This window comes from Martelella radicis (assembly GCF_014196625.1).
Taxonomy (GTDB): domain Bacteria; phylum Pseudomonadota; class Alphaproteobacteria; order Rhizobiales; family Rhizobiaceae; genus Martelella; species Martelella radicis.
Genome location: NZ_JACIDZ010000009.1, coordinates 1 through 56170 on the forward strand (window position 1 = coordinate 1; position 56170 = coordinate 56170).

55 protein-coding genes and 1 tRNA gene (1 of these 56 cut by a window edge) are annotated in these 56170 nt (G+C 62.6%); 34 read left to right on the forward strand and 22 right to left on the reverse strand.

The genetic code is table 11. From position 1 onward, the window contains the following. Positions 1–262: 262 nt before the first annotated feature. Positions 263–1363, reverse strand: coding sequence for a glycerol dehydrogenase (locus GGR30_RS13485; RefSeq protein WP_183487147.1), 1101 nt, complete (start codon positions 1361–1363; stop codon positions 263–265). 314 nt (positions 1364–1677) lie between these two features. Between GGR30_RS13485 and GGR30_RS13490 the strand changes: the two genes are divergently transcribed. Next, positions 1678–2253: a nucleotidyltransferase family protein gene (locus GGR30_RS13490; protein ID WP_183487149.1), complete on the forward strand. Its 576-nt coding sequence runs from the start codon at positions 1678–1680 to the stop codon at positions 2251–2253. Between the two features lie 9 nt (positions 2254–2262). Here GGR30_RS13490 and GGR30_RS13495 read toward each other — a convergent pair whose 3' ends face one another. Together GGR30_RS13495 and GGR30_RS13500 are read right to left on the reverse strand one after the other, a co-directional pair. Then, positions 2263–3114: an IclR family transcriptional regulator gene (locus tag GGR30_RS13495; RefSeq protein ID WP_183487151.1), complete on the reverse strand. Its 852-nt coding sequence runs from the start codon at positions 3112–3114 to the stop codon at positions 2263–2265. A 69-nt stretch (positions 3115–3183) separates the two neighbouring features. Beyond that, positions 3184–4896 (reverse strand): thiamine pyrophosphate-binding protein, encoded by a 1713-nt coding sequence (locus GGR30_RS13500; protein ID WP_183487153.1) that lies wholly within the window; start codon positions 4894–4896, stop codon positions 3184–3186. 180 nt (positions 4897–5076) lie between these two features. Here GGR30_RS13500 and GGR30_RS13505 point away from each other — a divergent pair, with 180 nt between their 5' ends. Then, a complete protein-coding gene (locus GGR30_RS13505) occupies positions 5077–6132 on the forward strand; it encodes a lysine-2,3-aminomutase-like protein (RefSeq protein ID WP_183487155.1) in 1056 nt (351 codons plus the stop codon). On the opposite strand, the gene GGR30_RS13510 is transcribed toward GGR30_RS13505, so the two are convergent. After that, the gene (locus GGR30_RS13510; RefSeq protein ID WP_183487157.1) at positions 6114–7025 is read right to left on the reverse strand and encodes an N-acetylglucosamine kinase; all 912 of its coding nucleotides are present in this window, start codon (positions 7023–7025) and stop codon (positions 6114–6116) included. The two genes, GGR30_RS13505 and GGR30_RS13510, sit on opposite strands and share 19 nt — an antisense overlap. 1 nt (position 7026) lies before the next feature. Further along, on the reverse strand, positions 7027–8076 hold the full coding sequence (gene lplAB, locus GGR30_RS13515) for a lipoate-protein ligase LplAB (RefSeq protein WP_183487159.1): 1050 nt from the start codon (positions 8074–8076) through the stop codon (positions 7027–7029). 161 nt (positions 8077–8237) lie between these two features. Between lplAB and GGR30_RS13520 the strand changes: the two genes are divergently transcribed. Continuing rightward, positions 8238–9725, forward strand: coding sequence for a pyruvate kinase (locus tag GGR30_RS13520; protein WP_246413872.1), 1488 nt, complete (start codon positions 8238–8240; stop codon positions 9723–9725). Positions 9726–9892: 167 nt separating this feature from the next. On the opposite strand, the gene GGR30_RS13525 is transcribed toward GGR30_RS13520, so the two are convergent. Both GGR30_RS13525 and GGR30_RS13530 read right to left on the reverse strand, forming a co-directional pair. Then, entirely contained in the window at positions 9893–10564 is a 672-nt protein-coding gene (locus GGR30_RS13525) for a sugar transferase (RefSeq protein ID WP_183487536.1), read from the reverse strand. Positions 10565–11061: 497 nt separating this feature from the next. Continuing rightward, a tRNA-Gly gene (locus tag GGR30_RS13530) sits at positions 11062–11136 on the reverse strand. A gap of 581 nt (positions 11137–11717) precedes the next feature. Between GGR30_RS13530 and GGR30_RS13535 the strand changes: the two genes are divergently transcribed. The 8 genes from GGR30_RS13535 (at position 11718) to GGR30_RS13570 (ending at position 19377) form a co-directional block, all read left to right on the forward strand. Then, the gene (locus GGR30_RS13535) at positions 11718–13307 is read left to right on the forward strand and encodes a fucose isomerase (RefSeq protein ID WP_183487161.1); all 1590 of its coding nucleotides are present in this window, start codon (positions 11718–11720) and stop codon (positions 13305–13307) included. Positions 13308–13428: 121 nt separating this feature from the next. Then, entirely contained in the window at positions 13429–13932 is a 504-nt protein-coding gene (locus tag GGR30_RS13540; RefSeq protein WP_183487163.1) for a prolyl-tRNA synthetase associated domain-containing protein, read from the forward strand. A 58-nt stretch (positions 13933–13990) separates the two neighbouring features. Next, positions 13991–14965 carry a thioredoxin gene (gene trxA, locus GGR30_RS13545; RefSeq protein WP_183487165.1) on the forward strand — a complete coding sequence of 325 codons (975 nt, stop codon included), beginning with the start codon at positions 13991–13993 and terminating at the stop codon, positions 14963–14965. 115 nt (positions 14966–15080) lie between these two features. Further along, entirely contained in the window at positions 15081–15746 is a 666-nt protein-coding gene (locus tag GGR30_RS13550) for an LON peptidase substrate-binding domain-containing protein (RefSeq protein ID WP_183487167.1), read from the forward strand. Between the two features lie 10 nt (positions 15747–15756). Beyond that, positions 15757–15945, forward strand: a complete 189-nt coding sequence (locus GGR30_RS13555; protein WP_138746539.1) for a Trm112 family protein — start codon at positions 15757–15759, stop codon at positions 15943–15945. 93 nt (positions 15946–16038) lie between these two features. Beyond that, complete coding sequence (locus tag GGR30_RS13560) at positions 16039–16935, forward strand: hypothetical protein (protein WP_183487169.1); 897 nt, start codon at positions 16039–16041, stop codon at positions 16933–16935. After that, positions 16920–18317 carry a hypothetical protein gene (locus tag GGR30_RS13565; protein WP_183487171.1) on the forward strand — a complete coding sequence of 466 codons (1398 nt, stop codon included), beginning with the start codon at positions 16920–16922 and terminating at the stop codon, positions 18315–18317. Before GGR30_RS13560 ends, GGR30_RS13565 begins: the two co-directional genes overlap by 16 nt. A 1-nt stretch (position 18318) precedes the next feature. Continuing rightward, positions 18319–19377, forward strand: coding sequence for a trypsin-like serine peptidase (locus tag GGR30_RS13570; RefSeq protein WP_183487173.1), 1059 nt, complete (start codon positions 18319–18321; stop codon positions 19375–19377). A 25-nt stretch (positions 19378–19402) separates the two neighbouring features. On the opposite strand, the gene GGR30_RS13575 is transcribed toward GGR30_RS13570, so the two are convergent. Beyond that, entirely contained in the window at positions 19403–20479 is a 1077-nt protein-coding gene (locus GGR30_RS13575) for an NAD/NADP-dependent octopine/nopaline dehydrogenase family protein (RefSeq protein WP_183487175.1), read from the reverse strand. Positions 20480–20501: 22 nt separating this feature from the next. Continuing rightward, entirely contained in the window at positions 20502–20963 is a 462-nt protein-coding gene (locus tag GGR30_RS13580; RefSeq protein ID WP_138746534.1) for an Lrp/AsnC family transcriptional regulator, read from the reverse strand. 398 nt (positions 20964–21361) lie between these two features. On the opposite strand from GGR30_RS13580, the gene GGR30_RS13585 reads away from it, so the two are divergent. The 10 genes from GGR30_RS13585 (at position 21362) to GGR30_RS13630 (ending at position 30717) form a co-directional block, all read left to right on the forward strand. Continuing rightward, entirely contained in the window at positions 21362–22105 is a 744-nt protein-coding gene (locus GGR30_RS13585) for an aspartate/glutamate racemase family protein (RefSeq protein WP_183487178.1), read from the forward strand. A gap of 71 nt (positions 22106–22176) precedes the next feature. After that, on the forward strand, positions 22177–23277 hold the full coding sequence (locus GGR30_RS13590; RefSeq protein WP_183487180.1) for an extracellular solute-binding protein: 1101 nt from the start codon (positions 22177–22179) through the stop codon (positions 23275–23277). Between the two features lie 80 nt (positions 23278–23357). Continuing rightward, a complete protein-coding gene (locus GGR30_RS13595; protein WP_183487182.1) occupies positions 23358–24341 on the forward strand; it encodes an ABC transporter permease in 984 nt (327 codons plus the stop codon). Between the two features lie 10 nt (positions 24342–24351). Continuing rightward, the gene (locus tag GGR30_RS13600; RefSeq protein ID WP_183487184.1) at positions 24352–25143 is read left to right on the forward strand and encodes an ABC transporter permease; all 792 of its coding nucleotides are present in this window, start codon (positions 24352–24354) and stop codon (positions 25141–25143) included. Position 25144: 1 nt separating this feature from the next. Beyond that, complete coding sequence (locus GGR30_RS13605) at positions 25145–26215, forward strand: ABC transporter ATP-binding protein (protein WP_183487186.1); 1071 nt, start codon at positions 25145–25147, stop codon at positions 26213–26215. A 29-nt stretch (positions 26216–26244) separates the two neighbouring features. Continuing rightward, positions 26245–27690 (forward strand): NAD(P)-binding domain-containing protein, encoded by a 1446-nt coding sequence (locus GGR30_RS13610; protein ID WP_183487188.1) that lies wholly within the window; start codon positions 26245–26247, stop codon positions 27688–27690. Positions 27691–27702: 12 nt separating this feature from the next. Further along, positions 27703–28296 carry a 2-hydroxychromene-2-carboxylate isomerase gene (locus GGR30_RS13615; RefSeq protein WP_183487190.1) on the forward strand — a complete coding sequence of 198 codons (594 nt, stop codon included), beginning with the start codon at positions 27703–27705 and terminating at the stop codon, positions 28294–28296. A gap of 11 nt (positions 28297–28307) precedes the next feature. Then, on the forward strand, positions 28308–28790 hold the full coding sequence (locus GGR30_RS13620) for a CMD domain-containing protein (protein ID WP_183487192.1): 483 nt from the start codon (positions 28308–28310) through the stop codon (positions 28788–28790). Position 28791: 1 nt separating this feature from the next. Next, positions 28792–29370: a peroxidase-related enzyme gene (locus tag GGR30_RS13625; RefSeq protein ID WP_183487194.1), complete on the forward strand. Its 579-nt coding sequence runs from the start codon at positions 28792–28794 to the stop codon at positions 29368–29370. A gap of 6 nt (positions 29371–29376) precedes the next feature. Beyond that, positions 29377–30717, forward strand: a complete 1341-nt coding sequence (locus GGR30_RS13630; RefSeq protein ID WP_246413876.1) for an MATE family efflux transporter — start codon at positions 29377–29379, stop codon at positions 30715–30717. A gap of 9 nt (positions 30718–30726) precedes the next feature. Here the strand turns inward: GGR30_RS13630 and GGR30_RS13635 are convergent, their stop codons facing one another. The 3 genes from GGR30_RS13635 to GGR30_RS13645 all read right to left on the reverse strand — a co-directional run bounded on the left by GGR30_RS13635 (position 30727) and on the right by GGR30_RS13645 (position 33999). Beyond that, a complete protein-coding gene (locus GGR30_RS13635; protein WP_183487196.1) occupies positions 30727–30966 on the reverse strand; it encodes a hypothetical protein in 240 nt (79 codons plus the stop codon). A 69-nt stretch (positions 30967–31035) separates the two neighbouring features. After that, the gene (locus GGR30_RS13640; RefSeq protein WP_183487198.1) at positions 31036–32073 is read right to left on the reverse strand and encodes a DUF2793 domain-containing protein; all 1038 of its coding nucleotides are present in this window, start codon (positions 32071–32073) and stop codon (positions 31036–31038) included. 387 nt (positions 32074–32460) lie between these two features. Beyond that, the gene (locus GGR30_RS13645; protein WP_183487200.1) at positions 32461–33999 is read right to left on the reverse strand and encodes a YifB family Mg chelatase-like AAA ATPase; all 1539 of its coding nucleotides are present in this window, start codon (positions 33997–33999) and stop codon (positions 32461–32463) included. A gap of 218 nt (positions 34000–34217) precedes the next feature. Between GGR30_RS13645 and GGR30_RS13650 the strand changes: the two genes are divergently transcribed. Then, the gene (locus GGR30_RS13650; RefSeq protein ID WP_183487202.1) at positions 34218–34550 is read left to right on the forward strand and encodes a TM2 domain-containing protein; all 333 of its coding nucleotides are present in this window, start codon (positions 34218–34220) and stop codon (positions 34548–34550) included. Between the two features lie 3 nt (positions 34551–34553). Here the strand turns inward: GGR30_RS13650 and gshB are convergent, their stop codons facing one another. From gshB to rsmI, 8 genes are all read right to left on the reverse strand, one after another. Then, a complete protein-coding gene (gene gshB, locus GGR30_RS13655; RefSeq protein ID WP_183487204.1) occupies positions 34554–35501 on the reverse strand; it encodes a glutathione synthase in 948 nt (315 codons plus the stop codon). Positions 35502–35577: 76 nt separating this feature from the next. After that, the gene (locus GGR30_RS13660) at positions 35578–36582 is read right to left on the reverse strand and encodes an endonuclease/exonuclease/phosphatase family protein (protein WP_183487206.1); all 1005 of its coding nucleotides are present in this window, start codon (positions 36580–36582) and stop codon (positions 35578–35580) included. A 10-nt stretch (positions 36583–36592) separates the two neighbouring features. Beyond that, entirely contained in the window at positions 36593–37672 is a 1080-nt protein-coding gene (gene ugpC / locus GGR30_RS13665; RefSeq protein ID WP_183487208.1) for a sn-glycerol-3-phosphate ABC transporter ATP-binding protein UgpC, read from the reverse strand. A 10-nt stretch (positions 37673–37682) separates the two neighbouring features. Further along, positions 37683–38525 (reverse strand): ABC transporter permease subunit, encoded by an 843-nt coding sequence (locus GGR30_RS13670; protein ID WP_183487210.1) that lies wholly within the window; start codon positions 38523–38525, stop codon positions 37683–37685. Between the two features lie 12 nt (positions 38526–38537). Continuing rightward, positions 38538–39419 (reverse strand): ABC transporter permease subunit, encoded by an 882-nt coding sequence (locus GGR30_RS13675; protein WP_183487212.1) that lies wholly within the window; start codon positions 39417–39419, stop codon positions 38538–38540. Positions 39420–39493: 74 nt separating this feature from the next. After that, positions 39494–40792, reverse strand: a complete 1299-nt coding sequence (locus tag GGR30_RS13680) for an extracellular solute-binding protein (protein WP_210288052.1) — start codon at positions 40790–40792, stop codon at positions 39494–39496. Positions 40793–40948: 156 nt separating this feature from the next. Continuing rightward, a complete protein-coding gene (locus GGR30_RS13685; RefSeq protein WP_183487214.1) occupies positions 40949–41311 on the reverse strand; it encodes a YraN family protein in 363 nt (120 codons plus the stop codon). Further along, positions 41301–42194: a 16S rRNA (cytidine(1402)-2'-O)-methyltransferase gene (gene rsmI, locus GGR30_RS13690; protein WP_246413878.1), complete on the reverse strand. Its 894-nt coding sequence runs from the start codon at positions 42192–42194 to the stop codon at positions 41301–41303. The genes GGR30_RS13685 and rsmI overlap by 11 nt, the downstream gene beginning before the upstream one ends. 233 nt (positions 42195–42427) lie before the next feature. On the opposite strand from rsmI, the gene dnaN reads away from it, so the two are divergent. The 6 genes from dnaN to bfr all read left to right on the forward strand — a co-directional run bounded on the left by dnaN (position 42428) and on the right by bfr (position 46664). Further along, the gene (gene dnaN / locus GGR30_RS13695; RefSeq protein WP_183487216.1) at positions 42428–43546 is read left to right on the forward strand and encodes a DNA polymerase III subunit beta; all 1119 of its coding nucleotides are present in this window, start codon (positions 42428–42430) and stop codon (positions 43544–43546) included. An 81-nt stretch (positions 43547–43627) separates the two neighbouring features. Then, the gene (gene pyrF, locus GGR30_RS13700) at positions 43628–44341 is read left to right on the forward strand and encodes an orotidine-5'-phosphate decarboxylase (protein WP_183487218.1); all 714 of its coding nucleotides are present in this window, start codon (positions 43628–43630) and stop codon (positions 44339–44341) included. Between the two features lie 156 nt (positions 44342–44497). Next, positions 44498–45469 (forward strand): complex I NDUFA9 subunit family protein, encoded by a 972-nt coding sequence (locus GGR30_RS13705; RefSeq protein ID WP_183487220.1) that lies wholly within the window; start codon positions 44498–44500, stop codon positions 45467–45469. Between the two features lie 157 nt (positions 45470–45626). Next, a complete protein-coding gene (locus GGR30_RS13710; RefSeq protein ID WP_183487222.1) occupies positions 45627–45776 on the forward strand; it encodes a hypothetical protein in 150 nt (49 codons plus the stop codon). A 125-nt stretch (positions 45777–45901) separates the two neighbouring features. Continuing rightward, positions 45902–46231 (forward strand): (2Fe-2S)-binding protein, encoded by a 330-nt coding sequence (locus GGR30_RS13715; RefSeq protein ID WP_183487224.1) that lies wholly within the window; start codon positions 45902–45904, stop codon positions 46229–46231. Then, complete coding sequence (bfr, locus tag GGR30_RS13720; protein WP_138746509.1) at positions 46179–46664, forward strand: bacterioferritin; 486 nt, start codon at positions 46179–46181, stop codon at positions 46662–46664. The genes GGR30_RS13715 and bfr overlap by 53 nt, the downstream gene beginning before the upstream one ends. A 68-nt stretch (positions 46665–46732) precedes the next feature. Here the strand turns inward: bfr and GGR30_RS13725 are convergent, their stop codons facing one another. Together GGR30_RS13725 and GGR30_RS13730 are read right to left on the reverse strand one after the other, a co-directional pair. Continuing rightward, positions 46733–47260: an RNA pyrophosphohydrolase gene (locus GGR30_RS13725; protein WP_183487226.1), complete on the reverse strand. Its 528-nt coding sequence runs from the start codon at positions 47258–47260 to the stop codon at positions 46733–46735. A gap of 85 nt (positions 47261–47345) precedes the next feature. Beyond that, positions 47346–48698 (reverse strand): formimidoylglutamate deiminase, encoded by a 1353-nt coding sequence (locus GGR30_RS13730; protein WP_425488359.1) that lies wholly within the window; start codon positions 48696–48698, stop codon positions 47346–47348. Positions 48699–48786: 88 nt separating this feature from the next. On the opposite strand from GGR30_RS13730, the gene hutI reads away from it, so the two are divergent. The 6 genes from hutI to GGR30_RS13760 form a co-directional block, all read left to right on the forward strand. After that, positions 48787–50004 carry an imidazolonepropionase gene (gene hutI / locus GGR30_RS13735; RefSeq protein ID WP_183487228.1) on the forward strand — a complete coding sequence of 406 codons (1218 nt, stop codon included), beginning with the start codon at positions 48787–48789 and terminating at the stop codon, positions 50002–50004. Further along, complete coding sequence (gene hutH, locus GGR30_RS13740) at positions 50001–51536, forward strand: histidine ammonia-lyase (RefSeq protein WP_183487230.1); 1536 nt, start codon at positions 50001–50003, stop codon at positions 51534–51536. Before hutI ends, hutH begins: the two co-directional genes overlap by 4 nt. Before the next feature lie 219 nt (positions 51537–51755). Next, the gene (hutG, locus tag GGR30_RS13745) at positions 51756–52559 is read left to right on the forward strand and encodes an N-formylglutamate deformylase (RefSeq protein WP_183487232.1); all 804 of its coding nucleotides are present in this window, start codon (positions 51756–51758) and stop codon (positions 52557–52559) included. Between the two features lie 15 nt (positions 52560–52574). Continuing rightward, a complete protein-coding gene (gene hutU / locus GGR30_RS13750) occupies positions 52575–54251 on the forward strand; it encodes a urocanate hydratase (protein WP_183487234.1) in 1677 nt (558 codons plus the stop codon). 301 nt (positions 54252–54552) lie between these two features. Then, complete coding sequence (locus tag GGR30_RS13755) at positions 54553–55497, forward strand: ABC transporter substrate-binding protein (RefSeq protein WP_183487236.1); 945 nt, start codon at positions 54553–54555, stop codon at positions 55495–55497. Between the two features lie 245 nt (positions 55498–55742). Further along, positions 55743–56170 carry the 5' portion of an ABC transporter permease gene (locus GGR30_RS13760; protein ID WP_183487238.1) on the forward strand. It continues 346 nt past the right edge of the window, so the window shows 428 of its 774 coding nt (coding positions 1–428); the start codon lies at positions 55743–55745; the stop codon falls past the right edge of the window.

Genomic DNA, 56170 nt, shown 5'->3' on the forward strand with positions numbered 1-56170 from the left:
ACGAAAAATCCTAACCCTTGCAAACGCAATGCTAAGAGATCAGACCATGTACAAACCAGCCTGAACAGGTACAAAACAATACAGTTGCCAGGGCGGCACGAGAGGGACAAAAGATCACCTCTGAAAAGAGTCTAAGATGAACCTTCTATCACTTGGCCCTGGACCCCGGCTCAAGGCCGGGGTGACGGGATAGGGATGCTGGTTTGCCTCATCCGTGCGAGCCGGGCTTAGCGCCCAGCCCTTGAAACGCCTCATCGGCGTTTCATGCGGCAAGCCGTTTTGCCTTGCGGCTGCGCCCTTCGGCGTCGGCGGCCCTGATGGCGGCGGCGACGTCTTCGGGCTTTACGGAGCCGGGCACATTGCCCATCGTGTCGGCCGGGTCGCAGGCAAGCTTCGCCACCTTGAGAAGATCGGCGTCGCTGGCATCGCCAATGCCGATATCCGCAAGCGTCATCGGCAGGCCGATCGCCTCCGAGAAGCCATAGACGGCCTCGACGATCTCCCGCGGGCGTTTCGTCAGCATCACGAGCGCCTGCGTGCCGATCGCGACCTTCTCGCCGTGCCAATAGGCATGCGTGCCGGGAAGCGCCGTGAGACCGTTATGGATCGCGTGCGCGCCGGAAAGGCCGCCGCTTTCGAAACCGAGGCCGGAAAGCAGCGTGTTGGCTTCCACCACCCGCTCGAATTCGGGTGTCACGATCTTCTGCGAGGCCGCCGCCTTGGCCGCCGCGCCATCGGCCAGCAGGGTGTCAAAGCACATGCGGGCAAGGCCGTAGGCGGTCATCGAGCCGACGCGGCCGGTCATGTTGGCGCTTTGCGTATGGCGGCAATCCTCGGCCTCGAACCAGGTGGACAGCGCGTCGCCCATGCCGGCGACGAACAGACGCACCGGCGCGCCGACGATCAGTTGCGTGTCGACCAGCACGACGTCCGGGTTCTTCGGCAGCACCAGATAGCGCTTGAAGGCGCCTTCGGCCGTATAGATCACCGAAAGCGCCGAGCAGGGTGCGTCGGTGGATGCAAGCGTCGGCACGATGACGACGGGAAGACCCGCTGCATGGGCCACGGCCTTGGCCGTATCAAGCGCCTTGCCGCCGCCGATGCCGGCGATTACATCGGCGCTTTCGGTCGCGACGCGCTTGCCGATGCGCGCGATTTCCTCGTCCGAGCATTCGCCGTTGAATGCCTCCACGGCGATCGTCGCCTTGTCGTCGGTAGTGGTCGCATCGCCGACCAGCGCCGTCACGCCCTTGTCGACGATGGCGAGCGCCGACGTGCCGAGCCGTGCGATTTCCGCGCTGAACTGGCCGATCGCATCGGCGCCCTGGACATAGCGTCCGGGAAAAATGGTTGTCGAGATCATTGTGAGCCTCCAATCTTTGCCGCGGTTGATCCGCGCACAGCATGATCGGACGCGCCGACAGGCGCTGCCGGTCACAGCCTCAGGAAAGACCCGCAATGCGGCCATTTCAAGCAAAATATCCGGAAATTTGTTGTTTTATTTCAATTGCTTTTTGGCAATTTTCGGTCGACTTGCCCCTCACTTTGCAAATAACAGGCCGGCGGGACTGAAAGCGCTAGGGAATTTGCCTTTCCACCGGATCGGAGCTTGCAATCGTCAGATTTTCGGACAAGCCTTGGCAAGGCTCCGGGAATCCGGACCTGAAGAGGACTTCGATGGACGACCAATGCGCGCGGCTTGCGGCCGCTCTCTCGGAAAGCCCCGTGCTTTCACCCATTCTGGAGAATTTCGACCGGATCGACCTGCCGGACTGCTGGCTGGTGGCAGGCGCGCTGGCGCAGACGGTCTGGAACCGGCGCTTCGGGTACGACCCCGGCCACGGGATTGCCGATATCGACATTGTCTATTTCGATGCCGGTGACCTTTCCGAACGCGGCGAGGCGCGTGAGGCGGCGCGGGTCAGGGCCATGTTCGAGGGCGTTCCCGCCTGGATCGACGTGAAGAACCAGGCCCGCGTGCATCTGTGGTACGCAGATCGCTTCGGCTATGGCATCGAGCCCTATGACAGCGTTTCGGACGCGATCACCACCTTTCCGGCCACCGCCACCTCGATCGGCGTCAGGCCTGTTGCCGGGCGGTGGCAATGCGATGCACCCTTCGGCCTTTCAGACCTGATGAACGCAACCGTGCGTCCGAACAAGACGCAGGCCTCGCGCGAGGTCTACGAGAACAAGGCGGAGCGCTGGCTGGCGCTCTGGCCGGAGCTCGAGGTGATCGGCTGGGACGGCTGAGCCAGCCGGTCAGAAATTGCTGCCGGAAAGGGCGGATATCTCCTGGGCGGCACGCATGAGCATCGGCAGATGCGTGGCCTTCAGCCTTTCCTCCGTCAGGTTGTGGGCGTTGCCGCCTACGCTCAGCGTGTAGATGTCGCCGGTCATCGGTGCGTGCAGCACCACGCCGATGGCGTTGTGCCCGGAAACCCATTCGCCGAAGGATTCCGAATAGCCGGTCTGGGCCATGCGCTCGAGCGCCGCTTCGAGACGCGGTTTCTTTTCCCGCTCCCATGCCGCGCCGTGCACGCCCTTCAGGAGCTTGAACGCGGCCGCGCGGTCTTCTTCTGTCAGGGCAAAAAGATGGGCTCGCCCGGGCGCGCTCTCGGCAAGCGGAATGCGCGAGCCGACATTGAGGTTGAGCGCTACCGCCGTCGGCCGGCGCACCAGTTCGACAAACATCATCTCGGCCCCGTCGCGAACGGAAAGCGCCACCACGCAATCGCCGTTTTCGGCAAGCTGGTCCATGTGCGAGCGCACCAGCTCGCCGAAGCCGAAGCGACCGATTGCGGCATAGCCGAGGGTGAGCACCTCGTTTGAGACGGCATATTTGCCGTATTCGGGCATGTAACGGAGATAGCCGAGCTTGGTCAGCGTGCCGAGCAGGCGCGAAACGGTCGTCTTGTGCAGCCCCGTGCGCTCGGCAAGCGCCTGCGTGCCGAGAACCTTGTCCTCGGCCCTGAATGCTCTCAGGATGGAAAGACCCCGCGCCAGCGAACTGACGAAGGGGCGTTCCTCGTTGATGGCTGCGGCTCCAATGTCCTGCCGGGGGCGGCCGCGCCGTTTGACCGGCTGGCCGCTTTTTTCGTTTTCCTCGCTCATCGTGCCTGTTTAGCCCATCGAACGTCCATTTGTCATTGTGTTTTCGGGGCTTGCCGCAGCAGGTTTCGCCTATTTCAGCGAAACATTGTCCGGCAGGTCGTCATAGTCCGAGCAGTCGCGATGGCTGGCTGCAGGGTCGACCTTGACGTCGAGCACCACCGGACCGCCGCGAGAATGCGCCTCGCGCAATGCATCGCCGATCTGATCGGCCTCCGTCACCGTCATGCCGCTGCCGCCAAGCCCTTCGGCCACCTTGGCGAAGTCATGGTCGCCGAAATTGACGCCGATTGCCTTGTTGCCGAGATTGTCTCGCACCATGCCGAGCCCGGCATTGTTGGCAACGACATAGACCACATCGAGATTGTGTTCGGCAGCCGTCGCGATCGCGTCCATGGTCATGACGAAGCCGCCATCGCCGATCACGCCAGTCACGCGTTTTTCCGGGCAGGTAATCTTGGCACCGGTCGCAGCCGGCGTCGACCAGCCCATGCCGCCGATCCCGCCGGGTGCGACAAGCTGGTGCGGAGAGCGCAGCGGCAGCGACGAGGTCGCCCAGATGCGGTTGGTGCCGGCATCAAGCGTCAGCAGGTCTTCGGGTGTCAGGAAACCGTCGAGGCCGCGCATGATATCGGCATAGTGCACCGTGCCGGGCCTGGTCTTGTAGTGCGGGAGGTCGCCATAGCGGTTCTCGGCCTTGAGCGCGGTGATGAAATCCTTGCGCTTTTCGGCGCGGACCTGATCGACGCCGGGGCGGTCGAGAAGGAAGGAGACGACATCGGCGACATCGGCAGTCACCGCCATGTCTACCGGCAGGACCCAGCCCGCCTGCAGCGGGTCGATATCGACCTGGATGATTTTCTGCTCGCCCGGCCGCATCATCTTCTCGTCGCGGAAACGGGTATATTCCGGCCCGAGGCTGCAGCCGAGCACGAGGATCAGGTCGGCGGCCTGCACCATGCGGTTTGCCGATTTTGCCGCCCAGTTGCCCATCATGCCGACGGCAACGGGCGTTGTCTCGTCGATCGTGCCCTTGCCGTGATAGCTGGAGGCAACCGCAATGCCCTCGCGATTGGCGAGGCGGGAGAGTTTTTCGCCCGAACGGCTCATATAGATGCCGTTGCCGGCGATGATGACCGGCCGTTCGGCCGTCTTCAGCGCTTCGGCAATAGCTGCCAGCGCATCACCATCGGGCTTCATCGGCGTCGAGCGCAGATAGCCTTCCGTCGGATAGAGCTTGGCGCGCGGATGGTCGGGCACATCCTCCTTGATGATATTGGTGCGCATGACCACGGCGGCAGGCCCCTGGCGCGGGGTGGCCGCGTGCTTGACGGCTAGCTGCGTGCCGTAGATCGCCTCCTGCGGGGTCGTCGCATAGGTGGCGTATTTGGTCATCGTCTTCATCACGGCAAAGGCGTCGCCCGCGCCGTAGTCGCCGGTCATGGTCTGGTAGACGCCGTGCTGGGCGAAACCGTCATAGCAGGACGTGTCGGTCAGAACGACCATGGGCGACGAGGAAAAATAGGCCTCCAGAATGCCGAAGGCTCCCGTGGAGGAAGCAAACGGGCCCTGTGCCATCAAGAGGCCGGGCTTGCCGGTGAGCTTGCCCGCCACCTGGGCCATGACGGAGGCCGACTGTTCCGAGCGCGCCAGCACCAGTTCGAATTCGTCCTTGCGGTCGAAAAAGGCCGGCAGCGACCAGGTAATGCCGAGACCCGGCAGGGTGAAGCCGCGCGTGATGCCGGCCTCGATGAATGTTTTGATGACGCCTTCATTGGTTTTCATGGATTTCCTCCCATTCTGGCTCGCAACCTAAAACATCCATTTAATTCTGCCAAGCGCAATTATGTATTGTTATGTGAATTTATTTCGATGACGACGCGCTCTTTGATTTGCCGTTCGGATGACGTAGAAGGCGGTTTGGCGAGGGTCGGCGGCCGCGGCCCGACGGCGAGACGGACAGAGATGACGAAGAATGGCGCGAAAGCGGTGGTGAATGCGGCGGGCCTCGTGGATCGCGCTCTGGTGCGGCCTGAGGATCAAGCCGCTCTGGACGCTGTCGGAGAAAACTTCCGCATCCGCATTCCCGCCCATGTGCTGGAGGAGCTGAGGCGCTCCGGCCCCGAGGATCCGCTGCGCGCCCAATATGTGCCGGATGCCCGCGAGCTCGACCATCATGACGATGAGAGCGAAGACCCGATTGGCGATCAGGTGTTCGAACGCGTAAAAGGCATCACCCATCGCTATCCTGATCGCCTGCTCTTGAAGCCGACCCACAGCTGTCAGGTCTATTGCCGTTTCTGCTTTCGCCGGGAGATGGTCGGCAAGCCGGAGGCGACGCTCGACAGCGCCGAGCTTGAGGCGGCGCTCGACTATATCCGCAGTCACGAGGCGATATTCGAGGTCATCCTTTCGGGCGGCGACCCTCTGGTTCTGTCAGACCGGCGGCTTGGAGCCTTGATGAAGGCGCTCGGCGCGATCGGCCATGTCGGTGTCATTCGCTTTCACACCCGCGCGCCGATGGTTGCCCCCGAACGCATCACGGACGGGCTCGTTGCGGCTCTGAAAGGCGCCGGCAAGACAGTCAACATCGTTGTCCACGTCAACCACGCCCGCGAATTGACGGAGGATGTCCGCTCCGGGCTGGCCCGTCTGGTCGACGCCGGCATTCCTCTTTTTTCGCAAACCGTGCTGCTGAAGGGCGTCAACGACGAAACCGAAACCCTTGCCGCGCTGTTCCGCACGCTTCTGGCCAACCGGGTGAAACCCTACTACCTGCATCACCTCGATCACGCGAAGGGCGTGAGCCATTTCGCCGTGCCGATCGCGCGCGGTCAGGAGATCATGCGGGCCTTGCGGGGCCGTTTGTCCGGGCTGTGCCTTCCGACCTATGTGCTCGATATTCCGGGCGGTCACGGCAAGGTGCCGATCGGGCCTGTCTATCTGGAAGATCTGGAGGCGGGCGACTATCAGATCGAGGATTATCAGGGCGCGCATCATCGCTATTCGGACTGGCGCTGAATGCCTTCGAGAGCGAGCCTTGCCGCACCCTCGGCAACATCGATGTGAGGGAAGCACGCGGATCCGGAGAGGTTGTCCGCAATCGTTTCGCTGATCACCGGCGATAGTTTCAGAACGCCGCCGATAAAGGCCAAAGGCCGGCTGCCGGCGCGCGCGATCAGGACATTGCCGAGCCGGGCGAGTTCGCGGCCGGCCTCTTCCAGAAGCTCCTGTGAAAACCGGTCGCCGGCCTCCGCCGCTTTGGCGATCGCCAGCGAAAGCGATGCGATCCGTCCTCGGTCGCCGCCATAGATGAGGTGTTTCACCGCCGCCCAGTCATCGCTGCCGATCGCATCGAACAGGCATGTGGCAAGGCCGGCCATGTCGCCGTATATGCCATCCTCATCCAGCCTGCGGTAGAGCGCGCGAAGGGCGGTGAGTGCGATCCAGCCGCCCGAACCCGCGTCATCAAGCAGAAGTCCGCGCCCGCCGATACGCAGCCTTGACCCGTCGGCGCTGAAATGGGTGCCGATCACGCCGGTGCCAGCAGCGACCAGATGGCCTTCGCCCGGCTGAAACAGGACGCGGTAGGCAAGCGCGACATCGTCCAGAAGCGTCAAGCATTCCGGCGCGATGCCGGTCTCTTTCGCGATCATGCCGGCCAGTTCGGTAAATGCCTCCGGACCATAACCCGAAAGCCCGATCGCTGCGGCATGGACCGGATGGGGAAGACTGGCGCCGATACGGGCGAAACTCGCCTCAAGCCGCGCCCGGTCGCCGGGTGTCGCGAGAAGGGCGCTTGCTCCGGGCGCGGCACCTCGCCTTACGAGCCGTCCGGCCTCGTCAATGACGGCGAAGCGAGCGGCGGTGCCGCCTATGTCGCATCCGAGGAACAGACCGCGCCTCGCTCTCATTTCAGGGGACCACGGCCAGCCATTCGGGCGTCGCGAACTTTTCCGTCGCGAGCGCTTCGGCCGCCTTGTACTCCTCCGGCGTGACGGCGCCCTTCCGGCCACCGTTGAGCTCGATAAAGGTCGTCTTCATCCGGTCGATTACCTCCCGGCGGTCAAGGCCGGTCTGGCTGCGCACGGGGTCGACGCGCTTGGCCGCGCTCTTTGTGCCCTTGTCTGAGAGCTTCTCACGCCCGATCCTCAACACCTGCATCATCTTGTCGGCATCCATGTCATAGGCCATGGTCACATGATGCAGCACGGTGCCTCCGCCATAGCGTTTCTGCGCCGCGCCGCCGATCTTGCCCTTCGAGCTCGCAATGTCGTTGAGTGGCTTGTAGAAGGCATCGACGCCCAGATCATTGAGCGCCTTCAGCACCCAGTTGTCGAGAAAGGCATAGCTGTCGGCAAAACTCATGCCGTCGACCAGCTCGCCCGGCGCATAAAGGGAATAGGTGATTGCCGTGCCCGGTTCGACGAACATTGCGCCGCCGCCGGTCACCCGGCGCACGGTCACGACGCCAAGCCGTTCGGTCGCTTCCAGGTCGACCTCGCTCTTCAGCGACTGGAACGCGCCGATGATGATCGCGGGGCGCTCCCATTCCCAGAAGCGCAGCGTCGGCGCGCGACGGCCCTCGGCAACGGCGCGCGCCAGAACGTCGTCGATGGCGAGATGCATGGCCGGGGTCTCCGCGCCGGTGTCGATGATTTCCCACTCGAAATCACGCCAGGTCTTGGCTGCGCCCAAAGCCCGGCGCACGGCGATAGCCACGGACTCGACACTGAAGCCGATCAGCGCGGCGTCCGGTCGCAATTTCGCCTTCAGCGCCGCGACCATGGATTCAGCCGAGCTTGCCGCCGGCATTCCTGAAAGGGCGGCGCAGAGGTCGGAAAGCGCCTCCGGCGGTTCGAGGAAGAAGTCGCCGGCTATCTGGACATCAGAAAGCCTGTCGTCACGCACCTCGACATCGGCGACCACCAGCTTGCCGCCGGGAACCTTGTATTCGCCATGCATCCTATGAAACTCCTGCCTTGCATTCAAAAGCCGGAAAACCGGTCGCTCTTCCATAGACCCGCCGGTCCGCCCGGCGCAAGCGTTGCCGCCCGATGATCCCTGTCATGGAATGGTCGTGAAAATCGGTCTATCTGGTGTGAGGATGAGAAAGGGAGGAGACGATGATGGTTGCCTTCGAACATTTTGCAGACATGGATGATGTGTGGGGCCTGACGGAGCGGGTGGAAAGCCTGCGCGATCTGGTGGTGAACGAGGCGCGACCCATCCTGCAGGGTTTCGGGCCGGAGGCTGCCGGGCTGCCGGACATTGTCAATCTGGCGCATTACCTGGCGCTGCGCCATCATGACGTGCGTCCGCTGCAACGCGCGCTGATGCGTCATGGACTGTCCTCGCTTGGCCGGCTGGAAAGCCGGGTTCTGCCGACGCTTGATGCGGTGCTGGTCGCCCTCGCCGCGCGCGCGGGCCGGCAGAGCCCCGTGCCGCTGCCATCGGTGGAAGAATTCTTCGCGGGCGAGGCGCGTCTGGAGCAGGCGACCGACCTGATGTTCGGCCCTCCGCCGGCACATCGGCGCAGCCGCATCATGGTGACGCTTGCGAGCGAGGCGGCGGAAGACCCGGCCTTCGTCGCCGATCTCGTGCGCCGCGGCATGGATATCGCCCGCATCAACTGCGCCCATGACGGGCCGGAGGCCTGGCGGGCCATGGCGAAGCACGTGCGGGCGGCGGGCGATGCGGCCGGACGGCGCATCACCGTGCTGATGGATATCGCCGGCCCCAAGATCCGTACTGAGCAGGTCCTGCTCGCGGAACGCAAGCTGAAGGCAAATGTCGGCGACCGCATTCGCCTGGTCGCTTCGGGCGAGCCGTCGCTTTTCGATGATGTCCGTTTCGCCGTCAGCGTATCGCTGCCGGAAATGGTGACGCGGCTGAAGGTTGGCGACCGCGTGCTCTACGACGACGGCAAGCTGCAGACCGTGGTGACGGAGGCTGCCGACGGCATGGCGGTGATCAGGGTGGAACGCGCCAAGGCGAACGGGGCGCGACTGAAGCCTGAAAAAGGCATCAACCTTCCCGATACCGCGCTCGGGCTCTCGCCGCTGACGGCCAAGGATGAGGGCGATATCGCCACCGTGATCGAATGCGCCGATATGGTCGGCTATTCCTTCGTCTCGCGGCCGGATGACCTCGACCTTCTCGATCGGGAGCTGGGCGCGGGCGGAAACGGCAATCCGGGTCTCGGCGTGGTCGCCAAGATCGAGCGGCCGGAGGCGGTGAAGAACCTGCCGGCGCTCATTGCGCGCGCGGCCGGCAGACGGGAGTTCGCCGTGATGATCGCGCGCGGCGATCTGGCCGCCGAGATCGGCTTCGAGCGGCTGGCTGAAATGCAGGAGGAGATCCTGTGGATATGCGAGGCGGCGGGCGTGCCGGTGATCTGGGCGACGCAGGTTCTGGAAAACCTGGTCAAGTCCGGCGTGCCCTCACGCGGCGAAATGACCGATGCGGCCATGGGCGCGCGGGCTGAATGCGTGATGCTGAACAAGGGGCCGGCCGTCGGCGAGGGGGTCTCCACGCTCGATACACTGCTCGCCCGCATGGACGAGCACATGTTCAAGAAGACGCCGGAACTGAGAGCCCTGAAAAGCTGGTAGAGCGGGCGAAATTTCCGCAGACCGAAAGCATCGTCCGTCACCACACGGGCGGCAACCATTCATGCAGGGCGCGGCCCTTCACGTGAAAGCGGTTCCGCCCTCCATGGAAGCGCGAAACCGCATTAACAAGCTGTTCTTGAGCGAGATTGCGGGGACCGCATAATGTCCTAGAACCCGGTGCCTCGGCCGATTTCCGAGCGCAGGGTCGCCAGAAGGATCTGCATGTCGAGCATGAAGCTGTAGTTTGACACGTAGTAGAGGTCGCACATGATGCGGGCGCGCGCCTCGCCACGTCGCGTCGTCGGCCCGCGCCACCCCCTGATCTGCGCAAGGCCGCTGAGACCCGGCCGCATGATATGGCGCTGGTGGTATTCCGGCACGAGTTCCTCAAACAGCATGCCGCTCGCCAGCATGCCGACTGCGTGGCAGCGTGGGCCGATAAGCGACATGTCGCCGCGCAGGACGTTGAAGAGCTGCGGCAATTCGTCGATATTCGTGCGTCGCAGGAAAGCGCCGATCCTGGTGATGCGCGGATCGTTCTCGACCGTCTGCTTGACGCCAGTCTTGTCGCCGAGGTCGTTGCGCATGGAGCGGAACTTGAAGATGTTGATCTTCTTGCCGTAACGCCCCCAGCGGACCTGGCTGAAGAAAACCGGGCCGGGGCTATCCGTCTTGATGAGGATTGCCACCACTAGAAAAAGCGGCGACAGCGCAACCAGCGCTCCAAAGGAAATGGATATATCAAACAGGCGCTTCAGCGCCAGCTGTAGTTTTCGTTTTCTGGAATTGTCAGTAAATACAAGCTCATGGCCAAATGCCCGTCGAGGCAGAGAGGTCATCTCCTGTACATGGGCCGTGGGGGAGGCCTGAAAATCCGCCGCGCTCACTGAAGCACCCTCTGTGTGTTTGCAATCGTTTATATTGTTAAGAAGAATTGAATGTTTGGAACTCTACCTTGTTCCATCAAAAAAGTCATCAGCCAATGCCGCTTTTTTGATCTGCATTCGCCGGAAACAGGGCTGTTTAACCTTCCCGTAAACTGGAGTTCGCCGCTCTCTTTTCAGGGCAATCTCGCCTCTCTATTGTTAGGTAATTGGAATTATTGTGTTTTCCTGGATTTTGTCAACCGCCGGAAGCAGACGCCGTCGCGCACGCTGATCTCGGATGTCGCGCCGAGCCAACTCTCAGGTTTGTCCGCCATGCATAGCTCGCCTGCCATCCGAGCCCGCGGCGGCGCATTAAAACGCTCGACAGGCCATATCGGGACCACGAAACCGAACGAACTATTTCTCGCGCCAGAGCGCGATACAAACCTAAAATCAAAGTGGAGGAAAACTGGAGCGGGCGAAGGGATTCGAACCCTCGACCCCAACCTTGGCAAGGTTGTGCTCTACCCCTGAGCTACACCCGCTCATCAAACCGGTCCGGGGTAAGTCAGTGACCGGTTGCGTCACCATGTCGGCGACGAGGGCGTATATGGCCTAAGCCGATTTCAAATGCAACAGGCAAATGGCGGATTTCTGTTTTTTTTTGCAGTCAGAAAATACCGCATCATTTTCAGTTACTTAGAGCAGAACCATGTTTCACCGAAACGTGCTCGCGCGCCTGCTGGACGTTCTGGCATGGCTTCACCCCTGCCTGGCGGCGGCCTGTAGCCTTGAAAAGCGCTTGCGGCGCCGGCGGTTTAAGCCCGCTTAAGCCCTTCGGCGGCAGGCCGATGGGAGACTTGGCGGCTTTGCGTTTTCATGTCGCGAAAGAGGTGGGGCGGGTCCGGGGCCGCTTAAGGCCGCAAGCTGGGCGAGGGCGAAGTGCCAGCCACCCGAAAAACGGTTCGGTTTCCTTCTGGACAAGCGTCGTGTCCGGCGCTAACAAGGTTGCTGACACGAATTTGCAAGCGAAAAACGTGGTTTTATCGCTTTTTCGACATCGACCTCCGCGGCGGTGTCGACCATGGCGGCAGGCTTCGTTTTCACGACAATCGGGAGGAATGAAATGACCGATATCATGCTGGTGGCCAGCGGCGACCTGCGCGAGAGCGCCAATACCAAATGCTGGCCGACGCAGAAGGCGATGGAGGACAAGCTCGCCACCGTCGTTGCAGAAATGGGACACACGCTGAAGCGCGCCCATCCGGTAAAGCCGGAAGGCCACGGCTTCATTGCCACCCAGCGCGAGGGCATGGATGTGTTCAGGACGATCGATCCGAACGCGCCGATCATCGTGGCGGAGGCCGTCTGGCAGTATTCCCACCACGTCCTGCCGGGGCTTTCCTCGCACAAGGGGCCGATCCTGACGGTCGCCAACTGGTCGGGGCAGTGGCCGGGCCTCGTCGGCCTCCTGAACCTCAACGGTTCGCTGACCAAGGCCGGCATCGCCTATTCCTCGCTCTGGAGCGAGACCTTCGAGGATGATTTCTTCCGCAATGGCCTGAAAAGCTGGCTCGATACCGGCACGATCGCCCACGACGAAAGCCATGTCCGCCCGTTCGATGCGGCGGCGGTGCCCGCCGAGCTTGCACGTCTTGCCGATGACATCGCCGCCGACATGGCCGGCAACAAGGTGATCATGGGCGTCTTCGACGAGGGCTGCATGGGCATGTACAACGCCATCATCCCCGACGAGATGCTGATGCCGATCGGCGTGTTCAAGGAGCGGCTGTCGCAGTCGGCCCTCTACCATGCGACCAAACAGGTTCCCGAAGAGGAAGCGCGCGCGGCCTATCAGTGGATGCTCGACAAGGGCATGACCTTCCATTTCGGCTCCGATCCGAAGGAGGAACTGACCGAGGATCAGGTCATCGACCAGTGCCGCATGTATATCGCCGCCGTCCGCCTTGCCGACTTCTTCGGCTGCGAGGCGATCGGCATCCAGTACCAGCAGGGGCTGAAGGACCTGTTGCCGGCCTCCGATCTGGTCGAGGGCATGCTCAACAATGACGAGCGCCCGCCGGTTGCGCGCGCTGACGGCTCGATCATCCGCGACGGCCAGGCGATCGTGCATTTCAACGAGGTTGATGAATGCGCAGGCCTTGATGCGGTGCTGACCAATCGCCTGCACCGCGCGCTCGGCCAGCCGGTGGAAACGACGTTGCACGACCTGCGCTGGGGCGATGCCGACAAGTCCGGCTCGCGCGACGATTTCGTCTGGGTGTTCGAGATTTCCGGCGCCGTGCCGCCTGCTCACCACGAGGGCGGCTGGGCCGGTTCCGAAAGCTATCGTCAGCCTTCCATGTTCTTCCCCTTCGGCGGCGGCACGCTGAAGGGCTATGCCAAGCCCGGCGAGATCGTCTGGAGCCGCGTCTTCGTCAAGGACGGCGCGCTTCACATGGATATCGGCCGCGGCCAGGCGGTCAAGCTGCCGGCGGAAGAATGCGAGCGTCGCAGCCGCGCCACGGATTATCCCTGGCCGATCATGAACGCGGTGCTGACCGGCGTTTCCCGCGACCAGATGATGGCCCGCCACAAGGCGAACCACATCCAGGTCGTCTATGCGCTTTCCGCCGAAGAAGCCGACAAGGCGATGATGGCCAAGGCGGCTCTGGCGGCGAAGATGGGCATGACGGTCAGCCTTTGCGGCGTCTGAGGTCGTCCTCATCGGCATTTTCGTAATGGCTCCGCGCAAGCGGGGCCATTGTTGCATTTGGGCCTGAATGGTGGTGAAACAGGCGCGACTATTATCACGCCTTCGCAAAGTGCCAGCCGCCATGACCGAGACCAAGACCGCCGACGACCTCTTCGCCTTCCTCGATGAACTCGGGATCCCTTACGAGAACCGCGAGCACCGCGCGGTCTTCACCGTTGCCGAGGGCGATGATCTGCGCGAGGAAATTCCGGGCGGCCACACCAAGAACCTGTTCGTCAAGGACAAGAAGAGCCGCTATTTCCTGCTCACCGTCGAGGAATATGCGACGGTGGATCTGAAACAGGTGCACAATCTGATCGGCGCGTCGGGCAGGGTCTCCTTCGGCAAGCCGGACGCGATGATGGACTATCTCGGCGTCGAGCCGGGCTCGGTCACTGCACTTGGCGCGATCAACGACACGGCGCATCAGGTCACCTTCATTCTCGACGCCGACCTGATGGAGAACGAGACCATCAATTGCCATCCCTTGCGCAACACCGCGACCACTTCGATCGGGCGCGATGATCTGCTGCGCTTCATCCGGGCGACCGGGCACGAGCCGCTTGTCTTGAAAGTGACGGCGTGACACACGATCTACAAACGAAGACAGGAATTGGCCCTTCGGGCCAGACGGGGAGATAGTGATGAGCGGTTTTGACAATCCATATGGCGGTTCCTTCGGCGGCCAGATGAACGTATCGGCTGATGGCGCCTCCAATGGCGCAACGCCGCCCGGCGGGCTGATCAAGGACACGACCACGGCCGATTTCGGCAAGGATGTCATCGAGGAATCGCGCACCCAGCCCGTGCTGGTGGATTTCTGGGCGCCCTGGTGCGGCCCGTGCAAGCAGTTGGGTCCGGTCATCGAGAAGGCCGTGACGGCGGCCGGCGGCAAGGTCAAGCTGGTCAAGATGAATATCGACGATCACCCGGCAATCGCCGGCCAGCTCGGCATCCAGTCCATTCCCGCCGTCATCGCCTTCTCCAACGGTCAGCCGGTTGATGGTTTCATGGGCGCGGTGCCGGAAAGCCAGGTGAACGAATTCATCAACAAGCTCTCCGACAAAAGCCCGTCCGAACAGGACCGCAAGGCCGAAATCGCCTCGGCGCTTGATCAGGCCGAACAGCTTCTGGCGGAAGAAAAGCTGCAGGAGGCCGGCCAGCTTTTTGCCGCCGTCATGCAGGCCGATCCGGAAAACCCGAAGGCGCTTGCCGGCATCGGCCGCTGCATGGTGGCCGCCGGTCAGATCGATCGCGCCAAGCAGGTGCTCGACCAGGTGCCGGAAGAACTGAAGGACGACGACGCTATCAAGGCGCTTTCCGCCCGCATCGAGCAGATCGAGGAGGCCCGCAAGTTCGGCGATCCGGCAGAGCTTGAGCATGCGCTCGCTCTGAACGCCGATGATCACGCCGCCCGCATGAAGCTTGCCAAGGTGCGCAATGCCGAAGGCAAGCGTGACGAGGCTGCCGAACACCTTCTGACGATCATGCGCAAGGATCGCGAATTCGAGGACGACGGCGCGCGCAAGCAGCTGATCGCCTTCTTCGAAGCCTGGGGTCCAAAGGACCCGGCGACGATCACCGCGCGCCGCAGGCTGTCGACGATCCTGTTTTCTTAGAGCATGTCCGCGTTGACGTGAATCGCGAACACGCTCTAAGCTTTTGTTTTTCCGCGCGTCCGGACGGAAAACCGGTTTCCACTTTTCTTGGACGCGCTTTAGAGGGACACGTTCCATGCAGGTTGGCAATGCCCGATATCTGACGCGGAAGGACTTGCCGGAGGTGGTTCCGGTGTTTCCGCTGACGGGCGGATTGTTGCTGCCGCAGGGGCAATTGCCGCTCAACATCTTCGAGCCGCGCTATCTGGCGATGGTCGACCAGGCGATCTCGGGCAACCGGCTGATCGCCATGGTCCAGCCCGCCCACCACGACGAGACGCTGAGCGTCAATGACGCCACGCCGCTTTCCAATATCGGCTGCGTCGGCCGGGTCACCTCGTTTGCCGAGACCGGCGACGGGCGCTATCTCGTGGCGCTGACCGGCATCTGCCGGGTCCGGCTGATCGAGGAAGTGCGCACGGCAAAACCCTTCCGCAGTTTCGAGATCGCGCCCTTCATGGGCGATCTCAATCTGGAGGCGCAGGAGGAAAGCGTCGACCGCGCCGCTCTTCTGGAGGCCTTCAGGGATTATCTCGAGGCAGAGGGGCTGGAGACGGAGTGGGAGCATATCGAGCAGGCGGGCAATCTGACGCTGGTGAATTCGCTTTCGATGATGGCACCCTTCGGACCGGCGGAAAAACAGGCCCTGCTGGAAGCGCCGGACCTGAAGACCCGGGCCGAGCTGTTCGTGGCGATCATCGAATTCGCGCTTGCCGGCGATCCCGGCGACAAGCTGCAATAGGCGACCGGCCATGGCCAAGAAGGATGCCGGGATCGATCCGAAAATGCTGGAGCTTCTCGTCTGCCCGGTGACCAAGGGCAGGCTCACCTATGATGCCGAGCGCCAGGAGCTCGTCTCGCAAAAGGCGCGGCTTGCCTATCCCATTCGCGACGGCGTGCCGATCATGCTCGCATCCGAGGCGAGGCCGATCGAGGTTTAAGCATTCGGAAAGCCTGGCTTGCACTGAACCGCTTCACCACTTGCTGACAACCGGTCGCTCGACTAGTTTCGGTCGCAGCAGGGGTTAAAGGCGATGGCGCGTGTGCATATCGAAAGCCCGGCCGGAGACGAATTCTATCCGGCCAGGGTGGAAAGAGCCTATTTCAGGCTGGGTGATCCGATCATAAGCGGCGATCCGCTATACGATCTGGAGACGGCGAACGGCCGTTCGTTTCATGTGCGCGCCAGCGAAAGCGGCAAGGCCGTTACCGCGCCGCTTGCCGTGGGCGCGACCCTTCTTCAGCGCGAGAGCCTGCTTGAGATCGAGGTGATGGCGCCGGAAGAAGAGCGGGCTGCTCCGCAAGTCGTCGCTCCCGCGCCGCAGCCTTCCTCTTCAAGACGCGTTGATCTTCACACGCCCGTCGATAGCGAGCTCTATCCCGCCAATGTGATGAAGGTGCATGTCGAACCGGGCGGTCGCGTCGACCGCCACAGCGTGCTCTACACGATCGAGGCGGCCACGGGCGCGGTGGTCGAGCTTCAGGTCCCGCTTGCGGGGCGGATCCTTTCCTCCAATGATGCCCGCAACCTGACGCGCCAGCGCGCGATTGCGGTGATCGAGCCTGATGAGGACGATCCGCTGGCCGTCGCTCTCGGAACCGCCGGAGGCGTCTATCTGCTTGCCGGCGGCGCGCAGGCTGGCGGCGAGGACGAGGCCGAATACGGCGAGGCGCGGGCGGCTTCTGTCCCGCTATCGGAAAAACGGTCGCGCCGCTGGTGGAAGTTCGGTTTTCTCGCGGGGCTCTGCGTGATTGCCATTATCGCGGCCGCTGGCTGGTATGTGCTGAGTTTCGTGCCCTATGAGCTGGATGAGGCCTATGGCGACAGCTATTATGGCCAGCGCGTCAACGGCGCGCCGCTTGGCGGAAAGCGCCGGCTATTCATTTCGGACGAACAGCAGAGGGAATTTGAGTCATGGCTCGATTCCTGATTTCCAGCCGGCCCGTGACGGGCGAAACCAGGCAGCAGGCAAAGGCCGTCCACGGCCTGCTGGCGCTCTTTTTTCTGCTCCTTCTGACCCTGCCTGTCACGGCCTTCGCGCAGGGCAATCCGCGCATCGTCGAGGCCGGGGGCGACGGGTATGAAGCAACCTTCCGCAATCCGCTTGTCGGCGAAGACCTGGCGCCGGCGTCGAGCGTGACGCTTGATTGGAATGCCGAACTGGAGATGGGCCTTCTTTACGACGAACCCGTGCTTTCGACCCGGTTTCGCTATGACGTGACGGACTATCGCCTTCAATTGCCCACGCTTGGTCCCGGCGCGGTCCAGCTCTGGTCGCCGCAGGGCGAGGGCGGTGGCGCGGCATTGCCGGAAGGCGCGCCGCTTGTCCAGCCCTATGCCGTTAGGCTGGTGTTCCGCTTCTATGCCCCGAGCCAGAACGCCTATGTCGGCCTGGTGCAGCAGGTCGAGGCTCCCGGCCTTCCGGGTGAATGGGCCTTCAACATGCCCTCAAGCCCGGACTGGGGACGGACCTTTGTCTGGGAGAGCGGCATTGCCAAGGGCGACTGGGTGAAGGCGGAAACGGCGAAGGAGGTCTGGAACGGGGACTTGCGGGCCGAAGGCGCGCGGCTTGACGCGGTCAACTGGTCGACGGCGGATTTCATGGCCTTCCTTGCCGAGAACAACCTGCGCAACCGGGCGATTGCCACGGCCGAAGCCGCCAACCGCCTGCTATCGGGCGCGGCCCGCAGCTTCGGCTACGAGGTTGCAGCGCTGCGCGAGGACACGAAAGCCTATTATCAGCCGGCCTTCAGGCCCCGGATATCGCTTCGGCTTCTGCGCAAGTATGAACGGCTGCTGAACCTGCCGGAAAACCTGCGGCAAGGCGATGCGACCGCCTATGACGAGGCGCGCGAGGAAGCGCGCGCGATCATGGCGCTGATGGAGGACGACGCGGCTTCCTACGCCGATCCCGGTCCGCTGCGCGCCGACCTGCCGCGCGGCGCCGAGATCGATTTCGGGGATGACGGGTTGCAGCCGATCTTCGTCGAGCTGCCGCTCGCCTTCACGCTGATCGACAATGGCCGCGAGGATGTCGATCGCGTGGAATTGACGATCAGCGACAGTACCGGGGTCGTGTCGTCCGAGGTTGTCGATCTTCTGAACGGCGGCACCCGTTTCGAACCATCGGTTGCGCCCGGTCCCGTGCGGATCGCGGTCAAGGCGCTGAGCGAGGGCGCGCTGGGGCAGAATACCTGCACGATCCAGGTGCATTCGACCGTCGTCAAGGGCCCGGGCGAGCAGGAATACAGCCTCAGGGCCGGCGAAACGGCCTCACTTCTGGTCTTCGCCGAAGCGCCGCAGGGAGAGTGATGTGAGCCGTTTTCCATTGAAGCCGTTCCGCCGCCTTGCCTCGGGGCTTGTCGCGCTCCTTCTCAGTCTTGTTGCGCTGCCCGTATCCGCGCAAACGCCCGTGGAACCCGTCAAGGCGCTAGATGCGCCGGACCGGGCCATGGCGGCCATCGTGACCGGGGTCAACGACATTGTCTGCAGCGCGACCGTGATCGGTCCGCGTCATGTGCTGACGGCGGCAGCCTGCGTGATCGACCCTGATACGGACCAGGTTCTGGCCGACCGGCAGGTGATCCCGCGGGTCGACCTCGACGACGGCTATATCCCGGCCTCGCGGCGCTTCATCCAGCGCGTCCTTCTGCCGGTGGACGAAGCGCCCTTCGGGCCGGCGGACCGTTTTGACGGCAAGCTTGCCATCGTCGAAACAGTCGAGCTTGTGGAGCATCCCCCCTTCAGCGCCGAGACCGACGAGGCGGCTTTCGACCGGCGGGAGACGGAAAGGGACGACGGCCTCCTGACCATCCGCTTTTACGATCGCGCGACCGGCGGCCAGATGACGACGTCGGCCTGCGCGGCGCTCTCCATTGCGCCGGGCGACATGATGGCGATGAACTGCGACCTGCCGGAAGGAGCCTCGGGCGCGGCAATTCGCGTGGCCGCCGGCATTACCGGGCTTTATCTTTCCCCGGGCGAGGGACGCTATATCGGCAAGGCCGAGATCGAGGCGATCGGCCGTGTCGTCACCGGTGCCGGTTCGCCTTTTTTCCGTGCCATCGAGGCGACGCCCGACCTGTTCATCACCTTCGTCCTCAGCAATCGCTGCGACGCGCCCATCGACTACAGTCTGCGCTACCGCCCGGTTGGCGGCGGCGATTTCACCACCACTTCCGGCCGGATCGAGCCCGACGAGCGCCGCTTTGTCGACCTGATGACGGATAACGGCGTGGTCTATATGCGCGGGACCGCCAAGGACGGCGCGCTCGTCTGGGATGGCGGCCGCGTCTTCGAGGACGGCCGCTATTTCGACATCCGCATCAACAGCTGGGGCGACTATTTCCATTCGCTGAGCTGCGACGAGTAGCGCTGCCACTCTATGCCCAGTTGGCTCAGCCGGCGTAGCCGTCCCGGCAGAGCCGTTCGAGCTCCTTCCTGTCGAGGCTGGCGAAATCGAGGGCGGGCAGAAGGTCGTTGTCGGCGGCAAGGTCATGGCCATAGGCGGCCGAGAAGATCGCCGTGCCGGCCTCGTGCAAAGTCGCGGGAACGCCGACCAGGCGGCCAAGCGCGCTGGTGGCGACGAGGCCGAAGGGCACGTCTTCCAGAATGTAACGGCTCTCGATCGTCGACGGCCCGAAACCTCCGCGCCCCTCAGCATGCATTTCCTGGTTCATCTCCGAGACCGAGGCAAGCGGCACGTGGAAGGACAGCGAAAAGTGCTCGCGCACCGTCTTCACGTGAAGCCCGAATTTCTCCGCGATCGCCAGCCGCTCGGCATCGAGCGCCTCGATGAAGCGGCCGACGGCCGGGGTGATGTTCTCGCCCTGGCCCCAGGTTTCGCCCTTTTCCATCCGCGTCAGGTTCATCAGCGCAATGCCGAGATGGTTCTGCGGGTTGAGGTTGGACAGCGCGATCGCCATAAGCCCGTCGCGCCTGACGAAGCGGTCGCCGAAAAGTTCGGTGCAGAGCGCGTGGCCCTCGTCCATGGCGCTGAAGGGCACGGTCGCCATGTCGACCTTCTGGCGCACCGTATTGACCACGACGGCGCTGTCGCCCTTTTTCCGCGCGGTCAGGAGCGTCGTGCCCCAGGCGATGATCGGAAGCGTCTTGCCTGCGTCCCTCAATGCGCGCGAAAGATAGAGCGCGGCAAAGGAACTGTGGGAGGAAATGATCACTGGCGTGCCGGGCTTCAGATGGTCCACCATGGCGTCGATTGCCGCCCTGTGGCCGTTGACCGGCATGGCGATCATCACCAGTTCGGCGCTGTTGACGGCCTCTTCGCATGAGGCGGCCACGCCGACGGGACCTTCGAACTCCACCGCGCCGGTGGCCATCAGCGCCGTGCCTTCGGCAAGCTCCACGGCATTTCTGCCAGACGGCGACCAGAGCACGGGCGCATGGCCGGCATCGGCGAGGAAGGCAGCAAGGCCGTAAGCGTTGTTGCCAGCGCCGAGAATTGCGATTTTCATGGGTCTTCGAGCCTCTGTCTTCTTACATGTAATTGGTCGGCAGCGCCGTGGTGAATTTCAACTCCTCCATCGCGATCGAGGAGTTGATGTCGGAGAATTCCAGCCGCGAGATCAGGTTCTTGTAGACCTGGTCATAGGTCTCGATATCGGGCACGACAATCCTCAGCAGGTAATCCGTATCGCCGGTCAGCCGGTAGGCCTCGGTCACTTCGGGAATGTCCCTGATCTGCTTGCGGAATTCGTCGAACCATTCGATGGCGTGGCGCGGCGCCTTGACGGCGATGAAGATGGTCATCGGGATATTGGCCATCTTGCGGTCGATCAGGGCAACGCGGGCGCGGATGAAGCCGAGGTCTTCCATGCGCTTGATCCGCCGCCAGCAGGGCGTGTGCGAAAGGCCGACCTCCTCGGCGATCTCGCTGACCGTCCGGTCCGCCTGGCGCTGCAGGATATCGACGATCTTGCGGTCGATCTCGTCAAACATTCTCGGGGCTCCCCTGATATCCCGCGGACGGGATGAAATTCTCAGAACTGTCTGAAAATTGAGACGAAATTTTCATCTGCCTTGCCATTTCGACAAAATCTGACGCCGCAACACAACTGCAGATATGGCTAAATTCGGGGGTTGACCCTTGTCAAAATGCAGAAAATTCCGCATGCTTTGCTCAAGTTTTGGTGAATTGTATCTGTTGAATAAATTTTGTGCACGAGTATGAGATTTATGTCAAGTTTTCAAAAGAGAGAAATTTTCCGCCTCCTATGAGTTTCAGTAGGATGGGTTTGCTTGAATTTTCGCCTTTGTGCAAAAATAAGAAAACTCTCTTCTGTCAGGTCCGTTACGCTGATTATGTTCGTACCTGAAACAGAATTGAGAACGAGACAATGAAAAGGATAGGCCTGATCGGCGGCATGAGCTGGGAGAGCACCGCAGTGTACTACAAGCACATCAACGAAGAGGTCCGGCGCCTGATGGGCGACGGTCTGGCTTCGGCGGATCTTTGCCTGCGCTCCGTCAATTTTTCCGAGATCGTGGCGCAGCAGAAGGCCGGGCGCTGGGACCTTGCGGCCGAAACGCTGATTTCGGTTGCCCGCGAACTGGAACAATGTGGCTGCGCCATGGTGCTGATCTGCACCAACACGATGCATATCCTCGCCGACGAGGTGCAGGCGGCGATCGATATTCCGCTGATCCACATCGCCGAGGTGACGGGCGCTGCGGTGAAGAAGGCCGGCAAGAAGCGGCCGCTGCTTCTGGCCACGCGCTATACGATGGAGAAGCCGTTCTATGTTGGTTACCTCAAGGACCATTTCGGCCTCGATCCGGTCATTCCCGAAGAGGCCGACCGGGCCACGGTTCATGATGTGATCTTCGAGGAGATCTGCTGCGGCGTGCTCAGCGGCGCATCGCGCGAGCGCTATATCGCGATCGCCGAGCGAGCCAGGCAGAAGGGCGCCGACTGCATCATCTTCGGCTGCACCGAGGTCGGGCTTCTGGTCCGTCCGGAAGATTTCGACATACCGAGTTTTGATTCAACGCTGCTTCACGCAGAGGCAGCCGTCAGGTTCTCCCTGGAAGACGAGCTTTCAGCGGAGGGGAAAGAAAGCCGGCCCGTTCCAGTCCACTAGGTCGGCGAGAAACGCCCGCGCTCCAGCCGAGAGGGACTGCACGCGGGCAGAGAAAAACCAGGAGATCGAGAATGACACTTCGCAATCCGACACGGCGCACGACCCTGAAGATGATGGGGACAAGTGCTGGTCTCATCGCCGCACCGTCCATCATCCGCCCGGCCTATGCCCAGAGCAATGTCCTGAACATCACGACCTACGACAAGTTCCTCCCCGAGGGCTTCGTCGATCAGTTCGAGAAGGATACCGGCATCGAGGTGCGCATTCGCCTGACGGACGACCAGGGCAAGCAGTACAACCTTCTCGCAGCCGAGGGCGCCGATCCGACCACCGATATCGTCACCGTCGCCGGCCACCGTCTCAGCCAGTTCATGGCGTCTGATCTCCTGCAGCCGATCGATCCGTCCCGGATCTCCACCTGGGACAATCTCGCCGGCCCCTACAAGGGCGCCCCGCAGCTTGTCCGCAAGGGCGAAGTCTTCGGCGTGCCGCTGCTCGCCGGCTTCGAGGGCATGGTCCGCAACACCGACTACACCAAGCCGTCGGATAGCTGGGAGCTGATGTTCGACCCGGAATACAAGGGGTTCACCACCTACATCATTTCCGACTTCCTCGCCATCACCATGAAATATCTCGGCTATGACGGTGACTTCGTCGCCTATGTCGACAAGCCGGAAGAAGCCCAGGCTGCCGTCAATGCCGCCCGCGACTTCCTCATCGAACACAAGGACATGGTCCGCAAATATTACGATGGCGGCGCCGAAGTGCAGCAGATGCTGGTCAACGAGGACGTCTATGTCGCCCAGACATGGTCGGGCCCGGCCGCCAAGCTGATCATGGACGGTTTTCCGATCGAACTGTCGATCCCGAAGGAAGGCACATACGGCTTCCTCTACTCCTTCAACCTGGTCAATCATGCGCCGAACGTGGATGCGGCCTACAAGTTCTTCTCCGCCCTTCTCGCCAATCCGGAAGTCGGTGCGGCAATGACCCGTCAGTCGGGCTTTTCCAGCGCCTTCGGCGGCGTCGACAAACTTCTGACCGACCGCGAACGCGCCGCGATCGCGCTGCCGGAAGAGCAGATCGCCCGCATCCAGTTCTTCGCCGAAGAAAACCGCGACATGAAGAACGAGATGATCGACAGGGCCGTTGCCGAAATCAAGGCTGCCTGACCAATGCCCGGCCGGGCGGCACTGTCCGCCCGGCCGTCTGCGCCACGGCGCAGTTTTTGTAATCTATGGATTTTCACACTATGACCAATGATGTTTTGGCCGGTGACGGGCAGGGCGCAAAGAAATCGACCGCGCGCTATTCAAGCTGGATCGGCAAGGTTGCCAATTCTCCGCTCTATCGCGGAACGATCGGTCTTCTTGCAGAAAACCGGGTGGCCCGGCTTATCGTCCTGCTCGCCGTGCCGCTGGCCTGGATCGCCTTCTTCAATATCGGCCCGATCCTGCAGATGGGCAATATCTCGCTGCTTGCCAACTACCCCCTGCTGGATGGCGACGAGCCCGTCTATACCTTCTCGCAATACGCGCTGTTCTTCCAGGAAAGCCTCTATTTCGTGCCGTTCCTGCGCAGCGTCGTCTTTTCCATCGTGGTCACGGCGTCAACGCTGGTCGTGGTCTATCCGGTCGCCTATTACATCGGCAAGGTCATCCGTCCGGCCTCGCGCAACAAGGCGTTGCTGCTGTTGCTGACACCGTTCTGGGCGGGCGAGATCATCCGCGTCTTCTCGGTGATCATGCTTCTGGCCAATCGCGGCGCCGTCAACGCGCTTCTGCGCGAGCTTGGCATGATCGATCGGCCGATCCCCATGCTCTACACCTATTTTTCGCTGAGCTTCGGCGTCGTCTACCTGATCGCGCTCTATATGCTGCTGCCGCTCTACTCCTCGATCGAGAAGATCCCGAACAGCCTGCTCGACGCCGCCTCCGATCTTGGAGCCGGTCCGCTGCAACGCTTCCGCAGGGTGATCCTGCCCTTGTCGCGCGATGGCATCGTCTCTGGCTGCAGCCTGGTGTTCCTCACCTCGATCGGCGTTTTCGCCGCGCCGCTTCTGCTCGGCGGTCCCAACACGGTGATCTTCCCTGAAATCATCGCCCAGCTCTTCCACGGCTCCAACGACAAGTGGCCGGCCGGCGCTGCCTTCTCGATCATCATGCTGTTGATCTCGCTCACCACGGTCGGCCTGTTCATGCGGGTTGTCGGCGGGCGCAACGTGAAACTGATGTGAGGGGCAGACGATGCGTTTTTACATGAAAAATCCCCAGAACGTCTTCCTCACCGGCTTCTACTGGGCCTTTGTCGCCTATCTCTTCGTGCCGCTGATGCTGATGACGGCGATGAGCTTCAAGGATTCGAACTTCATCTCGTTTCCCATCGATAGCTTCACGATGAAATGGTACGTCCAGGTGGTGCAGGACGAGCAGTTCCTGAGCGCCGTCGGCTATTCGCTGATGATTGCCTTCACGGTCACGGTCGTTGCAACGGCGATCGGCGTCTGGATCGCGCTACTCGCCTCCAACGAGGCGATCTGGGGCAAGGCCATCATCTTTGCGCTCGCCTGTCTTCCCGCCGTCGTGCCGGGCATGATCCAGGCGATCTCGATGCGCATCTTCATCCGCGCCATCGATGTGCCGACCGGCACCTTTGCCATCATCCTCGGCCATACGGTGCATGCGGTGCCCTTCGTGGTGATCATGGCGATGACCAGGCTGCGCTCGATGCCCTCAAGCCTCATCGATGCCGCGCGTGATCTCGGCGCCGACAATTTCATTGCCTTCTTCCGCGTCACGCTGCCCTATCTCGGCCCGGCGCTGGTCGGCGGCATGATCTTCTGCGCGCTGACCAGTATCGACGATTTCGTCCGCACCTTCTTCCTCGGTGGCTACCAGACCACCCTTCCCATGCTGATCTTCGCCAAGATTTCGGGCGGCATGTCGCCGGAAATCAACGCCATGGCAACACTCGTCCTCATCTTTACCGGCGCCGTCGGGCTCTACGCCGAACGCCGTGTCCGCCGTTCAAGGAACTGAAATGCAACCCCTCGTCCACTTCAAGAACGTCAACAAGTATTATGGCAAGTCGCTTGCCGTGAACAATCTCGACCTCAAGATCGAACGCGGCAAGTTCGTCACGCTTCTCGGGCCTTCGGGCTGCGGCAAGTCGACCTCGCTGCGCATGCTGGGCGGTTTCGAGGACCCGTCCTCCGGCTCGATCCTGCTCGATGGCAAGGACGTGACCCACCTGCCGCCACACCGGCGCAACGTCAATATCGTGTTTCAGGACTACGCGCTGTTTCCGCATCTGACGGTTGGCCGGAACATCGCCTTCGGGCTTGAGCTGAAAGGCATGCCGTCGGAGAAGATCCACGCTCGGGTGATGGAGCTTCTGGAACTGGTCGAGCTTCAGGATTACGCCGACCGCATGCCCGACCAGCTTTCCGGCGGCCAGCGCCAGCGCGTGGCGCTGATGCGCGCGCTCGCGCCCGATCCGGACGTTCTGCTGCTCGACGAGCCGCTGTCGGCGCTCGACGCGAAACTTCGCCACCAGATGCAGATCGAGCTCAAAAGCATTCAGGAAAAGACCGGCAAGACCTTCCTTTTCGTTACCCACGACCAGGAAGAGGCGCTGACCATGTCGGACCTCATCGTCGTCATGAACAACGGCAAGGTCGAGCAGATGGGCGACCCCCACACGCTCTACGCCCGGCCGGTCAACCGCTTCGTCGCTACCTTCATCGGTGAATCGAACTTCCTCGATGCCGAACTGCGCTCCGTCGACGGCAATATCGCCACGCTCGACTGGTGCGGCCACATCATCCACGCCACGCTCACCGGGCCCGCCGCCAAGGTCGGCAGCCACGTCACCGTGGCGCTGAGACCGGAGGCGATCTATGCGGTCAGCCGCGAGCCGGACCGCAGGATTGCGCTTCCCGGCAGGATTACCAACCGGCTGTTCAAGGGCAATTTCACCGCGCTCACCGTCGGCCTCAACGAGGGCCAGTCGCTTGTAGCCCAGCTTGACCCCGTGGCGCTTGCCCATCTGGAGGGCGATGATGTGTGGATCGGCTGGCGCGAGGAAGACGCCGTGGTGCTGGCCGATTGAAGCCCGGGAATTCGTGAAGGACTGAAGACATGACCAATGAACAAGCGCTTGAAGCGCTGAACGAACGGGTTCGCCAGGATCTCGACTATCTGAACTTTCCCTCCGCCAACTGGGTCAAACCGGTCGGCCCTGTCGATGGCACGCCGGTGAGCGATATCGTCATCGTCGGCGCCGGCATGTGCGGACTTGCCGCCTGGCTGCAGCTGAAGCGCCAGGGCATGCACAATACCCGCCTCATCGATATGGCGCCGGAGGGCAAGGAAGGCCCCTGGCTCACCTATGCACGCATGGAAACGCTGCGCTCGCCGAAAAACCTGCTTGGCCCCGCGCTCGGCATTCCCTCGCTCACCTTCCAGGCCTGGTATCGCGCCCAGTTCGGCACGAAGGCCTGGGACGAACTTTACCGCATTCCCCGGCCGATGTGGCAGGACTACCTCGTCTGGTATCGCGAGGTGACCGGCGCGCCGGTGGAGAACGGGATGAAGGTCGAGCGCGTCATCCCGCGCGAAGACGGGTTGCTGACCCTGAAAATGGCCGATGGCGACAGCATCATCACCCGCAAGCTGATCTGGGCGACCGGTCGCGACGGGCTTGGCAAGGGCACGGTTCCGGGCTTCGTCTCCGGCCTGCCGCGCGAAAGCTGGGCGCATTCGGCCGACGAGATCGATTTCGACAAGTGGAAAGACAAGCGCGTCGTCGTCATCGGCGTCGGCGCATCGGCCGTTGATAATGCGGCGGAAGCGCTGGAACATGGCGCGGCGGAAGTCAGGCTGCTGGCGCGGCGCAAGAAGATGCCGACGATCAACAAGTTGATGGGCATCGGTTCCTATGGCGTGACGGCCGGCCTGCCGGACCTTTCGCCCGAATGGCGCTGGCGGATCATGGATTACGGCGACAAGCAGCAGACGCCGGCCCCGCACGGTTCGACCCTGCGCGTCAGCCGTCATGAGAATGCCTACTTCCATTTCAACTGCGGTATTGCGAAGGTTGAGCAGGATGGGGCGGAAGTGGTGATCACCACGGTGACCGGCCGTGAGTTCCGCTGCGATTTCCTGATCCTGGGCACCGGCTTTACCGTCGACCCGATGGCGCGACCGGAATTTGAGCCCTTCAACGCCGAAATCGCCTGCTGGGAAGACCGCTACACGCCGCCGCCGGAAGAACAGAATCCCGGCCTTGGGCGTTTCCCCTGGCTGAACCCCGATTTCTCCTTTTCGGAAAAGAAGGAAGGCGCGGCGCCCTTTCTCGCGGACATTCACAGCTTCAACTACAGCTCGGCCATGAGCCTCGGCAAGGTCTCCGGCGATATTCCGGCGATCAGCGAGGGCGCGCTCTGGCTTGCGCGCGGCGTCGCCTCCAGCCTGTTCCGCAAGGACCTGGAACAGCATTGGGAAGACCTGATCGCCTACGAAAAACCGGAACTCGACGGCACAGAATGGACCGACGCTGACGCCGTGGCCGCCGAACAAGCCTGAAAGAAAAAGACCATGACCAAGAAGACTGTCTACTATTATCACGCGCTTTCCTCTCCCTGGGCCTATCTCGGCTGGCCGCAATTCAAGGCGCTGATCGCAAAGCATGACCTCGATGTCGTCGTCCGCCCGACCCGGATCGTGCCGGACAATGGCGGCGTGCCGTTGCGCTCGCGCCCCCAGCCGCGCCAGGATTACCACGCCGTGGAGCTTGATCGCTGGCGCAAGCGCCTCAACATGCCGCTGGTGCTCAAACCCGCTCACTACCCGACCAATAACGAATTCTCCGCCCGCATGGTGATTGCCGCCGATCGCGAGGGCCTGCCGGCGCTCGAACTGTCGCATGCGCTCCTGCATGCGCTGTGGAGCGAGGAGCTGGACGTGACCCAGCCTGAGGTGCGCATCAACGTTGCCAACCGCATCGGCCTTGACGGCAAGGCGCTGCAGGCGATGGAAGAGGAGCCGGAGATCGTTCAGGCCTGGCATGACAGCCATGCCGAGGCGACCGCGCGCGGCGTGTTCGGCACGCCGACCTGGATCTACAAGGACGTGCTCTACTGGGGGCAGGACCGGCTCGATTTTCTCGATGAAGCTTTGTCTGAAGACTGAGGAGAGGGTTTATGGTCGATGTGATCGACAAGGTGCTCGGCGAGGATGCCGACATGATCGCGCTCAGAAACCGGCGCGAACTCTTGAAGCAGAAGACGCAGGCGAGCTACGAGGCGGCGCTGACGCCGAAGGAGGCCGGCAATTTCAGCTACGCCATGCGCGCCGCCCTTGCCGCGCGCATGTGTGCGCTGTGGAAGGCCGCCGAGCTTGAGGCGCATTACCGCGACCTGCTAGAGAGCTATGGCGAGACCGCCTTCAACGCGATCCCCGATCCGGGCTTCCGGCCGGGCAAGGAGGATTTGCGACTCGATGCGATTTTGCAGCGTGTCGACAAGGTGACGCTGACGCCCAAGGAGGCGACCCGCGCTGACGTCGAAAAACTCTATGCCGCCGGGCTTGATGATCGGGACATCGTGACGCTGGCAAGCCTGACGGCCTTCGTCAATTACCAGGTCCTGGTCGTTGCCGGGCTGAAAATGCTGAGGGACCACTGACATGTCCGAACCCGTTCACGAATTCACTCTGAAACCGCTCGACTGGCATCCCTACGTGAAACCCGTCGATCTGGAAACCGCGACCGACGAGCAGCGCGACGCACTGCAGATCACGCCGTCCAATACCAAGGTCTCCGACTATGTTCTGGTGCTGGCGCAGGAGCCGGAAACGCTGAAGGAGCGTTCGCCGCTCTTCAACGACATCATGTATTCCAAGGAGGGCCTGTCGCGCGCCGGCCGCGAGATGGGCGCGCTGGCAGCGTCCTTCGTCAACAAGTGCATCTATTGCGCCGCCGTTCACGCCAACCGCCATATCCAGCTTGAAAAGCGACCGGAGGTCATCGAGGCGATCTATGAGAAGGGGCTCGAGGCGGATCTGCCGGACTATGACCAGGCGCTGTTCAATTTCGGCGTCGATCTGACGGCCCATCCGGACAATGTCGGCGTCTACCAGTTCTATCATTTGCGCGAGACGGGCCTTGACGACCTCGAGATCCTCGACCTAATCCATGCCATCGCCATTTTCGGCTGGGCCAACCGGCTGATGCACACGCTGGGCGAGCCGCACGTCAAGGAATAGGTTCCGTTGGAAAACACCGCCGGTCGCACCCCGCGCCCCTTTTCGGTGACGCACCGGCAGGTGCTCACCATCGCATTGCCGATGATGATCGCGCATTTCTCCACTCCGCTGGTGAGCCTTGCGGCGACCGGTGTCGTGGGGCAACTGCGCGACGAGGTGCTGATCGGCGGGGTGGCGCTGGCGGCGGTGATCTTCGACGTGCTGTTCACCACCTTCAACTTCCTGCGCGGCGCGACCACCGGCTTCACGGCGCAGGCCGTCGGCGCGGAAGACCGGCGCGCGGAGCAGCGCATGCTGCTTGGCGGCATTCTGATTGCGGTCGGCTCCGGCCTTCTGATCATGCTGTTGCACGTGCCGATCGGTCGTCTCGGCCTTTACGTGCTCGATGCCGATGGCGCGGTGGGGGATGCAGCCTGGACCTATTACGCCTGGCGCGTCTGGTCGGCGCCCTTTGCGCTGTTCAATTTCGTCGTCTTCGGCTGGGTCATCGGTCGCGGCGAGGCGGTGACGGCGCTGTTGTTGCAGGTGGCGCTCAACGCGCTCAACTTGTTTTTCGCCTTCTTCTGGGTGCTGTGGCTGAACTACGGTCTCGCCGGCGCGGGGGCGGCAAGCCTTGTCGCCGAGGGCATCACGGCGATTGCCGGCGTCATCCTGATCCTGCGGCGCACCGACCGGCACAAATGGGAAGTGCCGGATCTTTCCACCGTCAAGCGGCTGTTCTCGGTCAATCGCGACATGATGATCCGTTCCTTCGCGCTTCTGATCGGACTTTCATTCTTTACCCGGCAATCGGGCGTGCTGGGCATTGATGTGCTCGCCGCCAACACGGTGCTGCTGCGCTATTATTTCTTCGGCGTCGCCTTTCTCGATGGCTTCGCCACGGCGGCCGAGCAGCTTGCCGGCCGCGCCGTCGGCGCCTTTTACCGCCCGGCTTTCGACCGCGTGATCAGGCTGACGACGCTCTGGGGCGTGGCCATGGCCGTTGCCGTCTCGGCGGCCTTCTTCATCTCCGGGCCTTACGTGGTGGCGCTGATCGCGCCGATTGCCGAGACCCAGGCGCTGGCCCATGTCTATCTGCCCTATGCCGCGATCATGCCGCTTGTCGGGGTTATCGCCTTCCAGATGGACGGCGTCTTCATCGGTGCCACATGGTCACGCGAAATGCGCACGCTGATGCTGTTTTCGCTTGCCTGCTATTTCGCCGCCTGGGCCGTGCTGCAGCCGCTCTTCGGCAATCACGGCCTGTGGATCGCCATGCTGCTGTTCCAGGGCGTGCGCTCGGTCGCCTTCCGCTTCATGCTGCCGAAGCTGGCGGACAGGACCTTTGCCGGAAATTACCCCGCCTGAGTCCAGGACCTACTCTTCCGGCTTGTCATCGCGGCTGTTGAAATAGGCGCGGTCGGGCGAAATGAAGAACACATAGGCCATGTAGGCGGCAGCCGCGCCGAACAGCACCGACCAGAAGGGTGAGCCGATGAATATCTCGGCAATCGCCCAGCCGCCGCAAAGCGCGACGGCGAGGATGCGGACCCAGAGCGGTTTCAGCGATGGGTGTTTGAGATTGAAGCTCTCGCGCCAGTCGATCTTGCCTGCCATGGGCCGCCTCCAGGGTTTTCTCGTCCGGATAGGCATAGCGGGGAACGGCGACCGATGGCAAGTCGGGCTTCAAAGAAGCATGGCCGTCATTTCCGTCTGACCATAGCCGAACGCATAGGTTGCCGTGCCGGAAAAGGCGAGGCGGGCATAGTCACCGGCGGAAAAATAGCTGATTGCGGAGGCGGAATGCGTCAGCGGATTGCCGCCGGTGGCAATGCCGCTGAGGGTTACGCAGTTTTCCGAACCGTTCTTCTCGAGCGCGGCCCAGTAGCTTCCCGCCGCCGTGGCGGTGACGGTGAGGCTTACCGCGTAATAGCCGCTTGCGGGAAAGACCAGCCGGTTGCCGCCGCCCGTCACGGCAGCGCCCAGCGTAAAACCGCCTTCGCCGACGTGAAGCGTGCCGAACCCCCGGTTTGCCGGACCCGAAATCAGCGCCGAACCGGCGGGCGCCGCGGCGCGGGCCAGCGGGCGCGACGGCATGGTGACCGCGCCTTCCGGGGTGATCTTCACCGCCTCGTGCCAGCTTGCCCCGTCGGGGCTCGTCTTGATCGCGAAACTGTCGGAACCGGAAAGGCCCATCTCCGCGCGGCCGGACCAGCCGGTCTGGTAGAGCAGGGAGGCCGTATCGCCGGCCGTTGCCTTGTTGATCTTCAACTGATGCCCGCTGCCGGCATTGTTGAGAAGCGTTGCGGGCGCGGAAACAGAAAGCCGGTTGGTGGCGTCAGCCGAAGCGTTGATCCCGAGCGTTAAGAGTTCGAGGTCCGGACCGGGCAGTGGGAAGATCCAGGCGCTGCCGTCAAAGATGCGAAGCGCGTTTTCCGACACGAACCAGGCCGACCATCCGGCGACCGGCGTAATGAACTGCCAGTAGCCATCCTGAAACAGCGCGAGCGCGCCGGCATGGCCCGCCCATTCTCCGGTTGGGCTTGCCGCAACCAGATGACAGGCGCCGTCATCGGGGCCTGACGGCGGGGTGTTGCCCTCGCCGGAAATGGCGAGATGAACGATTGCGTCGAGCCGCTGGAGGGCCTCGTTGTGGGTGACGTGTTTTTGCGCCTGGGCTGGCAGAATGAAGGGGAGGCCGAGCCTGGCCGTCTGATCCGACATGAAAAACTCCCTTTGCGTGGTCGCTGGACCTGATGGGACAAGCCTAGCCCCGCCCTGTGCGACGGGGAAAAGGGTGGGCCGTGCCCGGGCATTGCGGTGTGTCAGGGGAAGAGGTTCTGCGGAGGCCAGGGCACCGATCGCGTGAGATGCCGATATGAGCGGAGGGCCGCGGCAAGACAGAAACGGTTGCGACGCGCAGGCAGACGTTCTGGGTCGCCGGATTGTCCTCGATCCCTTGCTGTCTCCAGCGGACTTCCGTGTCGTCAGACCGGTCCGGCCGCGATCTTCATCGGGCGTTGGGCCGTGCTGCGGCGTTCCCCGCCCACGCGCACCGTCATCGAAAGGGCGTTTCCTCCGCCGGTCGGGCCTTTCCGCGGGGCAGACGGCTCAGGCCGCTGTGGTGATCCGTTCTGCCGCCGAGACCCGATAGGCGATGGCCTCGCCGATATGAACCCGGCCGACCCTCGCCTTGCCGTCGAGATCGGCGATTGTGCGCGCGACCTTCAAAACGCGGTGATAGCCCCGCGCCGAAAACCGCATCTTTTCCGCCGCTTCCCTAAGCAGCGCGAGGCCCGCGGCATCGGGCTCGGCGAGCTTCTCGATCAGATTGGCCGATGCGCGGGCGTTGACTGTCGCCGCGCTTTCTCCAAGGCCTGCGAAGCGTTCGCGCTGTGCCTCGCGGGCGCGGGCAACGCGACGGGCGACGGCGGCGCTTGTCTCGCCGGTTGCGCTTGCGCCGATGAGGTCAATGGCGGAAACCGCCGGAACGTCGATGCGGATGTCGATCCGGTCCATCAGCGGTCCGGAAATCCGCGCCTGGTATTCGCTTGCGCAGCGCGGCCCGCGCGCGCAGCTATGGCCCGGCTCCCCTGCCATGCCGCAGCGGCACGGATTCATGGCGGCGACAAGCTGGAAGGCGGCCGGATAGGAGACGCGATGATTGGCGCGGGCGATCACGCACTCACCGTTTTCCAGCGGCTGGCGCAGCGCATCCAGCACCTGCGGCGAAAATTCCGGCAGTTCGTCAAGAAACAGAACGCCGTGATGGGCAAGCGAGGCCTCGCCGGGCCTTGCCTTGATGCCGCCGCCGACGAGCGAGGCCATGCTTGCGGAATGATGCGGCGCGCGGAAGGGCCGACGGTCGGAAAGCCGCCCACCGGCAAGCTTGCCGGCTATCGAATGCACCATCGACATATCCAGCAGCTCCTGCGGCAGGAGCGGCGGCAGGATGGAGGGCAGGCGGGAGGCGAGCATCGATTTTCCGGCACCCGGCGGGCCGACCATCAGCAGATTGTGGCCGCCTGCAGCCGCCACCTCCAGCGCGCGCTTGGCGCTTTCCTGTCCCTTGATCTCCGAAAGGTCGGGCAAGTCCTGTGCTGCGGCCCGCACGGCGGGTACGGGGCGGGAGAGCACCTGGGTTCCCTTGAAATGATTGGCGATCGCGATCAGGCTTTTCGGGGCGAGAACATCGATCTCCGCGCCGGCCCAGGCCGCTTCCGGCCCGCACTCGGCCGGGCAGATCAGCCCCTTGTCCATGCTATTGGCGGTCATCGCCGCAGGAAGCGCGCCGGCCACGGCGGCGATCGTGCCGTCAAGGTTGAGCTCGCCGATGACCACGTAATCCATGAGCGCATCGGCCGGAACCGCGCCGAGCGCCGCCATCAGGCCCAGCGCTATGGCAAGATCGAAATGTGACCCTTCCTTCGGCAGGTCGGCCGGTGCCAGATTGACCGTCACGCGTTTGGCCGGCAAGGCGAGGCCCGTTGCGTGGAGCGCGGCCTGCACCCGTTCGCGGCTTTCGGCAACGGCCTTGTCTGGCAGTCCGACGATCTGCATGCCGATCTTGCCGGGTGCGACCATCACCTGGACATCGACCGGAACGCCCTCAATCCCCTGAAATGCAACTGTTTGAACCCTGGATACCATGTGAAGCCCCGCGCCGGCCCCGCCCGGCGTCCCCTCAAGAACAGCGTTTCATCAAATCCAATGGTTGCAAGGATTCCATAATGCGCGCTCCGATGCAAGAACAAAAGAAGAACTTCATCCATTCGGCATCAGGCGGACGGCTATGGGATGGACATCCGGTTTGCCGCCGCCGTAAACAGGGCAGGCAAGCTGGCCGGAGCAATATGGCGGAGAGTGATATGGGACTAACGACCGAAGAACAGATCCTGATCGAACAGCGCGTCACCAATGGCGCGAAATCGCCGGCGGCGGCCTATCTTCTGTGGTTCTTCGTCGGCTGGGCCGGCGCGCACCGGTTCTATCTCGGCAGGCCCGGATCGGCGATCGCCATGCTGCTCCTGAATGTCGTCGGCTGGCTGACATTCGTCTTCATCATCGGCTTCGTGTTTCTGGCGGTATTCGGCATCTGGTGGCTGGTCGACCTGTTCCTCATCTCAGGCATGATCGACGCCCAGAAGAGCGAGCTGCGCAATTCGCTCACGCAGCAGGCGCTCGTCTCACAAAACAAATAGGGCTCAGCCGCGCTTCTTCTCGATTGCGTCCCACATGAGCGCGGCGATGTCCGCGCCGCCGAACCTCTTCACCTCGCGAATGCCGGTGGGGGAGGTGACGTTGATTTCCGTCATATAATCGCCGATCACATCGATGCCGACGAGAATGAAGCCGCGCTCCTTCAGCGACGGGCCGATGCGCGCGCAGATCTCTTCCTCGCGCGCTGTCAGTTCGGAGGGTTCGGCGCGTCCGCCGACATGCATGTTGGAGCGGCTGTCGGTCTCTGCCGGCACACGGTTGATCGCGCCGGCAAATTCGCCGTCGACGAGGATGATGCGCTTGTCGCCCTTGCGCACGGCCGGCAGGTAGGCCTGGGCGATATAGGGTTCGCGGAACATCTGCTCGAACATTTCCAGAAGCGAGGTGAAATTGCGGTCGTCGCGGGTGGAATGGAAGACGCCCGCGCCGCCATTGCCGTAAAGCGGTTTCAGGATGATGTCGCCCATTTCCTCGCGGAACCGCGCGATCTCGCCGACGTCCTTGGTGATCAGCGTCGGCGGCATCAGATCGGCAAATTCTGTGACGAAGATCTTCTCCGGCGAGTTGCGCACCCAGGCCGGATCATTGACCACCAGCGTCTTCGGGTGGATGCGCTCCAGCATGTGGGTCGAGGTGATATAGGCCATGTCGAAGGGCGGGTCCTGGCGCAGCAGCACCACATCCATGGTCGAAAGGTCGGTGCGCTCGGCGGGGCCGAGCGTGTAATGGTCGCCTTCCACGTCGCGCAGCGTCATCTTCTCGACGGCGGCAATCACCTTGCCATCCCTCAGCGTCAGCCGGTCGGGCGTATAGTGATAAAGCTCGTAGCCGCGGTTCTGCGCCTCCAGCGACATGGCGAAGGTGGAATCGCCCGCAATCTTCACGGTGGAGATATGGTCCATCTGGACGGCGACTTTTTTGATTGCGGCCATGAAACTGGAGCCCCCGGTCTGGTTTGAAGCGCCTCGATATGTAGTCACCGCATGAGCCGTTGGCAATCGCCTTGCGTCAGTCGGAGATGCCCGAGACCGTGCAGATCAGCAGATCGTGATCCGAAAGCGGCGTGCCCTCGTCATCCAGCGCGTCGACCACGCGGCTTTCGGCGATCACAAGCCCGCGCGAGAGAAACCAGTCGAGCTTCATCGGCTGCGGATCCGTTCCGGAGATCAGGCTGGGGCGCGTGGTGATCCTGTCTTTCGGGCCGCCATGGCGCTGATAGCCCCTGTCGCGCGCCAGATCGAAAAGGGTTTCGGCATCGGCATCGCCGCCGGTGCGGTTGCCGGTGTTGAGGTCGCCGCCGATCAGCACGGGCAGGTCGGAAAAATGCCAGTCGATCAGGTCGAAGATGTCGGCCATCTGGCGTTCGCGCAGTTCAATGTCGCCATGGCTTTCCAGGTGGGTCGAGAGCGCGACGATCGGCCCCCCGGTGGTCTCGATCTTCGCGCCGATCGCCATGCGCGCGCCGATGCGCGGCTGGTCGTTGTCGTCGGAAAACCAGATCGGCGGGCCGGAAAGCGGCAGCATGAAAGGGGTCTCCAGCGCCCTGGCGGCAAGAAGCGCATTGCCGTGAAAGCCCTTCGCGTTGAAGTCATCGGTGCAATAGGGCCGCTCGGCTTCATTGCCGAGGCCGAGCTCGAGAAACTCGACGCCGTAGGCATAGGCCATTTTGAGCGCGTTGGCGATCTCGGCGGTCGGGTGGCGCTGGGCCGTGCGGGCCATGCCGTTGTCCATTTCCGAAAGCATCACCAGGCTGGCCTGTTCGCCCGCAAGCTTTTCGGCGCTCCTTTCGGGGAACAGCCCGCGCTGCAGGTTCCAGGCGGCGGCCTGGAAGGGAAAGCCCAGCAGGCCTGTCGCCGACGGGGCCCCGCCGGTCTCGAGCGTCTGCAGACAGGAGAGTTCCTGCCGGTAGCGATCGTGAACATGCGCTGATTTTTCCAGCCCCAGAATGCGCTCGCGTTCGGCGCGACCGGGTCCTTCCAGGGCATGGACGCAATCGGTGAAAAGTTCCGGCATGGGCGTTGCTTCAGGCTGTAACCGTTGCGCTCCGGGAATGGATCCGCTTGCCGGTTTCCCGATCATAGAAATGCAGCTTTGCCGGATCAATCGAAAAGCGCATCTCGTCTGCAAGCGGAATGGCGGGTGAGAGGGCGGCGGTCAGGCTCTGCTCGCCGATCAGGCAATGGGCAAGCCGCGTCGCGCCCAGTTCCTCGACATAGTCGAGCTTCGCGGTGATCGTGTGTGCAGATGGTTCTTCCGCAACCTGCAGGTCCTCGGCCCGGATGCCGACGGTCAGCGCGCCGGAGACCGGCAGGTCGCGGGCAAGCTCCAGCACATTATAGCCGATCGCCAGCCGGTCACCGTTCAGTTCGCCGGAGACGAGGTTCATCGCCGGCGAGCCGATGAAATTGGCGACAAAGGTCGAGGCTGGCTTGTGGTAGACGTCGAGCGGCGTGCCGATCTGCTCGATGCGGCCCGCATTCAGCACGACCAGCCGGTCGGCCAGCGTCATCGCCTCGAGCTGATCATGGGTGACGTAGATGGAGGTGGTGCCGAGGCGCTTCTGCAGATGCTTGATCTCGCCGCGCATGGAAACGCGCAGCTTGGCGTCGAGGTTCGACAGCGGTTCGTCGAACAGGAAGGCGGCGGGCTTGCGCACGATGGCGCGGCCCATGGCCACGCGCTGGCGCTGGCCGCCGGAAAGGGCGCGGGGCTTGCGCTCCAGATAGGGTTCCAGCTCCAGCATGCGGGCGGCTTCCTTCACCCGCGCCGCGATCTCGGCCTTCGGCGTGCCCCGGTTTTTCAGGCCATAGGCCAGGTTGTTGTAGACCGTCATATGCGGATAGAGCGCGTAGTTCTGGAACACCATGGCGATGTCGCGCTCGGCCGGATCCTTCCTGTTGACGACCTTTCCGCCGATCTTCACCTCGCCCTCGGTGATCGCCTCAAGGCCGGCGACCATGCGCAACAGCGTGGACTTGCCGCAGCCCGACGGGCCGACAAGGACGATGAACTCGCCGTCCTCGATATGGATATCGACATTGTCGACCGCGCGGGCATCGCCGGAGTAGATCTTGGAGACCTTTGAAATTTCGATAGCAGCCATTTTATTCTTCCTATTTGTCGCTTTCCGTCAGGCCCTTGATGAACCAGCTCTGGAAGATCACCACGATCAGGACCGGCGGCAGCATGGCGAGAACCGCCAGCGCGAAGGCCTGGTTGTATTCGGGGATCTGGCTTCCGACCCAGACGAGGAGGATCTGCTTGATGCCGCGCACCAGCGTGTAGAAGGTTTCCTCGTTGGTCATGATCATCGGCCACAGATACTGGTTCCAGCCATAGACGAACATGATGATGAAGATCGCCGCCATCATCGTCTTCGACAGCGGTACGAGAATGTCGATGAAGAACTTGAACGGCCCGGCGCCATCGATGCGGGCGGCCTCCAGCAGTTCGTCGGGAACCGACTTGAAGAACTGGCGGAAGAAGAAGGTGCCGGTGGCCGATGCCAGAAGCGGCACGATCAGGCCGGTATAGGTGTTGACGAGGCCAAGCTTGGTCATGACGTCGTAGGAGGGCAGGATGCGCACCTCAAGCGGCAGAAGCAGGGTGGTGAAGATCATCCAGAAGAACAGCGTCGAAAACCGCGAGCGGAAATAGACCAGTCCATAGGCCGCCATCATCGACAGCACGATCTTGCCGACGGCAAAGCCGATGCCGAGGATGAAGGAGTTCATCACCATGCGGGCGCCGGTCACGTCGCCGGTAAACCCGCCGCGCGTGGTCAGCACCTCCTTGTAGGTGTCAACGAAATCATCGCCCCAGGTGACCTGGAGGCCTTTCATGTGAACGTCGACCGCTTCATGGGTCGAGGTCATGAAGGCGACGAAGATCGGGCCGACCATGATGAAGACGCCGAAGAGCAGGATGAGGTGGTCCCAGAAATTTGTTCTATGCATCGGTCCGGCTCCTCAATTGTAGTGCACGCGCCGCTCGATGAAGCGGAACTGGAAGAAGGTGAGCACCAGCACGATCAGCATCAGGATCACCGATTGCGCCGCCGAGCCGCCGATGTCATTGCCGCGGAAGCCGTCCATATAGACCTTGTAGACCAGGGTGATCGGGTTGTTGGCGGCCTTGTCCTTCACGATCACGTCGATGATGCCGAACGTGTCGAACAGCGAATAGGTCATGTTGATGATCAGGAGGAAGAAGGCTGTCGGCGCCAGAAGCGGCAGCGTCACGGTCCAGAACCGGCCAAGGCGCGAGCGGTTGTCGATCGCCGCCGCCTCGCGCACGGAAACGGGAATGGACTGCAGGCCGGACAGGAAGAAGATGAAATTATAGGGGATCTGTTTCCACACGGCGACGGTGATCATCGCAAAGGCGGTGTCGAAATAATTGATGCCGACCTTCATGTCCCAGCCGAACCACGCGGCCATCTTCACGAAGGGACCGATATGCTGGTCGAAGAACATCATGCCGATCAGGCCTGCGACCGGCGGCGCGATCGCATAGACGGAAATCAGCAGCGTCTTGTATGTGCTCGAACCGCGGATCACATCATCGGCCTTGGAGGCGAGAAGCAGGCCGAGCGCGAGCGAGAAGAAGGTCACCAGAACCGTGAAGATCACGGTGAACTGGGCGACGCGCAGATAATAGCTCGAGGTCAGCGCATCGGTGTAATTGTCGAGGCCGACAAAACTCGCGCTGAAGCCGAAGGGATCCTCCAGATAGAAGGACGACTGGATCGCCTGCACCGACGGCCAGTAGAAGAAGATCACGATGATGGCCATCTGCGGCAGCACGAAGAGATAGGGCAGCAGGGGCGAATTGAACTGGACGCGCTTCATGGCAACTTTCCGATATGGCAAAGTCCGGGGGCGCTATGCCCCCGGACCGAACATGTCCGAACGATCGCTTGGGATCAGTTGGAAGCCGTCTTGGCGAAGCGGGCGAGAAGGGCGTTGCCTTCTTCCTGGATCGTCGCCATGGCGTCTTCAACCGAGGTCTCGCCGGCGAAGATCTTGTTGTATTCGCGTTCCATGACTTCGCGGATCTGCGGGTAGAAGCCCATGCGGTAGCCCTTGGACCATTCGCCGCCCGGCAGCGAGAGCTGCTGGATGCCGACTTCGGCAACCGGCTGCTCTTCGTACCAGCCGTCTTCCTTGGCCAGCTCGTAAGCGGCGGTGGTGACCGGAACGTAGCCGGTGGACTTGTGCCAGAAGTACTGGATTTCCGGCGAGGTCAGGAACTGGAAGAAATCGGCCGTGCACTGGTTCTGGGCATCATCCTTGCCGGAAAGCGCGAAGAGGGCAGCGCCGCCGATGAAGGAGTTGGTGCCGGCGCCTTCGATCGAATCCCAGTAGGGCAGGAAGGTGGCCGAGAAGGGCATCTGGGCGGATTTCTGCAGGCCGCCGAAGGAACCCGAGGAACCGATCCAGAGCGCAACCTTGTCTTCTTCGAAAGGCTTCTGGTTATCGGACCAGCCGGCGCCGAAATAACCGAAATAGCCTTCGTCGTACCATGCCTTGAGCTTGTCATACATCATGACGTGCTCGGGCGTGGTCACCAGGATCTCGGTGCCGTCGACGCTGTCATAACCATTGTTGTTGGTGGCGAACTGGAGATTGTTGCGCGAGAAGAAGTTCTCGGTCATTTCCCAGGTGAGCTGCGACTGGACGAGCGGGATATAACCGGCATCCTTGAGGGCGGGCGCGATTTCCTCGAATTCTTCCCAGGTCTTCGGCGGCTCGACACCGGCCTTCTCGAAGGCTTCGGTGTTGGTATACATGATCGGCGCCGAGGAGTTGAACGGCATGCCGACGAACTTGCCGTCGCTGTCTGCGTAGAAATAGCGGACGCCTTCGATGAAGTCTTCGCGGTTGAAGTCGTAGCCGGCGTCGTTGATCAGGTCTTCTGCCGGAATGGCAGCGCCCTTGGCGTTCATGATGGTGGCAGCACCGGCGTCGAACACCTGCAGGATGTTCGGCTGTTCGCCCGAGCGGAAGGCGGCGATGCCGGAGGCGAGGGCTTCTTCATAAGTGCCCTTGGAAACCGGCGTCAGGTTGCAGCTATCCTGGCTTTCGTTGAAGCGCTTGGAAATCTCGTTGATAACGGCCTGGTTGTTGCCGCCCATGCCGTGCCACCAGGTGATGTCGGTGGCGGCGAATGCGGTCGAGGTCGAAAGGCCGACGGTCAGCGCGGCCAGAACAAATTTCTTCATGATGAAAGTCCCCGTTCAGAATCTGAATAATCATCGCGGTGGATGATGGAAGCGGGGGTATCGCGGTTGCGTGACGTCTGAACGACGATTTTGTTTCACTTTTATAAAACCGAAGGCGCTCGCCCTTTCATTTGCGCATCTTCAATGTTCGTATCGTCAAAATGCATCGGGGAAATGTCGCGGCAGGCGACGGGGCAGGCAGGCAAGGATGTCGTAGCGTTGCGACAGGCGATGGGCGTCTGGCTGGCGCGACAGCCAGACATCGGAGGCCGCGCGGATGCGCCTTTGGGCAGAGGCGGTCACGGCGTCGATCGCGAGCTGCTCGCTGACGCGCGCCTTGACCTCGATGAAGATGGCGAGGTCGCCCTTGCGGGCAATGATGTCGATTTCGCCGGCATGGCATTTGAAGCGCATGGCGAGAATGCGGTAACCCTTCAGGCGAAGGTAAAGGGCGGCAAGGCTTTCCGCGCGCCGGCCGCGCCGTTCCGCATCCCGCCGTCTCGTCGCCTCACGCGCCATCGCCGTCCTTCAGGTCGAGAAGTCGCTGGTAGAGGTCCTTGCGCGCAAGTCCGGTCTGCCTCGCAGCCTGCGCTGCAGCCTTTGCCGCAGGCAGATCGGCGACAAGCGCCTGCAGCAGCGCGTCGACATCCGCCTCGCCCGGCGCTTCCGGCTTGGGCGGCGGGCCGATGACGAGCACGATCTCGCCCTTGACCTCCGCCTGGCGATAGGCTTCGGCAAGTTCGCCCAGCGTGCCGCGCCGGAATTCCTCATAAGTCTTGGTCAGTTCCCGGCAGACGGCGGCCTGCCGGCTTTCGCCGAGCACGGCGCTTGCCGCATCGAGCGTCGCGCCGATGCGATGGGGCGATTCGAAGAAGATCAGCGTTGCCGGAATATCCGCCAGTTCGGCCAGCCGGTCGCGGCGGCCCTTGTCCTTGTGCGGCAGGAAGCCGGCAAAGAAGAAGGCATCATTGGGAAGCCCCGCGCCGACAAGGGCTGCCAGCGGCGCGGAAGCGCCAGGGATCGGGACAACCTTGATGTCTTCCGCGATCGCCAGGCCCGCGAGCCTGTAGCCGGGGTCGGAGACGAGCGGCGTTCCGGCATCGGAGACGAGGGCGACGCTCTTCCCCGCGCGAAGGGCCGCCATAAGCTGCTCCCCGGCCTTTTCCGCATTGTGCTCGTGATAGGCGAAGGGGCGCTTGGCGATGGCGAAGCGGTCGAGCAGCTTGCGGGTGACGCGCGTATCCTCGCAGGCGAGGACGTCCGCGCCGGCAAGGGTCTCGAGCGCGCGCACGGTGATATCGCCGAGATTGCCGATCGGAGTGGCGACAAGGTAAAGGCCGGGCGAAAGCGGCCTTGCCTCGATCGAATGTCCCGCGATTTCAAATCTGTTGCCGTCGCTCATCTCACGTCCCCGGTTTCCCTCTTTGATCATGGCCGTCAGGTCGCGACAAGGGGCGAGGGCATCGCGCCGGTCCGTGGGCTGGGCGGAATATGGGTGGAGGCTTGATGCCGGGCCTTGCAATCGGCGCGGATTTGCTGTCATTTTGTCTCCCCGCCCGCGGCCTTTTCGGACGCGAGGCCCCGTTCGATTGCCCTCCGGCATTTGACCCGTGCGAAAGAGTGAAAGCGAAAGTCATGCGTATCACGCTCGAAAGATCCGACCTCCTGAAGTCCCTGAACCATGTTCACCGCGTGGTCGAGCGCCGCAACACCATTCCGATTCTCTCCAACGTTCTGTTGAAGGCCGAGGGTAACGATCTCGAAATGAAGGCGACCGACCTTGATCTCGAGATCACCGAGAAGACGCCGGCCATGGTCGAACAGGCGGGCGCGACAACGGTTCCGGCCCATCTGCTCTACGAGATCGTGCGCAAGCTTTCCGACGGCGCCGAGGTTTCGCTGGCGACGGCGACCGACGGTCAGACTATTTCGGTCGCCTCCGGCAAGTCGAAATTCTCGCTGCAGTGCCTGCCGCAGGAGGATTTCCCGGACCTGACCGCCGGCACGTTCAGCCATGCCTTCAAGCTGAAGGCCGCCGATCTCAAGATGCTGATCGACCGCACCCAGTTCGCGATCTCGACCGAGGAAACGCGTTACTATCTGAACGGCATCTATTTCCACGCCATGACCGAAGGCTCCGAGCTGAAGCTGCGCGCGGTCGCCACCGACGGTCACCGTCTGGCGCGGGCCGAGATCGATGCGCCGTCCGGCTGCGAGAACATGCCGGGCGTCATCATCCCCCGCAAGACCGTCGGCGAATTGCAGAAGCTCGTCGATGACCCCGAGATCATTGTCAGTGTCGAAGTCTCCGATGCGAAGATCCGCTTTACCATCGGCTCGGTGGTGATCACCTCCAAGTTGATCGACGGCACCTTCCCGGATTACCAGCGTGTGATCCCGGCCAATAATGACCGCGAGATGCGGATCGAATGCGATGCCTTCGCCAAGGCGGTCGATCGCGTGTCGACCGTCTCGTCGGAGCGCGGCCGCGCCGTCAAGCTGTCGCTTGCCGAAGGCCAGCTGACGCTCACGGTCAACAATCCTGATTCGGGCAGCGCCACCGACGAGCTCGCCGTCGGCTATGAAAGCGAGGCCATGGATATCGGCTTCAACGCCAAATATCTGCTCGACATCACCTCGCAGCTGACCGGCGACGAAGCGATCTTCCTGTTCGCAGACGCCGGCTCGCCGACGCTCGTGCGCGACACCGACAGCGAGAACGCGCTTTATGTGCTGATGCCGATGCGGGTCTGATCCGGCCTTTTTCCTTCCCATTTTTCGGGTTTTATGCGACATGGAGCGCGAACAGGGCTCTTGGCGGGAAGGAGTTGTGGCATGAGTGCACGCGAACGCTTGATCGTGGGACTGGATGTCCCGAGTGTGGACGAGGCGGCGCAGATGGTTGCGCGGCTCGGCGACAGCGTCTCCTTCTACAAGATCGGCTACCAGCTCGCCTTTGCCGGCGGGCTTTCCTTTGCCCGCGAACTGGCCGCCGACGGCAAGCAGGTCTTCCTCGACATGAAGCTGCTCGACATCGACAACACGGTCGCCAAGGGCGTGGAGAACATCGCCAAGATGGGCATGTCGATGCTGACGCTGCATGCCTATCCCAAGGCCATGCGCGCGGCGGTGGAGGCGGCCGAGGGCTCCGGGCTCTGCCTTCTCGGCGTCACCGTGCTGACCTCGATGGATGATGCCGATCTTGCCGAGGCCGGCTATCCGGGCGACGCACAGGCGCTGGTGAAGCGCCGCGCCGCGCAGGCGGCGGAAGCGGGCATGGGCGGCATCGTCTGCTCTGCGGCCGAAGCGGTTCTGGTGCGCGACATCATCGGGCCGGAGCGCGCCATCGTTACGCCCGGCATCCGGCCAGCGGGAGTATCCTCGGACGACCAGAAGCGGGTGATGACGCCGGCCAAGGCGATTGCCGCCGGCGCCTCTCATCTCGTTGTCGCCCGTCCGATCCTCCGAGCAGACGATCCGAAGGCGGCGGCTAAGGCCATTGTCGCCGATATCGAGAGCGCTATGTCAGTAGGAACAGGGTCCGCATAAAGGGCAATGTGTCCCTTTGGACACGCCAGGCGGGAAATATCGTGAGGTCTGCTGCGACTGCGAAAACTGCGTCAGCTTGACCCTTCACCTTCGGCCCGGTTTGGGCTATTGCACTCATGTAATCAATTCGGCTTTCGGCGATTTCAGGAGCTAGGCATGACGCTATCGAACATTCCTCCGCTGGTCACGGTCTTCGGCGGATCGGGTTTCGTCGGGCGCTATGTTGTTCGCGCGCTTGCCAAGCGGGGCTATCGCATCCGCGTTGCCGTGCGCCGGCCGGATCTGGCGCTGTTCCTCCAGCCGCTCGGCAATGTCGGTCAGATCACCTTCTTCCAGTCCAATCTGCGCTATCCCGATTCGGTGCGCCGGGCGGTCGAAGGCGCCGATCACGTCATCAACTGCGTCGGTATCCTGTTTGAGAGCGGCAAGAACGGCTTTGACGCGGTGCAGGCCGACGGCGCGCGCCTGGTGGCCGAATGCGCGCGCGATGCCGGCGCCAAGCTGACCCACGTCTCGGCAATCGGCGCCGACGAGAAAAGCAGCTCGCACTATGCCCGTTCCAAGGCCAAGGCCGAGGCTTCCGTCCGGGAGATCCTGCCGGAAGCCGTGATCGTCCGTCCCTCGATCATCTTCGGACCGGAAGACGACTTCTTCAACAAGTTCGGCAAGATGTCGCTGATCTCGCCCTTCCTGCCTCTGATCGGCGGCGGCAAGACGAAGTTCCAGCCGGTCTATGTCGCCGACGTCGCCGAGGTTATCGCCCGCGCTGTCGACGGCAAGGTCGAAGGCGGCAAGGTCTACGAGCTTGGCGGTCGCGACGTGCTGACCTTCCGCGAATGTCTCGAAGAGGTGCTGCGCGTGACCGGCCGCAAGCGCGGTCTCGTGTCGCTGCCCTTCGGCCTCGCTTCGTTCTTCGGCGGCATCGCCGGTTCCATTCCGCTGATCGCGCCGCCGCTGACGGCCGACCAAGTGAAGCTCCTGAAGGCCGACAATGTCGTCTCCGAGGAGGCTGCCGCCGACGGCCGCACCCTTGCGGGTCTCGGCATTCGCCCCGCGCAGCTTGATGCGATCCTGCCGACCTATCTCGTGCAATACCGCCAGCACGGCCAGTTCGGCCGAACCGCCTGAACACATCAAGGTTTTCTGCCGTCAGGTTTTTGACTGAATTGTGGCAAATTCCCGGGTTTCGATGGAACCCGTCACATGGCTTACGTCTTTACCAATTATTGAAAGGTCATCGGGAAGATGACCTTGCCGGTCCTACTGAAACAAGGTGTCTTTGAAAATGGGTAAGTCAATTGCTGTTCTGTTTGCAGGCGCGGCTTTGATCATCATGGCGGCTTCTCTGGCCGCACCGGGCAGTATCGCGGCAGGCAAGCCGGGCTGCGCGCCCTCCTATGGCGTCGATCCCTGCGCCATGGCCTCCATCAAATAAAGACCTACCGGCGGCGGATGCTGCTTCAACGTGACGAGAGCGCTGGTGACAGCGTTTATTCTTGACAACGAACCTCTCCTTTTGCAAATAGGAGACGATCGCTGACGAACGTCAATGGTGAAGGCATGCTTGTCTGTAGCTGTAATTTTGTAACCGAAAAAGAAATTGTCGACGTGGTGAACGAGCTCCTCGATGAGGATTGCTGGCGCATCATCGTGCCCGGCACGGTTTACAACCGCATGCAGAAGCGTGGCCGCTGCTGCGGCTGCTTCCCAAACGTCATCGATATCATCGTCCGTACCTCCGAGCAGTATCACATCAATCGCGACTCGACCGGCGCCGAGTTTTGTGATTTTTTGAGCCGCCTGAAGAAGTTCCAGGAAGAAAAAAGGAGAACGGACGTTGAAAGGCGACAAAAAAGTAATCGAGCGGCTGAACGAAGCGCTGTTTCTTGAGCTCGGAGCCGTCAACCAGTACTGGCTGCATTATCGTCTTTTGCAGGACTGGGGCCTGACCAAGCTGGCGTCCAAGGAGCGTGCCGAGTCCATCGAAGAGATGCACCACGCCGACAAGCTGACCGACCGCATCATCTTCCTCGAAGGCCATCCGAACCTCCAGACCGTGGCGCCGCTGCGCATTGGCCAGACGGTGAAGGAAGTGCTGGAAGGCGATCTCGCCGGCGAATATGAGGCGCGCAATTCCTACAAGGAATCCCGTGATATCTGTCACGAGGCTGGCGATTACGTCAGCATGAAGCTGTTCGAGGAACTGATGATCGACGAGGAGGGCCATATCGACTTCCTCGAAACGCAGCTCGAACTCCTGGAATCCCTCGGCGAGAAGAAATACGCCCAGCTGAACGCCGGCGCGACCGACGAAGCCGAGTAAGGCGCGTTCGCTTTTTGTATTTCGAAGGCCCGAACCACAGCGGTTTGGGCCTTTTTTTGCGTTCCGGGTCAGCCCCTGGCAAGATGCCGGAATTCGGCGACCACCTGTTCATAGACCGCGCGCTTGAAGTCCACGATCAGGCCGGGAAGTTCGTCGATATCGGTCCACTGCCAGGCATCGAACTCCTGCATGTGCCCGTCCGGCGGCGGGTTGATGGCGATCTCGCCATCGGACCCCAGAAAGCGGAAGGCGTACCAGCGCTGCGTCTGGCCGCGATAGCGGCCCTTGAGCCCGATGCCGATCAGGTGCTCGGGCAGGTCGTAATTGATCCAGCCCCTTGATTCGCCGAGAAGCTCGACCGTCTTCATGCCTGTCTCCTCGTAGAGCTCGCGCCTGGCTGCCTCAAGCGGGGCCTCGCCCGGATCGATGCCGCCCTGCGGCATCTGCCAGAGCTGCGGCGAACCATCGGATTCCGAATTGCCCTCCGAAAGGCGGCGGCCGAGCCAGACCTGGCCTTCGGGGTTCAGGATCATCACGCCGACATTGGGGCGATAGGGGAGGTCTTCTGCCTTGGGGCGAAGTTGTGCGTCAGACATGGCGGGCTCCTTGGGAGGGGTAGGCGCGGATAGGAATGTGCCTCTTTCCTACCACGCCGCGAAAGCCTGCCAAAGGGGTATGCGCCTATGCCGAGCGTTCCATCAGTGCCGTCATTGCCTTGCGGAAGCGGGCGGCGATCGCCGCGCGCTTGCGGTGACGCCCTCCCTCGACCTGCTTTGTGCCATTCACCCAGACGCAATCCGGCCTCGCCTGGTTTGCGAAGATGAAGCCGTCGAGCGCCTGATCCGCCTTCAGCCAGGGGGCGGCGCTATCATCGAGCGAGAAGAAGTTTCCCGGCGCGCCTTCGAAAATGCCGGCCTCGATACCCATGGCCCGAGCGCCGCCGGCAAGCGCGCCGTCCAACAGGCGTCGACCGGTCGTGCCACCGGTTTCGGCGATCACGTTGCGGGCGCGCTCCCCGAGACGCTGGGCATATTCGAGCTGGCGCAATTCATCGGCAAGGCCGATCAGCACATTGGAGTCCGAACCGATGCCGAAAGCGCCACCCGCGCCAAGGAAACGGCTTGCGGGGAAGATGCCGTCGCCGAGATTGGCTTCGGTCACGGGGCAAAGGCCTGCGATCGCGCCGGACATTGCAAGGCCATCGGTCTCGGCGTCCGTCATGTGTGTTGCGTGGATCAGGCACCAGCGCCCATCGACGCCGGTATTGTCGAGCAGCCATTCAACCGGGCGCTTGCCGCTCCAGGCAAGGCAGTCGTCGACTTCCTTCGTCTGCTCGGAGATATGCATGTGCACCGGACCGTCCGTCAGGCTTGCGGCAAATTCGAGCTCATCCGGGGTGACGGCACGCAGAGAATGCGGCGCAACGCCGAGGACGGCGCTTTCCAGTCCGGCAACCACTTTTGCCGAGGCTTCCATCAGGCGGGCAAAACTGTCGCGATCATGGATGAAGCGGCGTTGGCCATTGTTCGGTTCCGCGCCGCCGAAATTGGAATGGGCATAGAAGACCGGCAGCAGCGTCAGGCCGATACCGGTCTCGGACGCGGCAGCGCCAATGCGCTCGGCCATCTCGCCGATGTTTCCGTAATGGCGTCCGTCCTTGTCATTGTGCAGATAGTGGAATTCGCCGACGCGACAAAAGCCCGCTTCCAGCATTTCCATGTAAAGCTGTGCCGCGATCGCCTCGACCTCGTCCGGTTCGATGGCGAAGGTGAAGCGGTACATCACCTCGCGCCAGCTCCAGAAATTGTCGCTGGCCGGGCCGCGGCGCTCTGCAAGGCCGGCCATGGCGCGCTGGAAGGCATGGGAATGGAGATTGGCCACGGCCGGCACGATGATCCCGTGGCGCTCGTCGCCAGGCTCAGGCGTCTGATCGAAGGCGAGGCCGGAAATGCGGCCCGCGTCGAGCGAAAGACGCGCATTCGAGCGCCAGCCTTCCGGTGTCAGCACGTTTTCTGCGAAGATCGTCATTGGCATCTGGTCGGTTCCGCCTCGAAATTTGTTCTTGCCGATCGTTTCGTTATGTATATACATAATAATCAACCAAGACAATAAGGGGAAAGAGATGCGTTCTGCGCCGAACACGCTTTTTACCAATGCCCGCCTTTGCGCCATGACCGGCAATGACATTGCTCCGGTCTCCGGCGTTCTGGCCGTCCGCGACGGGCGGATTGCCTATGTCGGGCCCGAAGACGGTCTGCCGGCGGACTGCGCCGGTTTCGAGACGGTCGATTGCGGCGGCAGGCTGGTCACGCCAGCGCTGATCGATTGCCACACCCACATCGTCTATGGCGGCAGCCGCGCGAAGGAATTCGAGATGCGGCTCGAGGGCGTGCCCTATGAGGAGATCGCCCGCGCCGGCGGTGGCATCGTCTCCACGGTCTCGGCCACCAATGCGCTTTCGCAGGACGATCTGGTCGAAACGGCTCTGCCGCGGCTTGACGCGCTGATTGCCGAAGGTGTTGCCACCATCGAGATCAAGTCCGGTTACGGGCTCAACGTCGAGGCCGAACTGAAGATGCTGCGCGCCGCCCGCCGTCTTGCCGCGCTGCGCCCCGTTCGCATCAAGACCACTTATCTCGCAGCCCACGCCACGCCGCCGGAATACAAGGGCCGCAACGGCGATTACATCACGGAGGTGGTGCTGCCCGGTCTCGAGGCTGCCCATGCGGAGGGCCTTGTCGATGCCGTTGATGCATTCTGCGAGGGCATTGCCTTTTCGCCAGAGGAATTGAAACCGGTGTTCGAAAAGGCATCGGCGCTCGGCCTACCGGTCAAGCTCCATGCCGAACAGCTTTCCAATCTCCACGGCGCGGAAATGGCGGCCTCCTTCGGCGCGCTTTCCGCCGATCATCTGGAATATCTCGATGATGCCGGCGCGAAGGCGATGGCCGCTGCCGGTTCCGTCGCGGTGCTCCTGCCCGGCGCGTTCTACACGCTGAAGGAAAAGCAGCTTCCGCCCATCGCCGCCCTGCGAAACGCAGGTGCGAAGATCGCCCTTGCGACCGACTGCAATCCCGGAACCTCGCCGCTGACTTCTGCTCTCCTGACCATGAACATGGGCGCGACGCTGTTCGGCCTGACTGTCTCGGAATGCCTGGTCGGCGTCACCCGGAACGCGGCCGCCGCCCTCGGCTTGACGGAAGAAACAGGCACGCTCGAAGCCGGCAAGGCGGCCGACATCGCCATATGGGATATCGATGCGCCGGCAGAACTGGTCTACCGCATCGGTTTCAATCCGCTCGATCGCCTTTATGCTGAAGGCCAGGAGGTCCGGCTGTGACAATCACCCTTGAACCCGGTTCCGTTTCGCTTGGCGTGCTGGAGGAGGTCTATCGTGGTGTCGAGCCCGTCAGGCTTGCACCGGCCTGTGACGCAGCCGTCGAAAAGGCCGCCGCCCGCATTGCCCGGATCGCTGCCGGCAACGCGCCGGTCTATGGCATCAATACCGGTTTCGGCAAGCTCGCCTCGATCAAGATCGACGCCGCCGATACGGCCACCCTGCAGCGCAATCTGATCCTCTCGCATTGCTGCGGGGTCGGCGCGCCGCTTTGTGCCGAGATCGTCCGTCTGATCATGGTGCTGAAGCTGATCTCGCTCGGGCGCGGCGCGTCCGGCGTGCGTCTGGAACTCGTCCGGCTGATCGAGGCGATGATCGAAAAGGACGTCACCCCGCTGATCCCCGAAAAGGGCTCCGTCGGCGCCTCCGGCGACCTTGCGCCGCTTGCCCATATGGCAGCGGTGATGATGGGCGAGGGCGAGGCCTTCCTGGCCGGTGAGCGGCTTTCCGGCGCCGAGGCATTGGCAAGGGCGGGGCTCACACCGGTCACTTTGGTAGCCAAGGAGGGGCTTGCGCTGATCAACGGCACGCAGGTCTCCACGGCGCTGGCGCTTGCCGGCCTCTTCCGCGCTTTCCGCTGCGCCCAGACGGCACTGGTCACCGGCGCGCTCTCCACCGATGCGGCCATGGGCTCGCCCGCGCCTTTCCATCCGGATATCCACACGCTGCGCGGCCACCAGGGCCAGATTGATGCGGCCGCCAGCCTGCGCGGCCTGCTGGAAGGCTCCGAAATCCGCGTCTCCCATATCGAGGGTGATGAACGCGTTCAGGACCCCTATTGCATCCGCTGCCAGCCGCAGGTCGACGGCGCCTGCCTTGATCTCCTCCGGCAGGCAGGGCGCACGCTGGAGGTCGAGGCCAATGCGGCGACAGACAATCCGCTGGTGCTTTCCGATGACGGCGTCGTTTCCGGCGGCAATTTCCACGCCGAGCCGGTGGCGTTTGCCGCCGACCAGATCGCCATTGCCGCCTGCGAAATCGGCGCGATTGCCCAGCGCCGCATCGCGCTTCTGGTGGACCCCGCGCTCTCCTTCGGCCTACCCGCCTTCCTGTCAAAGAAGCCGGGGCTTAATTCCGGGCTGATGATCGCCGAGGTCACCTCTGCCGCGCTGATGAGCGAGAACAAGCAGATGTCGCATCCGGCCTCGGTCGATTCCACGCCCACATCGGCCAATCAGGAGGACCATGTGTCCATGGCCTGCCACGGAGCGCGGCGACTGTTGCAGATGACGGAAAACCTCGCGGCCATCATCGGCATCGAGGCGCTTTGCGGTGCGCAGGGCGTTGAATTGCGCGCGCCGCTTCAAACGAGCCCGCAATTGAACGACGTGATTGCCGTATTCCGCGCGCTCGTGCCCGCTCTTGGGAATGACCGCTACATGGCCGGCGATCTGGAAAAGGCGGCTGCAGCCGTTCAGGATGGCGTGCTGACCGGCGCGGTCGATGCGGGCCTGCTGCCGGCACTGAGTTTGTGAACCCATGGGTGACGATTTCCACATGCACCGAGCGCAAGGCCGGCTTTCTATCTCCCCCCTTGAGGGGGAGATGCCCCGACAGGGGCAGAGGGGGGTGAACCCTTTCCGAGAGCACAATGCATGTGGCTTAAGCCCATACCCCTCTCTGTCGCTTTCGCGACATCTCCCCCTCGAGGGGGGAGTTTATCAGGGGGCTAACGCTACAGGAGGACACAACCGATGACTGATCCCGTAACCGTCACCCGTGGCTCATCGCCCGTCGTTCTGGGCTTCCCCCACACCGGCACATTTGTCCCGCCCGAAATCGAGGCGCGCCTGAACGAGAATGGTCGCCTGCTGGCCGATACCGACTGGCATGTCGACCGGCTCTATGACGGTCTGCTCGACGGCGCGACGATGGTGAAGGCCAATTTCCATCGCTATGTCATCGATGCCAATCGCGATCCGGCGGGTGTCAGCCTCTATCCGGGCCAGAACACGACCGGTCTGGTGCCCGAAACCGATTTTGACGGCGTCGCGATCTGGAAGGATGGCGAAGCGCCGGACGAGGCCGATATCGCCGAACGGCTTGAGGCCTTCCACCGGACCTATCACGCAGCCCTTGCAGCCGAGCTTGAGCGCGTGCGGCAGGAGCACGGCATTGCCATTCTCTATGATTGCCATTCGATCCGCTCGCATATTCCCTTCTTGTTCGAAGGCAAGCTGCCGGATTTCAACATCGGCACCAATCTCGGCGTCACCTGCGCGTCCGAATTCGAGGCGGCGGTGTTGGGCGTCGTCTCTCTCGCAGATGGCTATGATCATGCCGTCAATGGCCGCTTCAAGGGCGGCTGGACGACGCGGCACTATGGAAAACCCGAAACCGGCATTCACGCCATCCAGATGGAATTGGCGCAATCGACCCATCTGACAACCGAAGCGCCGCCCTTTGCCTATGACGAGGCCAAGGCGGAAAAGCTGCGCCGCCATCTGCAGGATATTCTGGAGCGGATCGAACGCCTGTCGTTCTCCGCGCGCATGTAAAAGAGGGAACAAGCCATGACCGACAATCCGCGACACAATGCCCGCGAAATCCACGCCCCGACCGGCACGGAGCTCAATGCCAAGAGCTGGCTCACCGAAGCGCCGCTTAGGATGCTGATGAACAATCTCGATCCGGATGTCGCCGAAAAGCCGCATGAGCTGGTCGTCTATGGCGGCATCGGCCGCGCGGCCCGCACCTGGGGCGATTTCGATAAAATCGTCGAGACGCTGAAGACGCTCGAGAATGACGAGACGCTGCTGGTGCAGTCGGGCAAGCCTGTCGGCGTGTTCCGCACCCATGCCGATGCGCCGCGCGTGCTGATTGCCAATTCCAACCTCGTGCCGCACTGGGCCAACTGGGATCACTTCCACGAGCTCGATAAGAAGGGCCTGATGATGTATGGCCAGATGACGGCCGGATCGTGGATCTATATCGGCGCGCAGGGCATCGTGCAGGGCACCTACGAAACCTTCGTGGAGGCCGGCCGTCAGCACTATAATGGTGACCTCAAGGGCAAGTGGATCCTCACCGGCGGCCTCGGCGGCATGGGCGGCGCGCAGCCGCTGGCCGCCGTCATGGCCGGCGCCTCCTGCCTCGCCGTCGAATGCGATCCGACCCGCATCGATTTCCGCCTGCGCACCGGCTATGTCGATGAAAAGGCCGAGACGCTGGACGAGGCGCTCGCCATGATCGACGCCTGGACGAAGGCGGGCGAGGCGAAATCCGTCGGTCTGCTCGGCAATACGGCGGAGATACTGCCGGAACTCGTCAGGCGGGGCGTGCGCCCCGATATCGTCACCGACCAGACCTCGGCGCATGATCCGGTCAATGGCTATCTGCCGGCCGGCTGGAGCCTTGGCGAATGGCGCGAGAAGGCCGAGCGTGATCCGAAATCCGTGGAGAAGGCTGCCCGGGCTTCGATGCGCACCCATGTGGAGGCCATGCTCGCCTTCTGGGACAAGGGCATTCCGACCGTCGATTACGGCAACAATATCCGTCAGATGGCCAAGGAAGAGGGTTGCGAGCGCGCCTTCGATTTCCCCGGTTTCGTCCCGGCCTATATTCGTCCGCTGTTCTGCAAGGGCGTTGGCCCGTTCCGCTGGGCCGCTCTTTCCGGCGATCCGGAGGACATCTACAAGACCGATCAGAAGGTCAAGGAACTGCTGCCGGACAACACCCACCTGCACAACTGGCTCGACATGGCGCGTGAGCGCATTCATTTCCAGGGCTTGCCGGCGCGCATCTGCTGGGTCGGCCTCGGCGATCGCCACCGGCTTGGCCTTGCCTTCAATGAAATGGTCAGGAACGGCGAGTTGAAGGCTCCGATCGTCATCGGCCGCGACCATCTCGACAGCGGTTCTGTCGCCTCGCCGAACCGCGAGACGGAATCCATGCAGGATGGTTCCGATGCCGTGTCCGACTGGCCGCTCCTGAACGCGCTGCTCAACACCGCGTCCGGCGCCACCTGGGTGTCGCTCCATCACGGCGGCGGCGTCGGCATGGGCTTTTCCCAGCACGCCGGCATGGTGATCTGTTGCGATGGTTCCGACGATGCCGCCCGCCGCATCGGTCGCGTGCTCTGGAACGACCCGGCCACCGGCGTCATGCGCCATGCCGATGCCGGTTATGAAATCGCCATCGAATGCGCGAAGGAAAACGGTCTGCGTCTGCCGGGTATTCTCGGGAACTGATCGGTCTGAGTAGAACAATAAACGCAGCGGATCCGCCCCTCACGCGGCGCATCCGCGCCACCCTCTCCCCTGCGGGGCGAGGGGGAGCAAGCCGCCATCGCGGCGCAAGCGGCAAATCAGGGCTTCGCCGGCTTCCCCTTCTCCCCTTGGGGAGAAGGTGGCCGAAGGCCGGATGAGGGTCTTCCATGATGAACAACTGCGTTTGCTGCGTCTGTTATGTCTAGACAACAAAATCGAATCCCGTCTACACTGGCATCCTCGCAACAAGGGCCAAGACGCCCGTAGAAGAGGGGTTCTTCACATGAAATGGCTTGCAGCAACCGCCATCGCAGCTTCGGCTCTGGCGACATCCGCATATGCTCAGGAGACCAAGGTCGCCGTCGGTCTTTCCGGCTGGACTGGTTTCGCACCGCTGACGCTGGCCAAGGAAGCCGGCATTTTCGAGAAGAATGGCCTTGATGTCGATCTCGTCAAGATTCCGCAGGCAAGCCGCCATCTGGCGCTGGCCTCCGGTGACATCCAGTGCGCCGCGACCACGGTCGAGACCTGGATCGTCTGGGCCGCTGCCGGCGTGCCGACCACGCAGATCTTCCAGCTCGACAAGTCCCACGGCGCTGACGGCATGGTCGTGCGTTCGGACATTGAATCGATCGCGGATCTCAAGGGCAAGACCGTTGCGGCCTCCGCGCCGGGCACCTCGCCCTATTTCTATCTCGCCTGGATCCTCAAGGAAAACGGCATGACGATGGATGACGTCAAGGTCGTCAATCTCGAGCCGGGCCCGGCCGCCCAGGCCTTCATCGCCGGCCAGAACGATGCGGCGATGACCTACGAGCCTTATCTGTCGTCCGTCCGCGAAGCGCCGGACGCCGGCAAGATCATCGCGACCACGCTCGACTACCCGGCCGTCATGGACACGTTCGGCTGCACGCCGGCCTTCCTCGCGGAAAACCCGGATGCCGCCAAGGCGCTCGCCACGTCCTATTACGAAGCGCTCGACATGATCGCCGAAAGCCCGGAAGAAGCCTATGGCATCATGGGCGCGGATGTGAACCAGTCGGCAGAGCAGTTCGCCGGCTCGGCGCAGTATCTCGAATGGCAGGACCGCGATGCGGCGATCGCCTTCTTCGGCGGCGAGTTCAACGATTTCTCGTCGGATGCGGCCGAGCTTCTGCTCGATGCCGGCGTGATCCGCGAGATCCCGGACCTGTCGACGCTCGCCGATCCGTCGTTTATCCAGGAGTGAGGCAAGCCACATAGCCCCCGATCAATCTCCCCCCTTGAGGGGGAGATGCCCCCGACAGGGCAGAGGGGGGTGAACCCTATCCGAGAGCACGGAGATTGCGGCTTTGAGGGCTTGCGCCCTCTACCCCTCTCTGTCGCTTTCGCGACATCTCCCCCTCAAGGGGGGATTGGTGGGAGTGCGAGGCGAGCGCAACCAGATGCAACAACGGATCGCAACCCACCGCTGCCCAAACCACGGAAAACCCAATGAAACCGCTTGAGCCGATCAGCCCGACCTTGAGAATTTCTCTCGGCATCCTGTTCTTCGCCATCTTCTTTGCCGGCTGGTCGTTTGCGACCTTTGGCGGCTTTGTCTCGAAAACCTTCCTGGCAGACCCGATCACCATGCTGCAGGATGGCTGGTGGCTCTTGTCGAAGCGGGGTTTCCTCGGTGATATCGGCATCACCGTCTGGCGCGTGGTCGGCGGCTTTGTGCTGGCCTCCGTCATCGCCGTGCCGCTCGGTATCGCCATGGGCGCCTACAAGCCGATCGAGGCGCTGCTGGAGCCCTTCGTCTCCTTCGCGCGCTATCTGCCCGCATCCGCCTTTGTGCCGCTGCTGATTCTGTGGGCCGGCATCGGCGAAATGCAGAAACTGCTCGTCATCTTCATCGGCGCGGTGTTCCAGATCATCCT

Coding starts and splice junctions, on each gene's coding strand:
- lplAB (WP_183487159.1), bottom strand. CDS start 8,076: ATGCATGGCGAATACAAGGTTCCCGGCGGCAAGCTGGTGGTCGCCGAT.
- GGR30_RS13490 (WP_183487149.1), top strand. CDS start 1,678: ATGGACGACCAATGCGCGCGGCTTGCGGCCGCTCTCTCGGAAAGCCCC.
- GGR30_RS13605 (WP_183487186.1), top strand. CDS start 25,145: ATGCAACCCCTCGTCCACTTCAAGAACGTCAACAAGTATTATGGCAAG.
- pyrF (WP_183487218.1), top strand. CDS start 43,628: ATGAGTGCACGCGAACGCTTGATCGTGGGACTGGATGTCCCGAGTGTG.
- GGR30_RS13635 (WP_183487196.1), bottom strand. CDS start 30,966: ATGGCAGGCAAGATCGACTGGCGCGAGAGCTTCAATCTCAAACACCCA.
- GGR30_RS13705 (WP_183487220.1), top strand. CDS start 44,498: ATGACGCTATCGAACATTCCTCCGCTGGTCACGGTCTTCGGCGGATCG.
- GGR30_RS13520 (WP_246413872.1), top strand. CDS start 8,238: ATGATGGTTGCCTTCGAACATTTTGCAGACATGGATGATGTGTGGGGC.
- trxA (WP_183487165.1), top strand. CDS start 13,991: ATGAGCGGTTTTGACAATCCATATGGCGGTTCCTTCGGCGGCCAGATG.
- GGR30_RS13725 (WP_183487226.1), bottom strand. CDS start 47,260: ATGTCTGACGCACAACTTCGCCCCAAGGCAGAAGACCTCCCCTATCGC.
- hutU (WP_183487234.1), top strand. CDS start 52,575: ATGACCGACAATCCGCGACACAATGCCCGCGAAATCCACGCCCCGACC.
- GGR30_RS13590 (WP_183487180.1), top strand. CDS start 22,177: ATGACACTTCGCAATCCGACACGGCGCACGACCCTGAAGATGATGGGG.
- GGR30_RS13645 (WP_183487200.1), bottom strand. CDS start 33,999: ATGGTATCCAGGGTTCAAACAGTTGCATTTCAGGGGATTGAGGGCGTT.
- GGR30_RS13755 (WP_183487236.1), top strand. CDS start 54,553: ATGAAATGGCTTGCAGCAACCGCCATCGCAGCTTCGGCTCTGGCGACA.
- GGR30_RS13670 (WP_183487210.1), bottom strand. CDS start 38,525: ATGCATAGAACAAATTTCTGGGACCACCTCATCCTGCTCTTCGGCGTC.
- GGR30_RS13660 (WP_183487206.1), bottom strand. CDS start 36,582: ATGCCGGAACTTTTCACCGATTGCGTCCATGCCCTGGAAGGACCCGGT.
- GGR30_RS13585 (WP_183487178.1), top strand. CDS start 21,362: ATGAAAAGGATAGGCCTGATCGGCGGCATGAGCTGGGAGAGCACCGCA.
- GGR30_RS13555 (WP_138746539.1), top strand. CDS start 15,757: ATGGCCAAGAAGGATGCCGGGATCGATCCGAAAATGCTGGAGCTTCTC.
- GGR30_RS13730 (WP_425488359.1), bottom strand. CDS start 48,698: ATGCCAATGACGATCTTCGCAGAAAACGTGCTGACACCGGAAGGCTGG.
- GGR30_RS13565 (WP_183487171.1), top strand. CDS start 16,920: ATGGCTCGATTCCTGATTTCCAGCCGGCCCGTGACGGGCGAAACCAGG.
- GGR30_RS13615 (WP_183487190.1), top strand. CDS start 27,703: ATGACCAAGAAGACTGTCTACTATTATCACGCGCTTTCCTCTCCCTGG.
- GGR30_RS13610 (WP_183487188.1), top strand. CDS start 26,245: ATGACCAATGAACAAGCGCTTGAAGCGCTGAACGAACGGGTTCGCCAG.
- GGR30_RS13675 (WP_183487212.1), bottom strand. CDS start 39,419: ATGAAGCGCGTCCAGTTCAATTCGCCCCTGCTGCCCTATCTCTTCGTG.
- gshB (WP_183487204.1), bottom strand. CDS start 35,501: ATGGCCGCAATCAAAAAAGTCGCCGTCCAGATGGACCATATCTCCACC.
- GGR30_RS13620 (WP_183487192.1), top strand. CDS start 28,308: ATGGTCGATGTGATCGACAAGGTGCTCGGCGAGGATGCCGACATGATC.
- GGR30_RS13560 (WP_183487169.1), top strand. CDS start 16,039: ATGGCGCGTGTGCATATCGAAAGCCCGGCCGGAGACGAATTCTATCCG.
- GGR30_RS13485 (WP_183487147.1), bottom strand. CDS start 1,363: ATGATCTCGACAACCATTTTTCCCGGACGCTATGTCCAGGGCGCCGAT.
- GGR30_RS13600 (WP_183487184.1), top strand. CDS start 24,352: ATGCGTTTTTACATGAAAAATCCCCAGAACGTCTTCCTCACCGGCTTC.
- GGR30_RS13550 (WP_183487167.1), top strand. CDS start 15,081: ATGCAGGTTGGCAATGCCCGATATCTGACGCGGAAGGACTTGCCGGAG.
- GGR30_RS13685 (WP_183487214.1), bottom strand. CDS start 41,311: ATGGCGCGTGAGGCGACGAGACGGCGGGATGCGGAACGGCGCGGCCGG.
- hutG (WP_183487232.1), top strand. CDS start 51,756: ATGACTGATCCCGTAACCGTCACCCGTGGCTCATCGCCCGTCGTTCTG.
- GGR30_RS13595 (WP_183487182.1), top strand. CDS start 23,358: ATGACCAATGATGTTTTGGCCGGTGACGGGCAGGGCGCAAAGAAATCG.
- GGR30_RS13500 (WP_183487153.1), bottom strand. CDS start 4,896: ATGAAAACCAATGAAGGCGTCATCAAAACATTCATCGAGGCCGGCATC.
- GGR30_RS13540 (WP_183487163.1), top strand. CDS start 13,429: ATGACCGAGACCAAGACCGCCGACGACCTCTTCGCCTTCCTCGATGAA.
- GGR30_RS13650 (WP_183487202.1), top strand. CDS start 34,218: ATGGGACTAACGACCGAAGAACAGATCCTGATCGAACAGCGCGTCACC.
- rsmI (WP_246413878.1), bottom strand. CDS start 42,194: ATGAGCGACGGCAACAGATTTGAAATCGCGGGACATTCGATCGAGGCA.
- GGR30_RS13510 (WP_183487157.1), bottom strand. CDS start 7,025: ATGAGAGCGAGGCGCGGTCTGTTCCTCGGATGCGACATAGGCGGCACC.
- GGR30_RS13710 (WP_183487222.1), top strand. CDS start 45,627: ATGGGTAAGTCAATTGCTGTTCTGTTTGCAGGCGCGGCTTTGATCATC.
- dnaN (WP_183487216.1), top strand. CDS start 42,428: ATGCGTATCACGCTCGAAAGATCCGACCTCCTGAAGTCCCTGAACCAT.
- GGR30_RS13680 (WP_210288052.1), bottom strand. CDS start 40,792: ATGAAGAAATTTGTTCTGGCCGCGCTGACCGTCGGCCTTTCGACCTCG.
- GGR30_RS13625 (WP_183487194.1), top strand. CDS start 28,792: ATGTCCGAACCCGTTCACGAATTCACTCTGAAACCGCTCGACTGGCAT.
- GGR30_RS13495 (WP_183487151.1), bottom strand. CDS start 3,114: ATGAGCGAGGAAAACGAAAAAAGCGGCCAGCCGGTCAAACGGCGCGGC.
- GGR30_RS13715 (WP_183487224.1), top strand. CDS start 45,902: ATGCTTGTCTGTAGCTGTAATTTTGTAACCGAAAAAGAAATTGTCGAC.
- GGR30_RS13575 (WP_183487175.1), bottom strand. CDS start 20,479: ATGAAAATCGCAATTCTCGGCGCTGGCAACAACGCTTACGGCCTTGCT.
- GGR30_RS13525 (WP_183487536.1), bottom strand. CDS start 10,564: ATGACCTCTCTGCCTCGACGGGCATTTGGCCATGAGCTTGTATTTACT.
- GGR30_RS13505 (WP_183487155.1), top strand. CDS start 5,077: ATGACGAAGAATGGCGCGAAAGCGGTGGTGAATGCGGCGGGCCTCGTG.
- hutI (WP_183487228.1), top strand. CDS start 48,787: ATGCGTTCTGCGCCGAACACGCTTTTTACCAATGCCCGCCTTTGCGCC.
- GGR30_RS13640 (WP_183487198.1), bottom strand. CDS start 32,073: ATGTCGGATCAGACGGCCAGGCTCGGCCTCCCCTTCATTCTGCCAGCC.
- GGR30_RS13580 (WP_138746534.1), bottom strand. CDS start 20,963: ATGTTTGACGAGATCGACCGCAAGATCGTCGATATCCTGCAGCGCCAG.
- GGR30_RS13535 (WP_183487161.1), top strand. CDS start 11,718: ATGACCGATATCATGCTGGTGGCCAGCGGCGACCTGCGCGAGAGCGCC.
- ugpC (WP_183487208.1), bottom strand. CDS start 37,672: ATGGCTGCTATCGAAATTTCAAAGGTCTCCAAGATCTACTCCGGCGAT.